The organism is Arthrobacter sp. FB24 (assembly GCF_000196235.1).
GTDB lineage: Bacteria > Actinomycetota > Actinomycetes > Actinomycetales > Micrococcaceae > Arthrobacter.
In genome coordinates this window covers 56,973-112,946 of record NC_008538.1, presented here as the reverse complement: position 1 = coordinate 112,946, position 55,974 = coordinate 56,973, and the positions used below count along the sequence as shown (strand labels likewise).

General features: G+C 62.6%; 58 protein-coding genes (2 of these 58 running past the window's edge). 20 read left to right on the top strand and 38 right to left on the bottom strand.

The genetic code is table 11. The features are described 5' to 3' along the window. The 5 genes in view from ARTH_RS22490 to ARTH_RS22470 are tightly spaced (at most 37 nt apart) and all read left to right on the top strand, a layout consistent with a single transcriptional unit that may run on beyond the window. Positions 1-188 carry the end of an amidohydrolase family protein gene (locus ARTH_RS22490; protein WP_011689794.1) on the top strand. Its footprint begins 751 nt before the window's first position, so the window shows 188 of its 939 coding nt (coding positions 752-939); its start codon lies off the left edge, out of view; the stop codon is at positions 186-188. 1 nt (position 189) lies between these two features. Then, the gene (locus tag ARTH_RS22485; RefSeq protein ID WP_011689793.1) at positions 190-1,491 is read left to right on the top strand and encodes a protocatechuate 4,5-dioxygenase subunit alpha/beta; all 1,302 of its coding nucleotides are present in this window, start codon (positions 190-192) and stop codon (positions 1,489-1,491) included. Positions 1,492-1,528: 37 nt separating this feature from the next. Beyond that, positions 1,529-2,470, top strand: a complete 942-nt coding sequence (locus tag ARTH_RS22480) for a Gfo/Idh/MocA family oxidoreductase (protein WP_041653752.1) — start codon at positions 1,529-1,531, stop codon at positions 2,468-2,470. Continuing rightward, complete coding sequence (locus ARTH_RS22475) at positions 2,467-3,441, top strand: aldo/keto reductase (RefSeq protein ID WP_011689791.1); 975 nt, start codon at positions 2,467-2,469, stop codon at positions 3,439-3,441. The genes ARTH_RS22480 and ARTH_RS22475 overlap by 4 nt, the downstream gene beginning before the upstream one ends. Next, on the top strand, positions 3,438-4,136 hold the full coding sequence (locus tag ARTH_RS22470; RefSeq protein WP_011689790.1) for a substrate-binding domain-containing protein: 699 nt from the start codon (positions 3,438-3,440) through the stop codon (positions 4,134-4,136). Before ARTH_RS22475 ends, ARTH_RS22470 begins: the two co-directional genes overlap by 4 nt. A gap of 428 nt (positions 4,137-4,564) precedes the next feature. Here the strand turns inward: ARTH_RS22470 and ARTH_RS22465 are convergent, their stop codons facing one another. The 15 genes from ARTH_RS22465 to ARTH_RS22395 all read right to left on the bottom strand — a co-directional run bounded on the left by ARTH_RS22465 (position 4,565) and on the right by ARTH_RS22395 (position 18,039). Further along, on the bottom strand, positions 4,565-5,365 hold the full coding sequence (locus tag ARTH_RS22465; protein ID WP_011689789.1) for an IclR family transcriptional regulator: 801 nt from the start codon (positions 5,363-5,365) through the stop codon (positions 4,565-4,567). A gap of 47 nt (positions 5,366-5,412) precedes the next feature. After that, entirely contained in the window at positions 5,413-6,159 is a 747-nt protein-coding gene (locus ARTH_RS22460) for a class II aldolase/adducin family protein (RefSeq protein WP_011689788.1), read from the bottom strand. Continuing rightward, positions 6,159-7,391: an NAD(P)/FAD-dependent oxidoreductase gene (locus tag ARTH_RS22455; RefSeq protein WP_011689787.1), complete on the bottom strand. Its 1,233-nt coding sequence runs from the start codon at positions 7,389-7,391 to the stop codon at positions 6,159-6,161. Before ARTH_RS22455 ends, ARTH_RS22460 begins: the two co-directional genes overlap by 1 nt. Next, positions 7,392-7,586 (bottom strand): ferredoxin, encoded by a 195-nt coding sequence (locus ARTH_RS22450; protein ID WP_013603014.1) that lies wholly within the window; start codon positions 7,584-7,586, stop codon positions 7,392-7,394. A gap of 17 nt (positions 7,587-7,603) precedes the next feature. Continuing rightward, complete coding sequence (locus ARTH_RS22445) at positions 7,604-7,942, bottom strand: hypothetical protein (RefSeq protein WP_011689785.1); 339 nt, start codon at positions 7,940-7,942, stop codon at positions 7,604-7,606. Next, complete coding sequence (locus tag ARTH_RS22440) at positions 7,939-8,538, bottom strand: 3-phenylpropionate/cinnamic acid dioxygenase subunit beta (protein ID WP_011689784.1); 600 nt, start codon at positions 8,536-8,538, stop codon at positions 7,939-7,941. Before ARTH_RS22440 ends, ARTH_RS22445 begins: the two co-directional genes overlap by 4 nt. 2 nt (positions 8,539-8,540) lie before the next feature. Further along, on the bottom strand, positions 8,541-10,004 hold the full coding sequence (locus ARTH_RS22435; protein ID WP_011689783.1) for an aromatic-ring-hydroxylating dioxygenase subunit alpha: 1,464 nt from the start codon (positions 10,002-10,004) through the stop codon (positions 8,541-8,543). Positions 10,005-10,155: 151 nt separating this feature from the next. Next, positions 10,156-11,400, bottom strand: coding sequence for an IS110-like element ISArsp3 family transposase (locus ARTH_RS22430; RefSeq protein ID WP_011689782.1), 1,245 nt, complete (start codon positions 11,398-11,400; stop codon positions 10,156-10,158). Positions 11,401-11,718: 318 nt separating this feature from the next. Further along, complete coding sequence (locus ARTH_RS22425) at positions 11,719-12,582, bottom strand: aldo/keto reductase (RefSeq protein ID WP_011689781.1); 864 nt, start codon at positions 12,580-12,582, stop codon at positions 11,719-11,721. Then, on the bottom strand, positions 12,572-13,828 hold the full coding sequence (locus tag ARTH_RS22420; RefSeq protein ID WP_011689780.1) for an MFS transporter: 1,257 nt from the start codon (positions 13,826-13,828) through the stop codon (positions 12,572-12,574). The genes ARTH_RS22425 and ARTH_RS22420 overlap by 11 nt, the downstream gene beginning before the upstream one ends. A gap of 62 nt (positions 13,829-13,890) precedes the next feature. Next, complete coding sequence (locus tag ARTH_RS22415; RefSeq protein ID WP_011689779.1) at positions 13,891-14,547, bottom strand: N-carbamoylsarcosine amidohydrolase; 657 nt, start codon at positions 14,545-14,547, stop codon at positions 13,891-13,893. Between the two features lie 69 nt (positions 14,548-14,616). Then, positions 14,617-15,417, bottom strand: coding sequence for an ABC transporter permease (locus ARTH_RS22410; RefSeq protein WP_011689778.1), 801 nt, complete (start codon positions 15,415-15,417; stop codon positions 14,617-14,619). Then, on the bottom strand, positions 15,414-16,214 hold the full coding sequence (locus ARTH_RS22405; protein WP_011689777.1) for an ABC transporter permease: 801 nt from the start codon (positions 16,212-16,214) through the stop codon (positions 15,414-15,416). Before ARTH_RS22405 ends, ARTH_RS22410 begins: the two co-directional genes overlap by 4 nt. Then, positions 16,211-17,038, bottom strand: a complete 828-nt coding sequence (locus ARTH_RS22400; protein ID WP_011689776.1) for an ABC transporter ATP-binding protein — start codon at positions 17,036-17,038, stop codon at positions 16,211-16,213. Before ARTH_RS22400 ends, ARTH_RS22405 begins: the two co-directional genes overlap by 4 nt. Then, positions 17,035-18,039 carry an ABC transporter substrate-binding protein gene (locus ARTH_RS22395; RefSeq protein ID WP_011689775.1) on the bottom strand — a complete coding sequence of 335 codons (1,005 nt, stop codon included), beginning with the start codon at positions 18,037-18,039 and terminating at the stop codon, positions 17,035-17,037. The genes ARTH_RS22400 and ARTH_RS22395 overlap by 4 nt, the downstream gene beginning before the upstream one ends. 656 nt (positions 18,040-18,695) lie before the next feature. Here ARTH_RS22395 and ARTH_RS22390 point away from each other — a divergent pair. Continuing rightward, positions 18,696-19,226, top strand: coding sequence for a hypothetical protein (locus tag ARTH_RS22390; protein ID WP_232223687.1), 531 nt, complete (start codon positions 18,696-18,698; stop codon positions 19,224-19,226). A 60-nt stretch (positions 19,227-19,286) separates the two neighbouring features. Here the strand turns inward: ARTH_RS22390 and ARTH_RS22385 are convergent, their stop codons facing one another. The 3 genes from ARTH_RS22385 to ARTH_RS22375 form a co-directional block, all read right to left on the bottom strand. After that, entirely contained in the window at positions 19,287-20,312 is a 1,026-nt protein-coding gene (locus ARTH_RS22385) for a Bug family tripartite tricarboxylate transporter substrate binding protein (RefSeq protein WP_011689773.1), read from the bottom strand. Between the two features lie 85 nt (positions 20,313-20,397). Beyond that, entirely contained in the window at positions 20,398-20,949 is a 552-nt protein-coding gene (locus tag ARTH_RS22380; RefSeq protein ID WP_011689772.1) for a tripartite tricarboxylate transporter TctB family protein, read from the bottom strand. Further along, positions 20,946-22,457, bottom strand: coding sequence for a tripartite tricarboxylate transporter permease (locus ARTH_RS22375; RefSeq protein ID WP_011689771.1), 1,512 nt, complete (start codon positions 22,455-22,457; stop codon positions 20,946-20,948). The genes ARTH_RS22380 and ARTH_RS22375 overlap by 4 nt, the downstream gene beginning before the upstream one ends. 260 nt (positions 22,458-22,717) lie before the next feature. Between ARTH_RS22375 and ARTH_RS22370 the strand changes: the two genes are divergently transcribed. Beyond that, positions 22,718-23,611, top strand: coding sequence for an NAD(P)-dependent oxidoreductase (locus tag ARTH_RS22370; RefSeq protein WP_011689770.1), 894 nt, complete (start codon positions 22,718-22,720; stop codon positions 23,609-23,611). Continuing rightward, positions 23,611-24,330, top strand: a complete 720-nt coding sequence (locus tag ARTH_RS22365; RefSeq protein WP_011689769.1) for a class II aldolase/adducin family protein — start codon at positions 23,611-23,613, stop codon at positions 24,328-24,330. The genes ARTH_RS22370 and ARTH_RS22365 overlap by 1 nt, the downstream gene beginning before the upstream one ends. 3 nt (positions 24,331-24,333) lie before the next feature. Here the strand turns inward: ARTH_RS22365 and ARTH_RS24580 are convergent, their stop codons facing one another. The 8 genes from ARTH_RS24580 to ARTH_RS22330 form a co-directional block, all read right to left on the bottom strand. After that, positions 24,334-24,744, bottom strand: a complete 411-nt coding sequence (locus tag ARTH_RS24580; protein ID WP_442853007.1) for an IclR family transcriptional regulator domain-containing protein — start codon at positions 24,742-24,744, stop codon at positions 24,334-24,336. Between the two features lie 10 nt (positions 24,745-24,754). Next, entirely contained in the window at positions 24,755-25,141 is a 387-nt protein-coding gene (locus ARTH_RS22360; RefSeq protein WP_011689768.1) for a helix-turn-helix domain-containing protein, read from the bottom strand. 112 nt (positions 25,142-25,253) lie between these two features. Further along, positions 25,254-25,793, bottom strand: coding sequence for a 3-phenylpropionate/cinnamic acid dioxygenase subunit beta (locus ARTH_RS22355; protein ID WP_011689767.1), 540 nt, complete (start codon positions 25,791-25,793; stop codon positions 25,254-25,256). Further along, entirely contained in the window at positions 25,793-27,310 is a 1,518-nt protein-coding gene (locus ARTH_RS22350; protein ID WP_011689766.1) for an aromatic ring-hydroxylating oxygenase subunit alpha, read from the bottom strand. The genes ARTH_RS22355 and ARTH_RS22350 overlap by 1 nt, the downstream gene beginning before the upstream one ends. Before the next feature lie 47 nt (positions 27,311-27,357). Next, entirely contained in the window at positions 27,358-28,611 is a 1,254-nt protein-coding gene (locus ARTH_RS22345; RefSeq protein WP_011689765.1) for an NAD(P)/FAD-dependent oxidoreductase, read from the bottom strand. 2 nt (positions 28,612-28,613) lie between these two features. Then, complete coding sequence (locus tag ARTH_RS22340; RefSeq protein WP_011689764.1) at positions 28,614-28,811, bottom strand: ferredoxin; 198 nt, start codon at positions 28,809-28,811, stop codon at positions 28,614-28,616. Positions 28,812-28,928: 117 nt separating this feature from the next. Further along, entirely contained in the window at positions 28,929-29,669 is a 741-nt protein-coding gene (locus tag ARTH_RS22335) for a FadR/GntR family transcriptional regulator (RefSeq protein ID WP_011689763.1), read from the bottom strand. Continuing rightward, positions 29,641-30,867, bottom strand: a complete 1,227-nt coding sequence (locus tag ARTH_RS22330) for an MFS transporter (RefSeq protein ID WP_011689762.1) — start codon at positions 30,865-30,867, stop codon at positions 29,641-29,643. Before ARTH_RS22330 ends, ARTH_RS22335 begins: the two co-directional genes overlap by 29 nt. 672 nt (positions 30,868-31,539) lie before the next feature. Between ARTH_RS22330 and ARTH_RS22325 the strand changes: the two genes are divergently transcribed. The 4 genes from ARTH_RS22325 to ARTH_RS22310 all read left to right on the top strand — a co-directional run bounded on the left by ARTH_RS22325 (position 31,540) and on the right by ARTH_RS22310 (position 35,538). Further along, positions 31,540-32,646: a tyrosine-type recombinase/integrase gene (locus tag ARTH_RS22325; protein WP_011689761.1), complete on the top strand. Its 1,107-nt coding sequence runs from the start codon at positions 31,540-31,542 to the stop codon at positions 32,644-32,646. Next, positions 32,643-32,978 carry a helix-turn-helix domain-containing protein gene (locus ARTH_RS22320; RefSeq protein ID WP_011689760.1) on the top strand — a complete coding sequence of 112 codons (336 nt, stop codon included), beginning with the start codon at positions 32,643-32,645 and terminating at the stop codon, positions 32,976-32,978. The genes ARTH_RS22325 and ARTH_RS22320 overlap by 4 nt, the downstream gene beginning before the upstream one ends. Further along, on the top strand, positions 32,968-34,485 hold the full coding sequence (locus ARTH_RS22315) for a recombinase XerD (RefSeq protein ID WP_011689759.1): 1,518 nt from the start codon (positions 32,968-32,970) through the stop codon (positions 34,483-34,485). Before ARTH_RS22320 ends, ARTH_RS22315 begins: the two co-directional genes overlap by 11 nt. Before the next feature lie 459 nt (positions 34,486-34,944). After that, positions 34,945-35,538, top strand: coding sequence for a hypothetical protein (locus ARTH_RS22310; RefSeq protein ID WP_011689758.1), 594 nt, complete (start codon positions 34,945-34,947; stop codon positions 35,536-35,538). Between the two features lie 107 nt (positions 35,539-35,645). On the opposite strand, the gene ARTH_RS23285 is transcribed toward ARTH_RS22310, so the two are convergent. From ARTH_RS23285 to mobC, 4 genes are all read right to left on the bottom strand, one after another. Beyond that, positions 35,646-36,803: a competence protein CoiA family protein gene (locus ARTH_RS23285; RefSeq protein ID WP_011689757.1), complete on the bottom strand. Its 1,158-nt coding sequence runs from the start codon at positions 36,801-36,803 to the stop codon at positions 35,646-35,648. Positions 36,804-36,934: 131 nt separating this feature from the next. Further along, a complete protein-coding gene (locus ARTH_RS22305; RefSeq protein WP_011689756.1) occupies positions 36,935-37,723 on the bottom strand; it encodes a hypothetical protein in 789 nt (262 codons plus the stop codon). Between the two features lie 17 nt (positions 37,724-37,740). Further along, a complete protein-coding gene (locus tag ARTH_RS22300; protein ID WP_011689755.1) occupies positions 37,741-39,300 on the bottom strand; it encodes a relaxase/mobilization nuclease domain-containing protein in 1,560 nt (519 codons plus the stop codon). Continuing rightward, positions 39,300-39,692 (bottom strand): plasmid mobilization relaxosome protein MobC, encoded by a 393-nt coding sequence (gene mobC, locus ARTH_RS22295; RefSeq protein ID WP_011689754.1) that lies wholly within the window; start codon positions 39,690-39,692, stop codon positions 39,300-39,302. The genes ARTH_RS22300 and mobC overlap by 1 nt, the downstream gene beginning before the upstream one ends. A 422-nt stretch (positions 39,693-40,114) precedes the next feature. Between mobC and ARTH_RS22290 the strand changes: the two genes are divergently transcribed. Together ARTH_RS22290 and ARTH_RS22285 are read left to right on the top strand one after the other, a co-directional pair. Further along, a complete protein-coding gene (locus ARTH_RS22290; protein ID WP_083812765.1) occupies positions 40,115-40,375 on the top strand; it encodes a helix-turn-helix transcriptional regulator in 261 nt (86 codons plus the stop codon). A 9-nt stretch (positions 40,376-40,384) separates the two neighbouring features. Then, positions 40,385-40,693: a hypothetical protein gene (locus ARTH_RS22285; protein ID WP_011689753.1), complete on the top strand. Its 309-nt coding sequence runs from the start codon at positions 40,385-40,387 to the stop codon at positions 40,691-40,693. A 414-nt stretch (positions 40,694-41,107) separates the two neighbouring features. Here ARTH_RS22285 and ARTH_RS22280 read toward each other — a convergent pair whose 3' ends face one another. The 3 genes from ARTH_RS22280 to ARTH_RS22270 form a co-directional block, all read right to left on the bottom strand. Continuing rightward, positions 41,108-42,463 (bottom strand): ParB/RepB/Spo0J family partition protein, encoded by a 1,356-nt coding sequence (locus ARTH_RS22280; protein ID WP_011689752.1) that lies wholly within the window; start codon positions 42,461-42,463, stop codon positions 41,108-41,110. Positions 42,464-42,978: 515 nt separating this feature from the next. After that, complete coding sequence (locus ARTH_RS24155) at positions 42,979-43,131, bottom strand: hypothetical protein (protein ID WP_198011627.1); 153 nt, start codon at positions 43,129-43,131, stop codon at positions 42,979-42,981. 198 nt (positions 43,132-43,329) lie between these two features. Then, on the bottom strand, positions 43,330-44,343 hold the full coding sequence (locus ARTH_RS22270) for a DUF4192 domain-containing protein (protein ID WP_011689751.1): 1,014 nt from the start codon (positions 44,341-44,343) through the stop codon (positions 43,330-43,332). 396 nt (positions 44,344-44,739) lie between these two features. On the opposite strand from ARTH_RS22270, the gene ARTH_RS24025 reads away from it, so the two are divergent. Continuing rightward, positions 44,740-44,901 carry a hypothetical protein gene (locus ARTH_RS24025; RefSeq protein WP_156810891.1) on the top strand — a complete coding sequence of 54 codons (162 nt, stop codon included), beginning with the start codon at positions 44,740-44,742 and terminating at the stop codon, positions 44,899-44,901. A 30-nt stretch (positions 44,902-44,931) separates the two neighbouring features. On the opposite strand, the gene ARTH_RS22265 is transcribed toward ARTH_RS24025, so the two are convergent. Together ARTH_RS22265 and ARTH_RS22260 are read right to left on the bottom strand one after the other, a co-directional pair. Beyond that, positions 44,932-45,282 carry a hypothetical protein gene (locus tag ARTH_RS22265; RefSeq protein WP_011689750.1) on the bottom strand — a complete coding sequence of 117 codons (351 nt, stop codon included), beginning with the start codon at positions 45,280-45,282 and terminating at the stop codon, positions 44,932-44,934. 77 nt (positions 45,283-45,359) lie between these two features. Beyond that, positions 45,360-45,791 (bottom strand): hypothetical protein, encoded by a 432-nt coding sequence (locus ARTH_RS22260; protein ID WP_011689749.1) that lies wholly within the window; start codon positions 45,789-45,791, stop codon positions 45,360-45,362. An 830-nt stretch (positions 45,792-46,621) separates the two neighbouring features. On the opposite strand from ARTH_RS22260, the gene ARTH_RS22250 reads away from it, so the two are divergent. From ARTH_RS22250 to ARTH_RS22235, 4 genes are all read left to right on the top strand, one after another. Beyond that, on the top strand, positions 46,622-46,921 hold the full coding sequence (locus tag ARTH_RS22250) for a hypothetical protein (RefSeq protein WP_011689797.1): 300 nt from the start codon (positions 46,622-46,624) through the stop codon (positions 46,919-46,921). 115 nt (positions 46,922-47,036) lie between these two features. After that, positions 47,037-47,369, top strand: coding sequence for a hypothetical protein (locus ARTH_RS22245; RefSeq protein WP_011689747.1), 333 nt, complete (start codon positions 47,037-47,039; stop codon positions 47,367-47,369). Further along, positions 47,350-47,676 (top strand): hypothetical protein, encoded by a 327-nt coding sequence (locus tag ARTH_RS22240; protein WP_011689746.1) that lies wholly within the window; start codon positions 47,350-47,352, stop codon positions 47,674-47,676. The genes ARTH_RS22245 and ARTH_RS22240 overlap by 20 nt, the downstream gene beginning before the upstream one ends. 487 nt (positions 47,677-48,163) lie before the next feature. Continuing rightward, positions 48,164-49,429, top strand: a complete 1,266-nt coding sequence (locus ARTH_RS22235) for a hypothetical protein (protein WP_011689745.1) — start codon at positions 48,164-48,166, stop codon at positions 49,427-49,429. 89 nt (positions 49,430-49,518) lie between these two features. On the opposite strand, the gene ARTH_RS22230 is transcribed toward ARTH_RS22235, so the two are convergent. After that, positions 49,519-50,223: an SOS response-associated peptidase gene (locus ARTH_RS22230; protein WP_043431445.1), complete on the bottom strand. Its 705-nt coding sequence runs from the start codon at positions 50,221-50,223 to the stop codon at positions 49,519-49,521. Between the two features lie 63 nt (positions 50,224-50,286). On the opposite strand from ARTH_RS22230, the gene ARTH_RS22225 reads away from it, so the two are divergent. Beyond that, positions 50,287-55,128: a DEAD/DEAH box helicase gene (locus tag ARTH_RS22225; RefSeq protein WP_011689743.1), complete on the top strand. Its 4,842-nt coding sequence runs from the start codon at positions 50,287-50,289 to the stop codon at positions 55,126-55,128. 245 nt (positions 55,129-55,373) lie between these two features. Here the strand turns inward: ARTH_RS22225 and ARTH_RS22220 are convergent, their stop codons facing one another. Together ARTH_RS22220 and ARTH_RS22215 are read right to left on the bottom strand one after the other, a co-directional pair. Further along, the gene (locus ARTH_RS22220; protein WP_011689742.1) at positions 55,374-55,922 is read right to left on the bottom strand and encodes a hypothetical protein; all 549 of its coding nucleotides are present in this window, start codon (positions 55,920-55,922) and stop codon (positions 55,374-55,376) included. Then, a protein-coding gene (locus ARTH_RS22215) for a hypothetical protein (protein ID WP_011689741.1) crosses the window boundary here: on the bottom strand, positions 55,919-55,974 show its 3' end. The gene runs 445 nt beyond the window's last position; the window shows 56 of its 501 coding nt (coding positions 446-501); its start codon lies beyond the right edge, outside the window; the stop codon is at positions 55,919-55,921. The genes ARTH_RS22220 and ARTH_RS22215 overlap by 4 nt, the downstream gene beginning before the upstream one ends.

Below are 55,974 nucleotides of genomic sequence, written 5' to 3'. Positions count from 1 at the left end.
GCGTAGTCGAGGAGTTCCCCTCCCGCGTCCTCTGGGGAACCGACTGGCCGCACCCCAACCTCAAGGACCACATGCCCGACGACGGGCTTCTGGTCGACTACATCCCGCAGATCGCGGCGACGTCGGAACTGCAACGGCAGCTGCTTGTCGACAATCCTCGCCGCCTCTACTGGCCCGAAGGAGTATGACATGACACTCGACAAACCATACAAAGACGTCCCTGGCACCACCATCTTTGATGCCGACCAGGCCCGAAAGGGCTACAACCTAAACCAGTTCTGCATGTCGCTGATGAAACCGGAGAACCGCGAACGGTATCTGGCCGACCGCGGTGCGTACCTGGACGAGTGGCCTCTCAACCCGGTGCAGCGCCAGGCGGTGCTCGACATCGACCTCAACACCTGCATCGCCGAGGGCGGGAACATCTACTTCCTGGCCAAGATCGGCGCCACTCACGGCCTGAGCTTTCAGCAGATGGCCGGCTCGATGACGGGCATGTCTGAGGCCGCGTACCGAGACATGATGATCGGCGGTGGGCGCCGCCCGGAGGGAAACCGCCTCAAGGACCTCGACGGATGGACGCCTCCTGAGCCCGGCGAGAAGGCGGAGACGGTGCGGCAGGATGCTCCGGCGCAGTACACCTCGGCACTATTCACCTCGCACGTGCCGGCGATCGGCGCAGCGATGGACCTCGGTAAGACCGAGGAGCCGTACTGGAAGAAGGTGTTCTCCGGGTATGAGTGGACGCGAGAGTGGGCCAAGGAGAACCTGCCCGACGTCGTCATCCTGGTGTACAACGACCACGCCACAGCCTTCGACTCCTCGATCATCCCGACCTTCGTACTCGGCACCGGCGCGGAGTACCCGGTCGCGGACGAGGGCTATGGCCCCCGCCCTGTGCCCGACGTCAAAGGCTATCCCGAGCTGGCCGCACACATCGCCCAGTCCGTGATCCAGGATGACTTCGACCTCACGCTCGTCAACGAGATGGTCGTGGATCACGGCCTCACGGTGCCGCTGTCGCTTGTGTATGGCGATGTCGAGGAATGGCCCGTCAGGGTCATCCCCCTCGCCGTGAACGTTGTGCAGTATCCGGTGCCGTCCGGACGTCGCTGCTACGAACTCGGGCGTGCGCTCCGCCGCGCGCTGGACAAGTGGGACGGTGAGCCGCTCAACGTTCAAATTTGGGGAACCGGCGGCATGAGCCACCAGCTGCAGGGCCCCCGCGCTGGCCTCATTAACGAGGAGTGGGACAACGCATTCCTGGACCACCTCATCGCCGACCCCGTGGGCCTGACAGAATGGCAGCACATGGAGTACGTCGACGAGGCCGGTTCCGAGGGCATCGAGCTAGTCGACTGGCTCATCGCGCGCGGTGCGATGGATGATCAGTTCGGAGGCGAGAGCCCCGAGGTGAATCACCGCTTTTACCACGTGCCCGCGTCGAACACCGCCGTCGGCCACCTTGTTCTCACGAACCCGACCGACTGACCGCATCCGCAACAAAGGAGCCCCCATGACTGAGAAGATCCGTGTGGCCGTCGTCGGCGCCGCAGGCGCCTTCGGCATGAAACATCTCGACGGCCTGATGAACATCCCCGATGTCGAGGTAACCGTCGTCAGCGGCACGCGGCTCGAACCGACCCAGGCAGTTGCCGAGAAATACGGCGTCGAGAACGCCGTTGTCGGCCTGGACGCCGTGCTCGAGCGCGACGACGTCGACGCGGTGATCCTTGCGACGCCCACGGGGCTCCACGCGTCTCAGACCCAGGCGGTGCTCGCCGCCGGCAAGCACGTGCAGGTCGAGATTCCGTTGGCCGACTCGATCGTGGACGCCGAGGCAGCGCTCGAGGCGGCTGAATCATCCAATCGCGTCGCAATGGTCGGCCACACCCGCCGCTTCAACCCCTCGCACCAGTTGGTGCATAACCGGATCGCGTCAGGGGAGTTCCACGTGCAGCAAATGGACGTGCAGACGTACTTTTTCCGCCGCACCAACACGAACGCGAAGGGCGAGGCCCGGTCCTGGACCGACCACCTGCTATGGCATCATGCCGCGCACACCGTTGACTTGTTCGCCTACCAGGCAGGCAAGATCGTGCATGCGAACGCGATCCAGGGCCCGATCCACCCTGAACTCGGCATCGCGATGGACATGTCGATCCAGCTCAAGAGCGAGTCGGGCGCGATCTGTACACTGTCGCTGTCGTTCAACAACAACGGGCCGTTCGGCACGTTCTTCCGCTACATCGGCGACACCGAGACCTACATCGCGCGTTACGACGATCTCTACAACGGCCGTGAGGAGCCGATAGACGTGTCGCATGTCGCTGTCAGCATGAACGGTATTGAGCTGCAGGATCGTGAATTCATTTCGGCTATCCGCGAGGGACGCGAGCCGAACTCCTCGCTTCGCCACGTGATCGACTGCTACCGAGTGCTCGGCTCGCTTGAGAAGCAGCTGTCGTGAGGCTACCCCCCATCGGCCTGGGCTGTATGTCGCTGAGTCACGCGTACGGTGTCCCCCCGTCGCGTGACGAGGGGCTGACGATGCTGCGCACAGCTCTCGATGAAGGCATCGGGATGCTCGACACGGCAACACTGTACGGCGGCGGCCGCAACGAAGAGCTTGTAGGTGCTGCGATCGTGGGGCGCCGTGACGAGGTCTTCCTGGCGAGCAAGTGCGGGATGGCGTCCGTCGACGGCGTGAAAGTCATCGATGGACGCCCCGATACGCTGCGGGCACAGGTCGACGCTTCGCTGAGCCGCCTTGGCGTCGACTACATCGACCTGTACTACCTTCACCGGTGGGACAAGAAGGTGCCAATCGGCGATAGCGTCGGCGCGCTGGTCGAGATGGTCGCCGCGGGCAAGATCGGCGCAATCGGCCTGTCCGAGGTGTCGGTCGGGCGACTGCGCGAGGCGCAGGCAATCACCTCTATCGCAGCCGTGCAGAACGAGTACTCGCTGTGGAGTCGCAATGCCGAGCTTGGCATGCTCGACGCCACTCGCGAGGACGGCGTGACTCTGGTTGCGTTTTCGCCGGTCGGAAGGGGTTTCCTCGCCGATGCGATCAAGGACCCAACTGAGCTGTCCCCAAACGACATCCGCCGCAGTATGCCGCGCTTCCAGCCCGAGCACTGGGGTGCAAATGTGACGCTGCTGGCCTCTTGGCGAGAGCTGGCTGCGGAGGCCGGTTGCACCCCAGCACAGCTCGCGCTGGCCTGGCTGATCTCCCGCGGCGATCATGTTCTGCCGATCCCGGGAACAACGAGCGTCGCGCACCTGCGTGAGAACATGGCGGCGGCCGACATCTCTGTCGACGGCGCGCTGCTGACGCGGGCCGGCGAGCTGATTGGCACGGCCACCATCTCTGGCGCGCGATATGCGCCAGCATCTGCCGCCGAAGTAGACGCTGAGACTTTCGAGGATGCCGCATGAAAGCGATCTCGTCGATGGCCACCCGCCGCGTTCTCGCCGACCTTGCCGAAGCTGCCGCCGCGGCGGGGCTACCGCTTCTGCAGCTCGAATCCGTAGGCGGAGTGGACGCCGCCCAGCGGGTGACCGCCGGCGAGCCGTTCGACCTTGTGTTCCTCGCCGAGGACGCTCTCCAACGCCTCGCTGCCGAGCGGCACGTCGACCCGGCATCCATCGCCCCGATCGTACTGTCGGATGTCGCCGTAGGCGTGGCCGCACGCAGCGCCGATGCAGCAGCATGTTCCGGAGGCACGGCCTTTACGAATGCCGACGAGCTTCGCAGCGCCCTGCGCGCGGCATTCCGCATCGGATATTCCACCGGACCGAGCGGCCTTGAGCTGTTGCGAATGATCGACCACTGGGGCATGACCGATGAAGTCAGCGACCGGCTTGTGCAGGCCCGTCCAGGCGTGCCCGTGGCGCGCCTGCTCGCAGATGGTGAGGTCGATCTCGGCCTGCAGCAGCTCAGCGAACTGGTCGGGCAGCCCGGCGTGTGTATCCTCGGCGTCCTCCCGGCCGACTGCGCGATCAGCACGGTCTTCGCGGGTGCTGTCGCGACATCCTCCAACAACGCGGCTCGTGCTGCGGAGATGTTGGCTTTCTTCCGCTCCGACCTCGCGGCATCCATCAAGTCGTTGCACAGTTTTCGCGCGCCCTGAGGCCCTGCCGTGACGTCTTGACTGATACAGGTCCTGCAGACATTTACGTCGATGCGAGACGCGCCGACGACCGTGGAGAAGGAACAGGCGAAGCGCGGTCCTGCTTTCCACTTCGCACCGGGGTCCACGGTGAGCTGGGTCAAACGCCTGAGCTCGTTCGGCCCACCGTATGAGCCCGTAAGTTCCGAGACGGCCCCGGGCAGGCTGTTTGCCGCCGTGACCCGGCGTATGGCACAGTCCAATGCCGGATCCTCGTCAAGTCAGGTCTCGCGTACGGCGTCGATGCCCCCGCGGCAGCAGAAATCAGCCACTTCGAATTAGTCGGCTCCACCATCGCCCAGATCTTGGATGGACCCCCCGCTATGGAAGGCAAGGAAAGCGATCCCGTCAACGAGCCAGGAGTCAAGGGCGCCACCGCGCTGTGAGGGCTAAAGCAGCAGTCCTTGAAGGTCCTCAGCGGAGGTGCGAAGCATTTCCCCGAGTTCGGCTCGCAGCTTGTCGGACATGCGATGGGCGGGCACCGAAACGTTTATTCCGTAAAGCGTGCCGCTCGGTCCCGCAATCGATACGGCGACCGAAGTGACCCCGTCTTCGCTTTCTTCCCTGCTTGTCGCGTAACCAATGCGGCGAATTTCATCAAGTTCGGCTTCAAGGTCAACCCGCGACGTTATGGAGTTTCCTGTCAGGCCTGGGAGTTCCTTCTTCGGGTAGAGCGCATGTAGCTGCTCCTGGGTGAGCCGGCTCAACATCGCTTTTCCTGTAGCAGTGCAATTCGCCGGTAACGTGAGGCCTTGTCGGGAACCTACCCGCACTGCCCTTGAGCTTTCGATGGCATCGATGAATTGGGCATCTGTCCTCTCGAGACGGGCGAAGTGGACCGTTTCCCCTGTTTGCTGGAATAGCTGTTCAAGGACAGGGCGGGCGAGGGTCCTTATGTCCACTTGACGCCTGATGGCGAAAGCAATGGAGCTGAGCGCCTGGCCTGGCTCATAGGCGCGAGTAGCCGGATTTTGCCGCACGAAACCCCGGTAGAGCAACATCCCCATAAGCCGGTGCGCCGTCGAGGATGCGACTCCCAGATAGTTACTCGCATCTGTCAACCGGATGCTGGGTTGGGTTTCGAATAGCAGTAGCAGTCGCAATGCATTGTCAACAGATTCGATACGGTACTGCGGGGGCGGACCGTTTCTGGACTCGGTGTCTGTATTTGTTGACTGCATGCCTAACATCGTATCCAGCCCGAGTGCGGGTCTCTGTTTTCCTTTGGTGGCTAGCTTCACTCGGCGGCCTTCAGCCGGGCGAGTTCGTGTCTCCAGGCCGTTTGGGTGTTGAACGATCCACCCAGGTCGGGCAGTTCAGCCATGTCCGATTCTGGAAGGTCTGCGAGCTCTCCCCCGGATGCCGTTACCTGGAGTGACAACCCGGCAAGCGTATCTACGCTGATCGCCTGGAGCACTGCTTGCTCCACAGTCTCCGCGGCGCTGGTCAGCCCATGGCCGCGGAGCAGCACTATAGGACGGTCACCCATGGCGTGGAGCATTTCCGCCGCCAGCTGGCGGTTCCTGACCAGCACTCCTCGCGGGTACACGGGCACCCCGCCGGCTGCCAGGCGGGTCCCGGGAATATCGAAGGCTCCGACGATCGGGCGGACACCAAGCCCGGCGAGGTCCGCGGCGACAACCCGCGGCGGGTGCGCGTGGACGACCGCGTTAATGTCACTGCGTTGCCGTAACAGTTCGGTGTGCAGTGGAAGTTCGTTCGGGACGGCGTAGCCTCCCTCCAGCTCGCCCTCAGCAGCAGGGTTGCCGTCGAGGTCCACCAGGCGGATGTCGCTGGCTTCGGTGAATGCCAATCCTCGCTCCTGGGGGCCCCTGCATCGAACGAGCAGGCTGTTCTCGCCTATTCGGAGGCTGATATGGCCGAGGATTCCGTCTGCCAGGCCGCGGTGTGCCAGCACGCGGCAGGCCAATGCAATGGCTTCCCTTTCCGCGGCGTGTGCCGGGGGCGGCTGAGTTTGTCCCATTACGATGCCGTCAGTGGCTGGGGGTCCAGCATCGGTTCTAGTTTTTCCCGCAGTTCTTGGACCGTGATCCCCGGACCCATGCCCCGCCGGCATGCCAGAAGGGCCTTTGGCCAGTTCACGATCGCTGCACCGCTCAGGTTGGTACCGTCGACTGTGTAGAGGGCGGCAAAGCGGCCGTGAACTTCCGGATGCCCGATGGTAACGTGTTCGGCGTTTCCGCCCACCCGGCCTACCACCTGGATCTTCCAGTCATGTTGGTCGCTCCAGACGTATTCGACCGGAGTGTAGGCGCGGGGGTTCTCCGGATGGGTGATGTTGTAAGCCACGCACGCTGCCTGCTCGACGGCGTTCGTCCAGTGCTCAATCCGGATATCCTCGCCGTGTTTTTGGTGCCGCCACCGGGCAACGTCGCCGACGCCGTAGATTTGCGGGGCGTCCACCGTACGGCAGTATTCGTCGAGCACCAGTCCGTTATCCACGAGCAGACCCGAAGAACTGAGCCAGGCATCATTGGGAACGGCGCCAATTCCGACCAGAACTGTGGCGGCCTCCAGGTTCTGGCCGTTGGTGAGCCGCAGGGTGAAGGAGCCCTGTTCGCCGTCGATGGTCTCAACCCCGGTACCAAAGATCGTCGTCACGCCGTTGCTGCGGTGAAGGTCTCCGAACCATTGCCCGACTTCAGCATTGAAGATCCGGCTCATGGGGACCGGGAGGGGGTCAATGACTGTCACTTCCAGACCGAGTCCTCGTGCTGTCGCCGCGGCTTCTGCCCCGATGAACCCCGCACCGATGACAGCCAGCTGTCCCCCCTTTGCAAGATCTGCGCGAAGGCTGCGGGCATCGTCGAGGGTACGAAGAACATGGATGCCGGGCCGGTGTCCCCACGGGGAGGGCCGGGCAAAGGCGCCTGTGGCAATGACCAAGTTATCGAAGCGCAGAGCTTCACGGCCCTGCAGCTGGAGCAGGTTGCCCGCGACGTCGATCCCGGTAGCGGCATGTCCAAGCTCCAGTTCTATGCCCAGTTCCTGCGCCTGGTCGCGGTTCAGCAAGCAGGCGGAGGCTTCGGTCGCTGTACCCGCCAGGACGGCCTTGGACAAGGGTGGTTTGTCGTAGGGCAGTTCTGTTTCTTCACCGACGATGACGATGCGTCCTTCGTATCCCTCCAGGCGTAAGGACTGCGCCGTGCGCACGCCCCCGATGGAGGAACCGACGATGACAGTTACTGTATCCAACTAGTCCTCCACTATCAGGGCGGAAACGGGGCAGCTGCGGGCTGCCTCCACGACGCGGGCTCGGTCAGCCTCGGGTACCTCGGTCTTGAGGAGGACTACGATCCCGTCATCATCCAGATCGAAGTAGTCGGTCGCCCCGACAACGCAGTTGGCGTACCCTTGGCAGGCTGCGAGGTCTGCTTTTACGACAGGCATGTTCAAAGCTCCTTGGCCTAAGTTTTGCTGTTCTTCTTGAATTGGGGCGGCCGTTCATCCTCGGGGATGAGCGGACCGAAGGGATTTCCGATCATGGCGGAGAACGTTGCCGGCGCCTGCCAGGTCAGTGACTCAAGTTCCAGGGGGCACAAAGAGACCCACTGGCCGGAGCGCGGGGATGTGATCATCAGCCTGGAACCGTTGCGTGTCTCCACCCTGCTGATGTGCACTTCGGAAAACTCATTGGCAATGACGATCGGGGCGCCGGTGGTGTGTGCTTCCAGCCGGAGGCGTTCCTCTGCCGCGCGAATGGCGGCAAGGCGGTCTTCTTCCTCGCCTTCCCATCCGATTTTCATAGGAATATGGCCAGGTTCTGCATGCGGATAACCGATTCGTCCACCATGATGGTTCGGCGTGCGAGCTCCCATCCCGTTCCGGTACGGCGCAGCAGGTCTTCCCGGCCGGCGGACACCGTGGCTGCTTCACGCACGTCACCCCTGCTGCGGAAGAGCAGGACCGCCGAATCCACGATGATTTCATCCGGATTGTCTGTGCGGAATGTTCGAACGTTCGTGACGTAGTGGCGTAACCGTGAAGGCGGGTCTTCTGTCCAGGCATGTTCGGTGGCGAAACGCGCTACCCGCCGGCTGAGCGAGTACCTGTTTTCGTCGAGATGGGCCATGCCGGGGGACGTGGTGTATCCGGCGCCGAGGGCGGTCGTTACCCGGACCGGCATGAGATAGTGCACGTCTTCAGCGATTCGTGACATCCAGGCGTCGTAGTCCTGGGCGTCCAGGAGATAGGCTTCATCAACCAGCCAGCGGTGCGCCTGAAGGTGGAGCGCGTCGTCGAACGGGAGGGATTCTCCTGTTCTCTGGGTGCGCGGGGCATGCCCGCCCAGAACGGACTGTTCGGAAAGGGTCTTGCCGTTGCGGTCGGCTTCAACACTCATGGCTAGGCCTCCTCTGAAATGATCTGCGCAGTTGGGACAACGGTGCTTCCGGCGGGGGCCAGTGAAGGGCCCGCCCCGCCGGCCGGGGGTGCCTGAATCGGGTCGGTGCCGACGTGCAGCTGAGCCGCCTTCTCCATCGGCCGTCCCAAGTGGTCGGCCCACCGCCGCAGCAGTTCACGCTGGTTGTATTCGCTGTAGCCGATCCGGGTGGAACCTGGCCCTGAATACTCATCGGAGGTCAGCGGTTCTACAACGTTCTGCCCGTTTTCCAGCATGCCCATACGGCTGTTGAGCAGCAGGCGGCGGGCCATCGGGCCACCCGCCGTGCTCGTCAGCGAGACCCAGTTTTCAACGTCATCCTGTTCGAACATGCCGCCGCTGCCGAAGCACATGAGATAGGCCTTGTACGAAAGCGCCTTGAATTCCTCGGACGCGTTCTTGTCCACGGCGAACCAGGAAACGATCTCGGTCTCGTCTTCGCTGATGGGCTGCCATTGGCGGATGGAGATAAATGGGAGAACTTCGTCGGAGTCTTCTTCTACACGGGGCCAGTTATGGACGAAGCTCATGTTTGGGAAGACCGAGGCGGCCGAGACCATGAACCCGTCCTTGCCCACGACATCGAGCTGCTCCTGGCTCCATTGTTCCTTCATCCGCGCGATCATGTCGTCCGGGTAACCGACGTAGCGCAGCCGGTCTTCCAGGGTGCCTTCGGGAAGCTTGTAGGTGGTTCCGCCGCCGTTACCGGCCCAGTACGTTGTGCCATCCTTGCGCTTCTCCGCCTTTGGCTCGCGGAAGAGGCCAATTTCAACCACCGACGTGTGCGTTTGGGGCGTGTGGTACATGTCGCCGGCGAAGTTTTCGGCACCGATCTTCCAGTTCGCCTTGACCCGCCACCGCTGAGGGCCGCGGAGTTCAATGCCGTCAGCACTTTGCTTGGTGTAGTAGTCCATGTAGAACTTGAAGTCGCCCAGGAAGTCCTCGAGGGGTTCCGCGTCGGGGTCAAGGCTAATGAAAATCAGCCCGTTATATACGCCCAGGGACGGGGCGGGAAGCAGGGTCTGCCCTTTTTTCTTGAAGCCCTCTTCGCCGCCGTAGGCCTCCTTATGGAACGGCAGGCCCACAATGCGTCCGTCATTGCGGTAGGACCAGCCGTGGTAGGGGCAACGGAAATGCGAGGCGTTTCCCATTTCGGCCCGGCAGACCTGCATTCCGCGGTGCAGGCACATATTGAAGAGGGCGCGGATTTCGCCCTGCTCGTCGCGGGAAATGATGAATGAGTCTTCCAGCACGCGGCGCACCACGTAGTCGCCGGCTTCTGGCACCTCCGACTCATGGGCGACGAAGAGCCAGCTCCGTCCGAAGAGGCGCTCCTTTTCGAGTTCGAAGATCTCCTTGTCGTTGTAGATGTGTGCAGGAATCATGCCTCGTTGCACGTCCTGGATGACGCTGGTCTGATCTGTCATGAAAGGTCTCCTTCGTTGGGCCCGCATGCTGGTTTCTCTGTTTTGCAGAGAATATTTCTGTATTCAAGAGAATGACTGAAAATGTGACGTTCGTCAACCCCTCTGACATGAAAATTAGGTGAGTGCGGTGGGGTGCGTGGGGTGAGCGGTGTTATCCGGTCTGTTGCAGGGGTTCGAGAATGACTTGATAGCCGAGGGATTCTAGTTGTCTGACGGCCCGGGCCATGGTTTTAACGGGTGTCTGCCGGGTGAAGTAGTCGGCGCCGGGGTCGTTGTAGAGTTCGCCGGTGGTGAGCATGTGCCACGCTGCGGTGAGGATGGAGTGTTCGACGGCGACGAGGGCTTTGGCGGGTCCGCGCCGGGAGGCAATGCGCCGGTATCTGGCACCGAGGTAGGTGTTCTTCGATTTCGCGCAGGACAGAGCAGCGATGCCCAGGGCACCTTTGAGGTACCGGTTGCCGGGCCGTGTTTTGGTGGATTTGACCCGTCCGGCGGATTCGTTGGATCCCGGGGAAGTACCGGCCCAGGATGCCAGCTGCCCTGCGGTGGCGAATGCGCTCATGTCGGCGCCGGTTTCGGCGATGAAGATTTCCGCGATGGTGGTGCTGAACCCCGGGATGCTCACGAGGAGCTCCCGGGCGAAACGAAAGGGCTCCATCGCCGCCTCGATCCTGGCGCTGAGGTCGTTGATATCGGCGGTGTGGGCATCAATCCGGTGCAGATAGAGTCCGGTCATGTAGCGGTGGTGTTCGGTGAACCGGCCGTTGAGGGCTTGGGTGAGTTCAGGGATTTTGGACCGCAGCCGGCGTTGGGCCATCTCTGCCAGGGCCGCGGGGTCGGTCTGCCCGTCGATGAGTGCTTGGAGGATCAGTCGTCCGGAGACCCCGGTGATGTTCGAAGCTACCGAGGATAGTTTGATGCAGGCGTCCTCGAGGAGTTTCTCCAGGCGCTGGATTTCCCGGGTCCGTTCCTGAGTGATGATGGTCCGGGCCCGGGTCAGGTCCCGCAGTTCACGGATCGGAGGCGGGGGCACGAAGGAGGCCCGGACCAGCCCGTGGGCGCCCAGGTCGGCAAGCCAGGCAGCGTCGGAAACGTCGGTTTTGCGGCCCGGGACGTTCCTGGCGTCATGGGCATTGACCAGGATGATGTTCAGTCCGTCGTCTTCAAGCAGGTAGTAGAAGGGGCGCCAGTAATCACCGGTGGCCTCCATGACCACCAGATCCACGTGCTCGTCCAGGAGGTGTTCCTTTAGCCCCAGGATCTGCCCCGTCATCGAACCCCAGGTCGTGATGGTGGATGTGGTGGACCGGCCGCCGCGGCCCTGGATGCGGACACAGACCTTCGCGTCCTTCTTTGAAATATCGACACCCGCGCAGCGCGGGTGAATGACCTCCATGAGAGCTCACCCTTCCTCGAACAGTCCAACAGATGGCGTCTGTGTCCCGGGGAAGGCGGATAAACAACAAATCTGACATTCGTGCTCAACGGCAACATTCCACGGTCCCGCGGACAAAAGCTGCGCCCTCCACCACCAAACTCACTTACAGGCTCACCGGCACTAAAGAGAGACCGGGGTCGACCGGAACACACTCTTCAGTCTGCTCCGGCAGCCCCGACACCGCAAAGGTTCCCCACAGCAGTACATTTTCGGCCCCCACGGCGGAGCGAAAGCGCCCCTGAGAAACTCACTTCAGAGAGAGGAGCATAGGCCGAGTCAATGGCCATTTTCGGGTGAGTCAGAATCACGGGCGGCCTCTTCGCCCCTGTCCAACTTCCGAATCGAGGCCATCTCTCCCGCGGTGAGCGAGAAGTCGAAAACGGATAAGTTTTCTTTGAGCCACAGAGGGTCGGATGCTTGCGGGATGGGGACGATGTCCTGTTGGACATGCCACCGCAGCAGGACTTGGGCTGGAGATTTGTCCAGGCGCTGAGCGATCTCGATGATCAGCGGATTCGCCCGCAGACCGGAGGACCGACCGATAGGACTCCAGGCTTCGGTGACTATTCCCAATAACCTGTGGACAGCGCGCGGCTCAGTCCGGGCAAGGTCGGGGCTCAGTTGGATCTGGTTTACGTCCGGAACTACTCCCGTTGCATCGATAATGTCCTTCAGGTGGGCTGGTTTGAAATTTGAAACTCCAATGGCTTTTACACGGCCCTCCTCCAGCAACTTCACAAGGCCCTTCCAGGCGTCCACGTACTTGCCCAAGGCCGGAACCGGCCAGTGACACATGAACATGTCCAGATGGTCAAGGCCGAGTTTGCGCAGGCTCTCGTCGTAGGCGCGCTGCACTCCATCGATGCTGTGGGACTCTTTGTTGAACTTGCTGGAAATAAATAATTCGGATCGGGGGACGCCGGCGGTGCGGATGCCCCGGCCGACTGCTTCTTCGTTTCTGTACTGGAACGCGGTGTCGACCAGGCGGTAACCGCTCTGCAGTGCGAAACGCACCGCAGTTTCGCACTCGTCTTCCAGCATCGGCCAGGTTCCGAGGCCAAGCCGGGGAATGGTGTGTCCGTGCGGCAATTTCAGCCGGGGAATGTCCGAAGCAGTGGTGTCAGTCGTTTCAGTTGTCATCGGGCACCTTTTTCTCGGGAGCTTCAAGCTGAGTTTGTTGGAGCGGCCTGCCTGGACCTGATTCTGTTGGCGCGATCTGCGCTGGAAGGTCTTTTCTGCGGATACTTCCAGCTGCTGGAAGGGTCATGAGGACGCCGGCCGTGACCAGCGCTGCGGCAACAGGGACCACGCTGACCAGCAGTGCCATCACAAACGGTGTTAGGAAGAGCGCTGAAGCCCGTACCGTGCCAGTCAGGGAGAGAGCATCCCCGCGTTCTTCCGGGTGCACTTCATCTGCAGCTATGGCCGGTCCGACAGTCTGGAGGATCCCGGCACCAACGCCGGAAACAGCGAGGGCGGCGGCGGCGGCAACTGCGGCGCCGGCCAGTGGCCCCGCCGCGGCCAAGCCCGTCCCCGTGGCCAGGAGGCCCGTGAGAAGGGACGTCCTGTTTCCCCGCCTGCGCAGCCAGCTCGCAGATGCACTTCCGGCCAGGACGGCAGCGTTGGGTATGGCTACCAGGATTCCGATGACGGCGACGGGTTGGCCGGCAAGGGAGAGCACGATGGGAACGTAGGAGTCCAAGAGGCTCTTCCAGGCGCCCGCTCCAGCGTTCATCCAGCAGGCGGCATCGACGCCAGGGCGCCGCCAGAGGCCTCGCGCCATTATTCCGCCTGTGGCATGCTCCGGAGCGAACACAGGAAGCCTAGTCAGAAGGGCAGCAGGGATGACGGCCGCCGATCCTGCCGCTGCCGCCACGATCAGCGGCAGCGGTGTCGAAAGTTCCCAGAGATAACCGGCAAGTGCAGGTCCCAGCAGTGCTCCGACCCCTGCGGCGAGATTCACGTCAGTCAGTCCCTTGACAGACGAGGTCGACATGCGGACGGCGTGCGTCTGGCTGCTGGTCCAGAACAAGGCTCGAGCCGAGCCCTGGACCAGCTGGGATACTACGAAAATTGCCAATGCATCTGAGACTGCGATCAGAGCGCACGAGACGGCAATCATGAGCGCTGCTCCCACGAGGAGGGCTTTGTCTGGGACCCTGCGCATCAGTGCTCCCAGGAAGATCCGGGTCACTAACTGCGAGACTGCTGCAAGTGCAACCATCATTCCGACTTCGACCGTGCTGTACCCCACGGCAATGGCCAATATCGGCACCACCACTGCCAGGGTTCCAAGGGCGAACGAGAACAATACCGTCGCGGCAATGCTCAGGATTCTGTCAGCGCCGGACAGGCCCACGGTCTGGCCTTTGCAGGATGATGGCACGCCGCCCTTGGGTCGGAGTCCGGTTAGAGAGCCGGCACGGCGATTTCTGCGCCGTGCCGGGCTTACCCGCGGACATGTTCGAGATAGGTGTTTGCTTCTTCCAGACCGACAACATCGCCGTATTTGTTGTCAATGTCGAAAAGGCTGGCGAGGTGCGGCAGTTCGGCCCGGTCTCCGACGCCCTCCTCAACAACGATGGTGTGGAATCCGTAGGAACATGAATCCACGGCGGTAGCCCGGATGCATCCGCTGGTGGTGCAGCCGATGAGGATCAGCGTATCGATGCCTTTGGACACCAGACGGGCCGCGAGATCGGTGCCGAAAAAGCAGGATGCATACTTTTTCACGAGCAGCATTTCATTGTTTTGGCGCTCGAGCCTGTCGTCGAGTTCCACCCATTCGCTTCCCTCAACCAACCAGCTGTTGGACGGGATTTTCCGGATCCATTTACCGGCCTCCTGCAGGTCGGTGTCGTACGCGACAGTTGAAAAGATGATCGGAACGCCAGCGCCCCGAGCTCTTCCAAGAAGTTCCTGGGCTGCCTTTAGCTGTTCGTCAAGGTCTCCGGCCAAGGGCGATCTTGAATCCGTGAATCCGCGGATCATGTCAACCACCAGAAGCGCCGGGCGGCTCCCGAAACCGATCCTTCCGCCCAGTCCCTTTTCCTTGAATTGGGACCTTAACCTCTGGTATTCCTCTCGGGCAGCAGTCGCAGACATGCTTTCCCCTTTCTTAGAGCGTTTCAGTACTCAGACACGTAGGCAAGCGGGCGTGCAGGCCCCCTGGGGCTAGACCTTGTTGCCCAGCCGCCGTTCGACTGCCCACAGGGCGAGGTTCCCGGCCAGTGCGATCGCAGCGAGGAGCACGATGATGCCGTACATGGTTGGCAGGTCCAGCATGCCGTAGGCCCGCAGCGCCAAAAGCCCGAGACCGGCACGCGCAGCGAAGAATTCGGCGATGATCACGTTGATGAACGCGATGCTGAAACCGATACGGATGCCAACCATGAGCGAGGGTGCCATGGCCGGAATGTATATCTTGGTCACCGTCTGCAGCGGGGATAGGCTCAGCGAGCGTGCCAGCTTGGGCAGGAGCGGGTTGATGGCGCGGACGCCTGCGGTTGTTGAGACCATGATGGGGAATACCGCTGCCAGCGCGGCCATCGCCGATTGCGCTCCCACACCCACTCCGAAAATCTGGAGAAGGATGGGAAAAAAGATTACGCGCGGGATGGCGAAGGCGCCTGCGACGATGGGATCGAAGACGGCACCGAGAAACTTGCTCCGGCCAATGGCATAGCCCAGTGGAAAGCCTATGGCAGCAGCGATGAGGAAACCGATAGCCACCGCCTGCAAGGTCGCGTTGAGGTGCCGGTAAATGGAGCCATCGGCGAAGCGCTTCGCCAGCGCGTTGAGCGAGTCAGTGGGCGAAGCGACGAGGTCACTTATGGAAGACAGCAGTGCCCACAGGAGCACCAAGGCCACCAACACGGCAGCACGCCACACGTTGTCCCGGATGACCCTGGATCTGTTCGCACTCTGTTGAGTGGTGACTGTCGGCAACGAAGGAATCGTTACATCGGTACTCACAGCATGTCCCTTCTGATGCGTTTCTCCAGCCAGGTAAGCACGCTGTTGACCAGTACGCTGAGGACGATGACAACAGCGATATAGGCCCACATGTCTGCTGTGTTCAGTTCCCGGTAGTAGAAGCCGGCGCGGAAGCCGACTCCTTGGGACGCGAGGATGAACTCCATGGCAACGGTGCCGATGACGGCGTAGATAAATCCGAGCTTCACGCCCGGGAAAATAAGCGGCGTCGCCGCCGGAAAGAGAACTTTTAAGTAGTACTGCCGCGGGGAGGCGCTGACCGAATTGGCGAGCTTGTGAAGAATAGGCTTGATGGCGTTCAGGGCAACCATCGTGGTCAGCGCAATTGGAATCAGGGACATCGATGCGGCTATAACGATGATCGGTCCCGCGTTGAGTCCCATCACGGCCAAAAGAACCGGATAAAACAACAAAGTGGGCATTGCATAGCCGGTGACGATGAAGGGCTCAAGGATGCGCCCTGCAGCCGGTACCCGCCACAAGAAAACCCCGAGCGGGACTCCCAGCACAAGTCCGATGGTGAACGCCACCAGAATGGTAGTAAGGGTTCGGGCTGCGTCCTGGCCAAACTGTTCCGTCGGGACGATCGAGGCCAGCCGGGTCAGAATCTCCGATGGTGGCACCATGAGGGACCGGCTGATCATGCCGGTTCTGGTAGTGAGCTCAAGGACAACGACAAGCGTCACAATGATTGCCCAACGGACCAGCGATGAACGCGGTACCATAGCGGCCTTTTGCTTGGCCGGCACGGCCGGGGTCTTCTCCAGAACGCTCACGCCAGCCGCGCCCCTGGTCCCAACGTTTTCTCCGCCTCAACCTTTACCAGCGCCCAGAGGTGGTCTTCCAACTCACGGAACCTTGGCAGCGCGTGGGTTCCCTCCGGCCGGGGCCGTGGCAGATCGATGGTTACCACCTCTTTGACAACGGAGGGCCTGGCTGACATGACCCAAACCTCGTCGGAAAGGTACACGGCTTCCTGGATATCGTGGGTGATGAACAGGACTCTATTGCGTGTCTTTTCCCAGATACGGAGCAGTTCCCGGCCGATGAACTGCCGGGTCTGCTGGTCCAAGGCGCCAAAAGGCTCATCCATGAGCAGGACGCGCGGCTCCATGGCCAAGGCCCGTGCGATCGCAACACGTTGCTTCATTCCTCCGGAAAGCTGGCCGGGGCGGTGGTCCTCGAAACCGGTGAGCCCGACAAGTTCGATCATGCGGCGGGCGCGCTCATGGCGCTCCGCTTTCGGGACGCCTTTGACCTCGAGGCCGAAAGCGACATTGTCCAGGACCGTGCGCCAGTGCAGGGTGGAGTCTTCTTGGAACACCATGGCAGTGTCCCGCCGGGGGCCGGTCACGCTTTCACCGTTTATGCTGACCGAACCCTGCGTGGGCTTCAGCAGGCCGCCGACCATGTCAAGCAAGGTGCTTTTTCCGCAGCCGCTGGGACCGATAACGGAAACGAATTTGCCTTCCGGTATGGCGCCCGAAACGTTAGCGACTGCGTGGGTGACTCCTGTCGCGGTGCCGAAAGTCATTCCGATATTGTCGAAAACGACGTCACTGTCGTGTCCTACTGAATCGATCGGGGATATCTGGCTCATGAAAGGAAGTTCCTCATAACGATGGCGTTCATGTCCGGTTCTTTGGTGATCTGGCCTTGTTCTTTACCGGCGGCGACGACGGCGGCCAGCTGGGCATCGGTGAAGTCCAGGCTGTAGAAGTTCTGCGAGTTCTTCAGCGCCTCAAGAGCCACCTTGGGCTCGTATTTGATTGCCTTCCCGTAGGCGTCGGCGGCCTTTTCGAGGTCGTTGGTAATCAGGTCCATCGCCTTCTTGAGCGCACGGCCCCAGCCCTTCAACGCCTCGGTATTTTCGTCGATGAAGGATCCTGTCGCGACGAGGCAGGTGTCCGACCAGTCCGTTACGTAGTCGCGGGAACGCCAGATCACCTTCGCTCCGCTTTCGGAGGCGATTTTCTCGGAAAGCGGCGAAGCCGTCCACGCTACGTCAACAACTTTCTGGGAGACGGCGGTCCACGAATCGCTCGCTGAGCCGACGCTGATAAGTTCAACGTCCTTGCCTGGGACTAAGCCAGCGGCCCGCAGCGTGCGGTCTGCGAAATACGAGGAGTTTGATCCTGGCGTGCTGACTGCCACTTTCTTGCCCCTGACATCCTCAATGGAGGTGACGGGAGAGTCGGGCAGCGCAATGAAGTCGACAGAAGCCGCCGTATAAACATTGCCGAAGATTTTTACGTCCATGCCCTTCTCGGCCGCGATAAAGACGGGAATAGTGGACGACGTACCGAAACCTATGCCGGATTCGATTCCTCGAACAGTGTCAAGCCCCCCTGGGAACTGAATATGCTCAAGGGTCAGCCCCTCTTCCTCGTAGTAGCCTTCCGTCTGGGCGATAAAGAAGGGGGCGGAATGAATAAGACTGGCCAGACCAGTAATAGCAACGTCGCCGGAATATCCCTTCTTACCCCCGCCGCTGCCGCCGCTGTCCTGGCCGCACGCCGTGAGGCCTCCCAGAAATAACGTCCCGCCCGCTGCCGCTGTGATCTTGATAAATCCGCGGCGTCCCATTGGTTCAAAACTCATTCGGCTCTCCCTCATCTTCGTGTCAGATCCGTGGTTGTACAAGTGAAACACATCACTTTACTGCTGTCCAGATAAAAGTTCTGTACAGCAGAGGCAGTGGTAGGCCTTTGTTCTTGACCACCCTGATGTCGTTCTAATGGCTTCGATGCCCGCTCTGCCGTTGCAACAACGGGGACGGTGGGTGTTCGAGCGCCGACAATCAAAGGCGGTGATGTGTCTGTAGAGGAATGGTCAGGGTCCAGCAAACGGTTGTGGTTCGAAAGCCCGCAGGGCTCACCGTCCAGGCCCGATAGTCTCTCGTCCAGGTATCGGAATGGACCGCGGTCGTCCTAGAAGACCGGCTCGCCAACGATCGGGGACGCTTCACACGCCTTGGTTGGCCCCTTCCCCAGCGAACGGGTCGGAAAACTTGGACATGACGCGGACATGACGAGACCCTGGATCGGGAGAGCCGAGGATCCGGTGGTGTGTCGACCGGTCATTGAGATTGTCACTGACTTCCGCCGCCCGTTCGTCCCGAACCAGGCCCCTATGATGGAAGCATGCGTCCGTGCTGGGAGCTTCATGTGGAGCCGGAGCCGCGAGCTCCCCTCGATGGCGTCGCCCGTGACCTCGGCCTCGTTTCGGACGTCTCTGCGGGACGACGGGGGGCGGTGATGCGTCTCTGGCAGCCGGACCGGACCGTCGTGCTGGTCGCGGAGGAAGCGTCTCGCACAGCGCCGCGGGAGGACGTGCCCGTTGTTGCGCGCCCCACGCCCGGTGGGCAGTGGCTTGCTGCCGGACCTGCGGCCATCCTGTGGTCGACGATCGCCACCAGGGAAACGCTCGGGATCAGCGGAACGGAGGACCCGCTCGAAGCCGCGTCTGAATGGGTGCTCGCCTCGTTGCGCCAGCTGGGAATGCAGGTGAGCCTGCAGGCAGGCGGAACGATTTGGACACCGATGGGCGTGGTCGGCGCTTGCGCGGTCGTCAAGCAGGACGGCGTCATCCTCGCGCAGGGCATCGTTGATTATGCAATGGATGCGGGTGATTGCGTGGGGACGGATCCGGTGCCGGCGGAGAACGTCCGTAGCCAATCGGGCTTGCCCTTGCCGCTCGTTATCGATCGTTTCGCGCGCATGGCGCGCACGCTCTTCCGGGCAAAGGTCATCTCGCCGGCATCCGGGTCGGCCTTACCTCGGTCCTGAGGCAAAGACGGGGTGTGTCCCAGGAGGGTTTCTGGGACACCCCCTGTTGAACGTCGGTGATCAGCCCGTGTAGGCCTTCGTGATGAGGTCGACGTACTCCTGTGGTGAGCCCATCACGTCGTTGACGAGCTTCTGCACGTCGTCGCCGCTCGTATAGTGGACCGGCCGCTTGGTGTCGGCGGCAGCCTTGATGAAGGCCTTGTCGGTCATGACCTTCTCGAAGGCGTCGCGGATTGTCTGCAGCGTGCCCGGGTCCATTCCTGGGGGGGCCGCGAGGAGGCGGCCGCTGGAGATGAGCTTCGTGTGCAGCGTTGCGAGTTCCTTCTGGTCGCCCTTCACCACGTCGAGGAGGTTGTCGACGTCCTTGATCTCCTTCTCACCGGTGTTCTCGCCGATGACGAGGATCGGTTTAAGATCGCCGGCGTTGATACCTGGCTGCTGGCTGCCGAACGAGCGCGAATGCAGCTCGACGTTGCCCTGGATAACGTTGAGGCTGGCCTCGTTGCTGGACTTGAAACCGGTCACGACCTGGTTGTCCATGCCAAGGAGCTGGTTCAGAACTACGGCGTCGATGTACTCGTTTGAGCCGGGGCCGGTGGCCGCGAAGCGTTTGCCAGCGATGTCGTCCACTGACGCGATGCTGGAGGACTTGCTGGTGGCGAGCACGTCGGGTTCGGAGCTGATTTGGCCGATGTAACTCATTGTCTTCGCGTCGTACCGGACGCCGTTGGTCTTCGCGATCGCAGCACCGAGGTGGCCGGGGCCGTTGAGCAGCACGAGGGTTTTCCCGTCCGGCTTGGCGTGCACGGACTCGTTCGTGGCGAGGATGCCGCCCGCGCCGGGCTTGTTCTCGACAATTACTGTAGCGCCGAGCTCGTCGGCAAGCTTCGGGGCCAACATGCGGGCGTAGGCGTCGTAGCCCCCGCCCGGGTCGAACGGGACGACCAGCGTGATCGTCTGGTTTTTCAGTTTGGCCGCTGCGTCCTCCGGGGAGGTTGACGCGCCGGTGGCACCTGCCGACGAGCAGCCTGTGAGTGCGCCGCCGGCGAGGGCGAGGGCGGCGAGGCCGAGTGCGAGCTTACGCATTGGGACGGGTCCTTTCGATTTTGGTGCGCCCGGACCATAGGCGGCCGGGCGGTGACGCGGGAAGGGAGAGCAGGGAAACGGGCGCTCAGGCGAGGCCGAGCAGCCCGCCCGGCAGCGGCAGTTTGAGGGCGATCGCGAAGACCACGTAGATGACGCCGCCGAGCAGGGCCGCGTAGATGGCGGCGAACCACCACGACTTGGCGGTTTGGAAGCGCAGGTAACCTACGGTGAAGGCGACCATGGCGAGGTAGATACCGAAGACCGACAGTGCGACAAAGAAGCCGCCGAGCCAGCCGAGCGAGGTGATCCAGTCCCGCGTCGAGAGGTTCTTGAAGAACTCGTACTCCTGCTCGGCCACCGACTTGGCGGCCTCGGGCACGTTGGTCTTCGGGGCGGCCGGCTTGGGCGGGAAGAACAGCACCCGTACGAGTAAGGAGGCGCTGGCAATCACACCCACGCCGCTGACGCCGAGAGGGAAGTAGGCGGCGAGGTCCCTCCAGCCCGTGGCCATCAGGAACGCCACGACGAACACGACGAGCAGCACGGATGTGATGATCAGATCGGGCTTGTGCACGTGGCGCCCCCGCGAGCCGCCCTCGCCGTCGCCTTCGATGGAGTGGATCATTTCGGTGCTCATACGAGACCTCCGGTGGCCAGGAGCTCGCGCTTATCGGCGCGCTTTTTGCGAGCGGTGCGGACCGCGGTGAACATGATCATGCCGGCGATGATGACCTCGATGACGATCACGCCGGGCCGGCTGAGCCAGTTGAACTGGAACAGCGCGTAGCTGACGGTGAAGTACCGCTCGAGGATCTCGCCGAGCACCAGACCAAGCAGCAGCGGGATGCGGGGCCACTTGAAGCGGCTGCACATCACGCCGATGGCGAGGAAGACGAGCATGATCCAGACGTCGTCGAGCGAGCTGGTGTTCGAGAATGCGCCGATGGTGAGCATCGTGATGAGAAACGGTACGAGCAGCCTTCCGGTCACCGAGGTGAGCTTGGCAAGGGGACGGATCAGCAGGTAGCCGAGGATGACAGCCGCGATCGTGCTCAGCACGATGATCCACACGAGCGAGAGCGTCACGTTGAGGTGCTCGCCCAGCATCTCGGGGCCAGGATTCAGGCCGAGGATCAGGAACGCGCCGAGTAGCACCGCCATGCTCGCGCCCGACGGCACGCCGAAGGCGATCGTCGGTACGAGGTGGCCCCCGTCCTTCGCTGTCGTGGTCGCACCTGCGGCGATCACGCCCTCGATCGAACCGTTGCCGAACTCCTCGGGATGCTTCGAGGTTTGCTTGGCGTGGCCGTAGGCGATGAACTGGGACACCGATCCTCCGAGACCGGGCATCATTCCCAGGACGGCACCGATGGCACTGGTGCGCAGCATCAACGACCAGTGGCGAAAGGAATCCTTGACGCCGACGAGGATGCCGCCAAGGTGTGGCGGCACGGCCGTCTTGGTGTCACCGTCTTTGTCGAGCATGGACTGCAGCACTTCGGCACCGCCGAGGAGACCGACGACGACGGGGACAATGCCGATGCCCTCCCAGAGGTGCAGGCTTCCGAAGGTGTACCGCTCGATGCCGAGGTTCGGATCGAGCCCGACGAGCGAGAGGAGCACGCCGATCGTGGCCATGACCAGGCCCTTGTGGATGATACCGCCGGAGAGCGACGCGATGAACGTCAGGCCGAGCACGGCCGCGGCGAACAGTTCGGGCGCGCTGATGCTCAAGATGAGCGGCCGCATCACCGGGATCAGCGCCATGAGCAGGACCGCACCGAAGATCGACCCTATCGCCGAGCTTGACAGGGAGGCGCCAAGCGCGCGCCCGGCCTGCCCCTTCTTATTAAGCGGATAGCCGTCGAGCACCATGGCTGCTGCCGTTGGCTCACCGGGGATCCCGAACAGGATTGAGGTGAAGTCGCCGGCGATCGCGGAGACGACATACATGCCCAGCAGAAGCGAGAAGGCCGGCACCGGATCCATGCCGAAGGTCACGGGGATGAGCAGGGCGAGCGTGACCGCACCGCCGATGCCCGGGAGGATGCCGACGAGAAAGCCGATCACAACGCCGATAAGCAGCATGATTAGCGACATCGGGCTGAGGGCCTCGCCGAGCGCGCTCCAGATTGCGTCAAGCATTGGCGCTCCTTTCTGGCGTCCTTGCCAGGTCGATCCCTGTAACGCCCGTACTCAAAGCAGGGCAAGGGGTTTTCGCGGTCCGGAAAACTTATCTTCAGGAGCTTATGGCCATTGGTCTTGCCATGTCAATGGACTAACCAATATGTTTGGGAGGCGATATCGCTCCGCGAGAAGCAGATGATGCCGCCCGGGACGAGGATGCCTGAATCCGGTTGCGGCAGCGGTGCATTCCAGGCAATGGTGCATGAAAGGTGAAAGTTATGGATCCAAATCACGTGGGAGTCGTCGGACTCGGAGGGATGGGCAAGGCCCTCGCCGCGAGTCTCATCGCGGCCGACCATTCGGTCGCGGTATGGGACCGGCACACGGATCGCGTCGCGACAACGGCGATGATCGGGGCCGCTCCGTCGGTGAGTCCCCGCCAACTCGCAGAACAGAGCCATGTAATTTTCCTTGCCCTGCCGAATCCCACGGCAGTGCGTGAGGTGCTCTATGACGAGGAAGCCGGAGTGCTTGCCGGGCTTCGTGCGGGTGCCCTGATCGTGGATATGACGACGGGAGACCCGGAACTCGCACAGGACGTCGCGCAGCGTGTCGCGGCGCTTGGCAACGGTGCCCGCTACGTCGATGCGCCGGTGTCCGGCACGGCCCCGAACCTCACCGTCATGATCGGCGGCGAGGCGGGGGTACTCGGCGGCGCGGAGTCAATCGTGCAGGACGTCGCCGGGACGCTGCTCTACGCGGGCGCCCTGGGGGATGGTTTCGCCACGAAACTCGTGCACCAGCACGTGAAGTACGCGACCCACCTCGCTGTGGCGGAGGCCCTCGTCATCGCCCAGCAGGCTGGTCTTGACGTCGCGAAGGTGATCGATGCGCTCGAGCGGTCAAGCGGTGTCGTCGGCGGGTTCAAGGGCGTCGTGGAGTACTACAGCGGAAATAAACGAGCGGTGGCAAAGCATGCGCCCGCAACGACGATCGCCAAGGACATGAAGCTGGCCACCGCTCTCGCCGACTCGCTCGGTGTTACAAGCGCAACGCTGTCGGCCGCCGCGGAATTCTTCGGCGCCGCCGCGGAAGGAGACTACGCGAAGCGTCCCTACCCCGAGAGCACGGAGCTTCTGACGCAGTTGCGTACGACCGTGCGGGAGAGCTGATGGCATTCGACGCATCGGCACGAGAGCTACTCGCCGAGGCCTGCCGAATTATCGCCCATGCCGGGTTAGCGGAGGATGTCCTCGGCCACGTAAGCCTGCGCACCGACGCCGGCATCGCGATCCGCTGTCGCGGGCCACAGGAGAGCGGGCTGCTGTTCACCCAGCCGGGGGACATCCACGAAGTCGTCCCCGAGCGCGCGCTTGAGGGGGGATTCCAGGCGCCGAATGAACTTCCGATCCATGCTGAGGTGCTGGCGGCGCGCCCTGACGCGCAGGCGGTTGTGCACGCGCACGCTCCTGCGGTCATCGCGGCCGACCTCGCCGGTGTCGCCCTGCTACCCGTTGTCGGCGCGTACAACATCCCGGCAATGCGCATGGCCGCTGAGGGGATCCCGACCTACCCGCGCAGCCTTCTGATCAACACGGCCGAGCTTGGACGGGAAGTCGCATCCGCCCTCGGCACGGCACCGGCGCTGGTTCTGCGCGGACACGGGATCGTGACGGTGGGCGCGACGGTCGAGCAGGCGGTCGTACGCGCGCTGAATGTGGAGATCCTGGCGCGGATGCTTGTGAACGCGAGCTCGATGGGAACAGTGAGCTATGAGGTCCCGGAGGCTGATATGGCGGTGATGCCCGACCTCGGCTCAACGTTCAACGACGGTTTCGTCTGGAACTACCACCGAGCGCGGCTTGGACACGCCGGACTCGCTGTGCGCTGAGCACTACGTGAACACGGTCGATGCCCGGCCGGCACTCCTGCCGGGCGGGCATCGACATTCATTTGGGAGCAGCGCGTACTGCGCGGCCGCAGCGTGAAGCCGGCGGGCGATCTGCTTCTGCCCCTGCTGAGCCATACGGGTCGATGGGCCGGCGGCACTGATCGCGGTGATCGTTGCGCCACGCGGATCCTCGACGGTCATCGCCAAGGACGTGACGTCATCCGGACGAGCGTTGAGCGCGTAGCCCAGCTGGCGGATCTGAGGAAGCTGCGCATTCGAGGGCGGCGACGTCGACGTCCTAGGCAGCGAGCCCGCGCAAGCGTCCCCGCGAGGTGGTCGGGTGGGAGTCTGCAAGCATCGCGCCCCCATGGCACTGGTATGCGCAGGGAACACCTGACCTGTGCGATCCGCTATTCGCAGTTGCTCACGGTCCCTCGACGCTGTACACGTAGCGGACGTTGTCGCCTTCGAGGAAGACGAGGTGGACGGACTCGTCCAGTCTTAGGGCCAGGTCCGCGAGGATGGGACGTGCCAGCGAGCGAACATCCATATTCCGCACGGCAGACAGGCCCAAGTCCAGAAGCGCCGAGCCCAGGACGTACGGTCCGAACCCCAGGCTCCTGGCGATGAAGCCGTAGGACTGCAGCATCGCGAGGAGCCCATAGGCGGTGGATGCCGAGACGCCGAGCTCGTGCGCGGCGTCGAATAAGCGGAGGCGCTGCCGCTCTTTGAACATCAGGAGGAGACGGAGGGTATTGCCGACCGAGGAGACCGGATAGCTGGGCTGTGTTTTCGTTTCGGCAGCAGGCATACTCCAGTCTTCTCCCAGCAAAAGGTTCCCGCCCTGCGGAAGGTACCGGGGAGAGCACCTTCAGCAGGGCGGGAACGAGGGAGGGAGCCGTCGTCTCGGACGGCGCCCATCATCAGAGGAAGACGGAAAGGTTCTTCGCGAGTAGCACTGTCTGGTCCAGCAGCAGGTAGCGGTTAGCGACCTTCCACCCGTCGTCCGTCTTGCGGAGGGTGTCCTTGCGACGGCCGACGAAGAAGTCGGTCTCGTCGGCCACGCGGTTACGGTAAACGAGGAATCGGCTCGAGAGCTTGACCTCGGGCCAGGTAACTTCCTCGATGCGGACGTTCGTCACCAGGTGCGAGACCCGGGAGACGGGTTCCTCGGCCCAGTGCACGCCGGTGGCGAGCTGCATCACGCGCAGCTCGACAGTAGATTTCGGCTCATCGAACCAGCAGACCTCGGACCCGGCCTTCGTCTCGCCGCGGGTGTCCGCCTCGGCATATTCGACGTTCATACGCAGCGGAACGCTGTACTGGTAGTCGTCTGCGAGCAGATCCAGCCACTCGTTATAGCGGCGCTCGTCCAGGAGGTCCGCTTCGATGAACAGAAACTCGGAGACCTCCTGCAGCAGCGCCCAGCGGTCCTGTCCCTTCGAGTAGTCCGGCGTCGACATCAGTGGCTTACCTTCCCTGCGGCGGCTTCCGCAACCGCGTCTTCCTCTTGACGGCGAATAATCGCGTCAATCCGATCGTCCGACTTCGCGATCTCGAGGAGCTCGTCCCAGCTGAGGTTGTCGACGAACTCCGACCAGCGGCGGTAGAAGGCCCGGGCGTTCACCTCGCCGGAGATCGCGTGGTTGGAATGCACCGCACGATCGAGCTCAGAGAGCTGCTCGGTGCCGAGACCCTGCTGGTAGTTGTACGGGTACCGCTGGGCAACGACGCCCTTGGACGCCTGGGTGGCGTAGTCCCAGTTCTCCATGTCGTCCTGCTCGGTCATGCCCGCAGGGCCGCCATAGCGCATGTAGTACTGGCGCAGCCACTCACGCACGTGCTCGGGGGCCTTTTTATCGCTGAGGAACCAGCGCCACACCTCGGTCTCGGTGGGGCTGATCGGATGCGCGACGAGGATGCTCCGCGGGAAGCCGGCCGCGAACGACATGTTCGGGAACATCGTCGCCGGCCCGCGACCGCCGAGGAGGCGGCCCTCCGCGTCCAGGCGCTCCTTGCGGGTCGCCCAGGCCTGGTCAAAGTACTCGTTCATCTCCGGCTCAACGAACTGGGGATAGGCGATTTCATAGGCGAGGTTGTCGCTGGCGCCATGACCGTTGCGGAACGAGGTCTTCATACGGCCCGTCGAGTGGCCGCCCTCGTCCTGACGTTCGCCGTGGCGGCGCTTGCCGCGGCCGCCAGGGCCGATGCCGATGGCCTCGACCGAGGCGTGCGTCGATGCGCCGTGGTAGGTGTCGCCGAGAAAGTTTTCAGAGACGAACTTCCAGTTCGACTTGATGCGCCACTTGAGTACACCGTGGAAGACCTCAGTGTCGCCGGGGGTGCCATCGAAGGCATCGGCAAGGTTGTCCAGCCACCAGTGGAAGTCGCCGGCGTAGTCAAGGAAGTCCTCCGCGTTTTCATCCCAGTTGGCGAAGACGAGGCCCTTGTAGTTGTAGACCTTAGGGCAGCGCACAAGGCCCCAGTTCTGCTTATCGAGCTTGCCGCTGTAGGCGGCCTTCATATGCGGGACGCCAAAGAGGTCCCCAGGGACGTTAACCAGGCTGCCGTCCATCGAATACGACCATGCGTGATAGGGGCAGGTGAACTGCATCGTGTTGCCCTCGTCATAACGGCACACGCGCATGCCGCGGTGGCGGCAGGAGTTCAGCAGCACGTAGATCCCACCGTCCACGTCGCGTGTGAGCAGGACCGGGTCGCTGCCCATCCACGACGAGAAGTAGTCGCCCGGGTTCGGGATCTGCGAGGCATGGCCGACGAAAAGCCAGGCACGGGGGAACAGATTCTGCATTTCGAGATCGAAGATCTCCTGGTTGAAGAAGACCTCCCGGCTGATCTGCCCGGACTCCAAGTCGACCAGATCACGGGCGCGGCGCGGGTCCTCGGTCTGAGATGCCGGCGTGGGACACGTTTCTGACGTCGGACAAGTTTCTGAACTGGAACAGATGTTTGTGGTCATCGTGAAAACTCACTTTCGTGTACGGAACGGGAAGAAAAGGACCGGCTTCAGACGGCGGCGACAAGGCGTGCGCCCGCTGCGAGTTTCTCGAGCTCGCCAAGCATCTCGGCGGTCGTCGGTTCGAGCGGCATCAAGCGGCGCACGGCGACCATGCCGCGGGGCCAGCCGAAGGTGACGACCGCGCCGCAACCGTCGTCATCGCCGTGCGAGTAGATCGCGATCCGACGCGGGATGGGGCCGTCCAGCGTCAGGAGATCGACGTGGGCATCCTGATCCGGGTGTCCGGCGACCTGGATCTTCTCGCCGAACTGGTCCGACCAGAAGTAGGGGGCCTCCCGGTATCCGATCGGATCCTGCGGGTGCAGGAGGTTGTGGGCGACGACGGTCGCCTGGTCGGCAGCGTTCGTCCAGTGGCCGACCCGGCGGAGCTTGGCGGAGTGGACGTCGTAGAAGTGCGCGACGTCCCCCAGAGCGTAGACCCCGGCAGCGCCGAAGGCGCGGCACCGGGCGTCCGTGATGACGCCGGCGTCGACCCGTATGCCCGAGTCCCGGAGCCAGGAGGTGTTGGGCTCTGATCCGATGCCGGCGACGAGAACGTCGGCGTGGATCCGCTCCCCGCCGACCAGTGTGATCACGGCGCCGCTGCCGTCACGGGCGATTGAGGTGATGCGTGCATCCGTCCGCAGGTCGACGCCGCGATCGCGGTGGGTGGCCGCGATGTGCGCACCGACGACGGCACCGAGGCTGCCCTCGAGCAGTGTGCCGCGGCGGGTGATGATCGTGGCCGGAAGGCTGAGCTCGCGGGCCACGGACGCTGCTTCGGCGGCGATGAACCCGCCGCCTACCGCGACGACGTGAGCCCCATGGCGGAGCTGGTCGCGGAGGGCATCAGCGTCGGACGCCGTGCCGATAACGTGGCCGATCGGTTCACCGTCATCCGCGACCAGACGCCGAGGCGAGAGACCCGTTGCGATCACCAGTGCGTCGTAGCCGATCACTTGTCCGTCGGAGAGCGTGATCTGGCGTTCCTGCACATTCAGCGCTGTGGCGTGCGCCGGGATGACCGTGGTGTCCACGGACGCCCAGCCACCGGGGATCAGGTCGAGCTGCGCGCGGGACCAGACGCCGGTCAGATACTCCTTGGACAGTGGCGGCCGGTCGTAGGCCTCCCCGGCCTCGGGCTCGATGACGAAAAGTTCGCCGGAAAAGCCCTGCGAGCGTAGCGCCTGTGCGGTGCGTGCACCAGCGACGGAACCGCCGACAATGACTATGCGCGGCGGGGCAGCGGTGAGGGTAGGCACGGTCACTCTCCGTCGACGAGGACGAGCGCGTTCACGGGGCAGCTGCGGATTCCCGCCTGGACGGCTGCGACCTCGCCGTCCGCGACGGAATCCCGAGTGACCACGACGAGCCCTTCGTCGTCGAGGTCGAGGTGCTCCGGGTCGACGGCTACGCAGTTGCCGTAGCTCTGGCATAAATGTCTCTTGGCTTCGATCCGCATTGATCACTCCTGGGACGTATCTTCACGCGGGAATGTTTACAACCGCGTAATGGTTAGACCATTTGTGATAATGAGCATCCTTGATTTGGCTTTGTTTGTCAAGGGCTGGGGCGTGCCTTAGCCCTGGACCACACGGGCCGCCGTTCGTCCGAGGTGGTCGCGCATGATGGCGATTGCGGCCTCAACGTCGCGGGCGGCGATGGCATCGGTGAAGCGGCGGTGTTCCTCGACGCCGCTGGTGTCGTGGTGGCCCGCGTCCTGCAGTGACCGGAGGATCGGCTGCTGAATCGACGTGAGCAGCATGAGGACCGCGGGGTTGTGCGCGGCTGCGGCGACGCGGAGGTGGAAGCTCAGGGATGTGCGAACGTTGTAGTCGCCTCGCTCGCGCTCCGCGAGGGTGCGGTCGCAGATGGCGTAGAGCTCCGCAATGTCTGACTCCGTTGCACGCTCGCACACCAGCGGGACCACACTCAGTTCGAGAAGCGTCCGCGCCTCCGTGATCTCTGCCGCTGTCAGAGCCGAGAGTGCGAGAAGGTCGCCGATGCTGTCGCGCACGACGTCGATCGTTGGAACTGTGACGAACGCACCGCCGCTCACGCCGACCTTGACGGTGACCAGCCCGTTCGTCTCAAGGATTCGCAGCGCTTCACGGACCGTGACGCGGCTCACGCCCAGCTGATCGCACAGGTCCCGTTCGGATGGCAGGCGATCCCCAACGGCGATCACACCCTCCTGGATCATGGTCCGGATCCGGTCTGCGACCGTCTGAGAGGAACGCTGCGCCTCGATCGGGATGAACAGATCGGTGGAAACCGTTCTCACGGGGCGGTCAGTTCGCAAAGTCTTCGTCGTGGTCATGGGTGCCTTCCTGGGACGTCCTCGCCTGGCCTCTGCGTCTGATCAGAGTAGACAGGGTTGGCGTAGAAATGATGATACCGGCGATCCCCGCGGCGATAGCAGCGCTGGGAACGATGAGGATGAGCCCTGCGGTCGCCAGAGGGGACACGAACAGCGATATTGACCGGAACGTCCCGATGGATGCGATGGCACGCCCACGATCCTCTTCGCTGATGGAATCCACAGCCAATGCCGGACCGACCGTCTGCAGAATCCCGGCACCGAGGCCCGAGATGGTGAGCCCCACAGCGACTACCCAGATCGGATTCGGGAAAAACGACGCAAGCACAAGTCCGAGGCCTGCCCCCGCCGTGCCGATCGCATTCGCGACGCGCGGACCCGCGGCATGGATGCGGCGGGAGAACGCACTGCCGCAAAGGGACGCGAGATTGGCGACCGTCATCAGCGCGCCGGCGACGGGAATGCTGTGGCCGGCCGCGGTCAGGATAACGGGCAGGTAGGAATTGAGGATGCCGCGCCACGCACCCGCGACCGCCGCCATGCTGGCAGCCATGCCGACACCTGGCTGACGCCAGATCTGCCGAGGGCGCCCGGTGCCGTGGCGGCTCCGCTGTGGGAACGGGGCAAATCTGACGAGTGCGATCGCCGGCGCGAGCGCGATCGCCGCGAGTGCGCCCGCTGCCAGGAGGGACATCTGCAGGGACCAGGCACCAATGAAGCCCGCGAGTGCCGGTCCGATCAGCTGGCCTACGCCCTGAACCACGTTCAGGCGGGAGAGCGCGGTGACGGCGGACTCGGACGCGCGGACAACATGCGTCTGGCTTCCGGTCCAGAAATACGCGCGCGCGGCTCCTTGCAGGAGCTGGGCAATGATGAAGGCCCACAACTCGGTGCTGAAGCCGAGGAGGAAACAGGATGCAGACAGCAGCAGCGTAGCGGCAGCAATGAAGTGCTTGGTGGGCAGCCGGCTCATCAGGGTGCCCATGCCAAGGCGCGCGACGGTCTGCGACACCGCAGAGACCGCGACAATGATCCCGATCAGCTCGATGGGGTGCCCCGCGTACACGGCCAGGATTGGCACGGCGACGGCCGCCATTGCCTGCGCGACCGAGAATCCGAGATTCGCTGACTGGATGAGGTGGTGGTCGCGACGAAGGCGCCGCGGATCGTCCGGTGCAGAATCGTCGGTACGTGACATGCAGCCTCCTCCTTCCGACCAGTATAATGGTAAGGCCATTTGTTGGTATTCCTCTTTATAGACGAATGGTCCGTCGGCGCCTGGACCGATTGCAGTGCCAGAACGACTACGCCCGCCTTCGCAGCGGTGCGGCGGCGGCGCGCCGCACTGGAGCGGCCGAAGAAGCACGGCGCGCGCCTGCAACGCGGGATTAAGGGGTTCCCGCACTTCAGCGCATGATGAAACGGAATTTGGTGTGATTCGCCCAGGGCGGCGACATCGTGTTACCTCTTCAGCCGCTTACTGCAGCTCGCCGGGACACCTGGCTCCGCAAAGCACGGCAACTCAGCGACCGACGCCGGGGCGACGGTCTTGGCACCCCTACTTTTCATTGCTTTCGGAACGCCGATAATGGAGATTATGTCAACTAGTGCTCTGCGTATTGCATCAGATGAATCAATCGCCCCGATCCCCCTGATCGGCAAGGAGTTCTCTAACTCCATTGAGATTCCGCGGAATTTGCGGCCTGACGGCTTTGATGCGCCGCGGCCCAAGCGCTCCTGACGGCTGCAACGCCCATCCTCAGAGCGACCGACACAAGCGTCTGACCTGCGGTTTTGCGCTGATGATGCATTTAATGAATCATTGATTCAGGATTTGAGCACAAACTTCGACGGAACTGTGAGGCGAAAAATGGCGGTCGACGGGTCCGGGCGTGTGCTGCAGCTGAGCGCTGTTCAGCTGCTGCATCCCGAGGAACAGACGCTCGAAGACATGCTGACCGGCTGGCGCAACCAGCAGCTCTCCAGGAACCTCCAGTTCGACACAATCGACAAGGGCATCGAGTCCGTCCGCCGGTTCGTCAACCATGTGAACGAGTTCCCGTGGAACTGGGCACCGGAGCAAGTCGAGGAGTATTTCGGTGACCTCCGCTCGATCCACCAGCTGAAGCACTCCACTATCCGCGGCTACCAGTCCACGCTCCGCCGGTTCACGTCCTACGTGTCGAACCCCGACTACGGCTGGGACCAGGTCTGCGAACAACGCTTCGGCACACACCCCTCCCAGGTCTTCTTTGACTGGAACACCGCCACCCACACGCAGGAGTACGAAGGACGCGCCTCCAAGCGGCCCTTCACCAAGACCGAACTGCAGATGCTGTTCGATCACGCCGACGACCAGGTCGAACTCATCGCCGCCTCAGGCAAGAAAGGCTGGCAGGCAGCCTACCGGGACGCCGTCATGCTGAAAGTCGCCTACTCGTACGGGCTCAGATTCAACGAGCTCCGGCACCTGCAAACCATCGACTTTGCGGCCAACCCCCAAGCACGAAGGTTCGGCAAGGCAGGCGTCTGCAAGGTCCGGTTCGGCAAATCACGCAAGGGCTCCCCCCACAAACCCCGCAGCGTCCTGACGGTCTTCGACTGGACCGCCGGAGTCATCGAGGACTGGCTCGCCAACGGACGAGGCACACTCGACACCTTGGACCTGTTCCCCAGCGAACGCGGCGGCCTGATCTGTGAATCCACCCTGCTGCGCCGGCTCCGGCGCTACCTCAACGAGCTGGGCCTGCCAATGGATGGCCTGGACCTGCATTCGCTCCGGCGCTCCTATGCAACGCACCTGCTCGAGGACGGATGGGATCCTAGATTCGTGCAACATCAAATGGGCCACGAACACGCCTCCACCACCGGGATCTACCAGTTCGTCAGCGACGACTTCCGCAACACGACCCTCCGGGCGGCCCTGGACCGCACCATGGACGAAGTCCTGGGCGTGCAGATGCGAGGTCAATGGTGAAACGCGAAGTCGAATACAAATGGCGGCTCTCCGAGCTCATGGCAGCACGGGGACTGCACAACACCACCGACCTCATCCCCCTGCTGGCCGAGCGCGGCATCACCTTGTCCCGGCCACAGGTCTACCGTCTCGTCAACCAGAAGCCCGAACGCGTCGCACTGCAGGTCATCGCCGCGATCTGCGACATCTTCTCCTGCGGACCCGAAGACCTCATCACCGTCACAGCCGCCGACGTCCGCGCCCGCAAAACAGGCACCAGCGCCCCCAACGTCGTCGACCTGAACCGCACCGTCAGACCACGACGGGCGCGCATCATCGACAATGATCACTGACAAGCCCGAAGGCCTCAGTCCCCGCAGCACCAGCCGCGGCCGGCCCCGCACCACCGGGACCGCTTCCTGCGCACGCTGCGGCCGGGCCGCCGGCAGAACCCGCGCCACCTGGCCCGAAGGCCGAATCTGCGGCCCCTGCTTCACCACCGCCACCCGCACCCACGGGACCTGTCCGGAGTGCGGCCAGCACAGACTTCTACCCGGGCCACCGGACATCAGCGGAGGGCCACGCTGCGCGCCCTGCGCCGGCATCCTCCACGACTTCCACTGCACCCGTTGCAATACGGAGGGCGAGTTCTACCGGCGCGGCATATGCGCCCGCTGCGCCCTCCGGGAGGACCTCAACGAACTACTGCTCACGCACCCTGCCGACCCGGAGACCGCCGGCAAAATCGTCGATGTCCTCTGCAAAGCAGAACGGCCCGAAAGCATCATCACCTGGAAGCGCTCCCCCAAAGTCCAAGCCCTCCTCGGCTCTCTATCGAGCGGGGAGACTCCGCTGACGCACGAAGGACTCGATGCCGCGGCTAAGTCAGCGAACCGCGAAGCCAATCACCTGCGCGCCCTGTTCATCCACCACGGACTCCTCCCCTACCAAGACCCGCATCTGGCCCGGTTCGAAACCTGGATTGACGACAAGCTCCGCCACTTGCCCGAGGAGGTCGCCAAACCCGTCGCACAGTTCGCCACCTGGCATCACCTCCGCCGCATCCGATCCATCACAACACCGGAGAAGAGCGCCCAAGCTCCGGTCCACTCCGCCAAACAAGAGATCACCGAAACCATCAAGTTTCTGGACTGGCTCTGGGAAACCCACCAGCGGACAGCGGCGAACTGCACCCAACAAGACATCGAAACCTGGCTCGCCACCGGTCCCACGACCAGAAAAGCCATCCGCACCTTCATCGTCTTCATCAAAAACACCGGCACAAACCACCGCGTGGACATGGGCCACTACACCGCCAAAACCCGCCCAACGATCACCCAGGACCAGCGCCTGGCATGGCTCCGGGAACTGCTTACAGGCACCAGCGAGTCCCTGACCTACCGAGTCGCCGGCATCCTGCTGCTTCTCTACGCCCAACCGCTCGTGCGGGTCGCCAAACTCCGAACCGACGCTATCGAAACCAATGAAAGCACCGGCAACATGCGGATCACCTTCGGCCCGCACCCAGTGCCCATTCCCGAACCCTTCGCCGGCTTGCTTCGAGAGCACCTTAAAGGCCGTCCGAATCTCAGAACAGGATCAGACGCACAAAGCCCTTGGCTCTTCCCGGGGATCCGGGCCGGACAACCACTTCACCCAAACGGCATCATGGATAGGCTCCGAAGCTTGGGCATCGATCTTCAGGGCGCACGAAACACGGCCCTCGACGAACACCTCTTAGCCTCACCACCGCCACTGGTCGCCAACGCCCTTGGCTATAGCCACCAAGTAGCCTTCCTCCACGCCGACGCAGCAGGCGACGCCTGGTCACGCTACGTCAATCTCCGCACGACGCCCTGACGTCACTGGGTGAGGGCTATGGCTCGTCTCTGACTGATTCCTGCTTTGCGTTCCGCCAAATCAGGGTATAAACGATGGCCAGTCCCAGAGAGGCCAACATGAGCACAAGATAGATCAAGCGGAAGTCGTTATTCATGACGTCAAAGACCGTTTTCACCGCACAGAAAACGCTGACGATCCACAGACCAACCGCCGCCCATCGGGCAGTTCGACGAGGATCTCCACCCAAAGGGTTCCTGTTTGCGCTCATGGCTCACCCTAGGCAATACCTAAGCCAATTCGCCATAGGCAACGCAGGCCAGGCAGTCCGCCCACCTCGCCGTCTCTCCTCAACGAATACGCTCAGACTGAATCCGCAGGGATGCCACTAAAGTTGCTACAGCCATGACGCTTGTCAACAAGAGTTGCTAGCGTTCATACTGTCACTGTAGCAATTGGCGGGCGGTGAAGGGAAGCACGATGGGCTGGTTTACCGAGGGCAGCGAGCATGAGGGCTATGTGGTCTGCGTCTTCGCGGACGGTATGTACGGGTCCGGCGGCAGGTATATGGAGATAAACCTGATGACGCCCGACGGCCGGCCGGTTGGGCATGAGGAGGATCCAACCCGCGAGGCGTGGCGCCCGCCGTCGCAGGTGGTCGGCTGGAGGGTCGCCTGCAGCTGTGTTCCGTTCCGGGAACACGTCATCCTGGACCCGCTATGGACGCGGGTCTGGGACCCTTCCGACGAGGACGTCGCCGCGGGGCGCATCTACGCCGGACCGCCGGCCAGCGCCGAGGCAGCTGATATAAGCGACCGGGAGGACTTGGAGCCCGTGTTCCTGAATGTGTGGCACCGGCACATCGCGCCGGACCTGTCGCTACACACCATCGGCACCCTGAGCCGGAGCCTGAAGGATCTCGAAGCCCAGCTCGACGACGCCGTCGCAGCCGCCAGGGCGGCGGGCGTCTCATGGGACAAGATCGGACGAGCGTTCGGGATCAGCCGGCAAGGAGCCCAGAAGCGCTGGGAAACTGTGTCCGCCGCTGCGATGGGCAAGTCCGAAGACAACTGAATACCCTCCAAATTGGGATTCGGCATGTGATCCTACTTGTGTTCGACAACCTGTACCTGGACTTCGACATCAAGGGCTGACGCGCCGCGGTGCCGGCCCACGCACCGTCAACGTTGGGGGTGCCACGGGGATCCGAATTGGTGCTCGTACGCTTGAACAAAAGCAAAGGTGTCATTGAAGCGGCAATGAATCCAGAATGCCGCCGATGATTGTAAAGCCAGCCACCGCGCAACCGGTACTCCCCTGGCTTGGGGAAGCCACTCCTCGACCAATTCTTCACGCAACAAAGCGACGGCCCGGGCACGAATCGATTCTGCCCATGAGACCTGTCCCGGGCTGCCTTTAAGCTGGGGCCACGACGATGGCCATTTGTTTTCCAGCCCCTCCGGGGTGTGCTGCAAGGCCCTGAGAAGAGACTCGTGCGCTGCTCTCTGGTCTGCGATGTGACGGAGCCGCGCGGCCTCTTTACGCGCTTTTTCCGCGGCTTCGCGGGCAGCCTCCTCCCTGGCCTGCTCCAGGCGTCGCTCCCGCTCCGTCGCTCTCAGGCGCTCCACTGCCGCTTTTGCCTTGCGGAGGTGGACCGAGTCCAAACCACGAAAGGATATGTCCCAGTCTGTCAGCGGTCCGCCGGCTTCCTTTATTTCCACCTCCGCGCCGGTTTCGGTTTCGTAGCTGACGCCGATCCTGCATTCCTTCTTGGCCCACCCGTACCAGATCCTCAGGCTCCATCCGCGGTCGGCAAGCTCCGCCTTGTAGGCATCGATGTCCCTGAATGCGTACAGCCATTGCACTGCGTTGGCTCTATGGCTGTAGACCGCCGTCCGTTCCAGGGCGTTGCGGGCAGACAGCGCTGAACGCTGCACTTCGAGGGCAACCTCGAAGGACGGACCTGTCACCAGGACGTCCGTGCGTCCGCTTTCTATGGAGACCTCAAGGCGGCAGGAGAAGCCCGGCATGGTTTCGATCCACGCCCGCAATGCTTCTTGGATGGCAAGGTGGGTGTAGCGGTCGGCCAGGGTCTTGGACGAGATCAGTGAACATCTGCTTCCCGCCTGGTGCCTGAAGTGGGGAATGTTGACGTCGCCGATGGCAAAGGTCAGTTCCCCTCCGCACCCGCCAAGTGCGGTCGAGCAGTAGAAACTGTTTCCGCCCTTCAGCCGGCGGGCTTCCTTCGGATCTGCCGGCGCTTCGACGGGAAAGCGCGAGTCAGGGGAACCAAGGACCGCGTAGATATCCCGGCGCTCCGACGTTGATTCGCTGTCCATGCGCGGAATATAGCCGATGCCTCTGACAATGCCGAGTACGACGTGCCCAGCGAAGTAGCTAGGTTCAGAGATCTAGCTAAGTTCAGTCACCCAACAGCGCAGTTCGACACGAAGCTCGCTGATCGGGTGTTCTACCGGCTCATGCCTTTCTGCAGAAGCTTGGTCTGGCCGTTGGCTCCGCGTGTCTTGCGGGCCTTCGGGCTCCGCCCTGTTGTCTTTGCCACTGCCGCACTGGCTGGCGTGCCTTGGTCTTGATCGGCGCTGAGCCGTGCCTGTACGGCTTCGCGGTCGGCCATGCCTTCCAGGCTGGCTGCTAATTCCTGGCGACGTTCGGCTGAGTCGTATTTGATGCCCGCCTCTTCGCGTAGCGCTTCAGGGTGCTGGTTCTCTTCGGTGACGTCTCGTTCGCGGTTGCGATCTTCCCGGTCGGCCTCGGCCAGCAGCTGCACGGCCTGGGCGTTCTCATCACGGCCGGAACGGCGTTCCTGTTCTGCCTGTTCGCGGTCCCGTTCAGCTTTAGCCAAGGCCTCCGCCACCGTTGCTTCATTGGCACCGAGGTTGTTCACGTCCAAGCCGTAGCGGCGCTGCACCTGGTCACGGATCACCTCGGCCGCGTCGCGCGCCGCCGGGTCGTGGTCCTTCCACGCGGTGGCCGCTTGATGGACCCTTTCGACGTCGCGGCCGTTGGCTGTGTCCCACCACCGGTTGTCCATGACCGGGGCGAGCTGCGCGCGGGCGGCTGCCCGCTCCGCATCGAACCGGGCCTGCAGCTCGCGGGCCTGTTGTTCCTCGGACGCTTGGGCACGACGCAGCTCTTGCTCGCGTGCCCTGGCAAGCTGCTCACCGAGCCGGCCGGCGACAGTCAGCCCAACGCGCGACATTCCCTCAAGAGCCTCATCAATGCCGTCAGATTCGCTCATGGTTCCCCTCCTTGGTGTTATCTCTCAATGTCTGGGCGGGTACTCCCGCTTCGGGTGCTCGCGTGGGTGCGTGCCTGCACGTATTTCGGCGGCAGCACGGAGCCCGCGGACCGACCCGAAACCTGACCGGCTGCACTCGCTCGTACCGCGGCGGCAGCTTCGCTATCCGCTGTGGGCGTGGTCGCAGGGACGCTGGGTAGTGCGGCAGAGACCTGGCTCAGGTGGTGCTTGACCATGTGGCTGATCTGGCGTGCTCTGCGCAGATCATTTGATGCCTTGTGCATGTCGTGGACGGCCTTGGCGACGTTGAGCAGCTGGCGCAGCATGATTGCCTGCGCGGCGGTTCCGGTGCCGCCCATCGAAGCTGCCATGAGCATGAGCGAGGCTCCGCGGGCAGATGGTCCTGCGCTGCGGATGGGGCGGACTGGGTAGCGCCGCAGTTGTGCTGTCTTGGACAGCTCGTCAGCTGCTGCTGCGAGTGGTCCGGGCGTTGCCTCGGTTGCCGTGGACCAGGCTGCGAAGGCGCCGGATGTCTCGCGTGAAACGTGCGCCCAGGTCGCGTGATCGTCCAGCGGGACGGAGCGTAGCGTTTCGCGGAGCCGGGCAACTTCGTCGCTGTACTGCTCCCACATTTGCAGGTCCGGTTCGTGGGCTTCGCGGCCGATCTTGACCGGGCGGCGTCCACGTGCAGCTGCCTGCCATTCTGCGACCGCCTCGGCGGCACCTTGTGGGATGTCAGGCCACTCGGCACGGAGCTTGGGCAGGGCAAGGTCTTTGGCGAGGTGACCGCCGCCGAACCAAACAGGCCGGCCACCTTTGGGGGCACGTTCTGCCACGCTGTAGCCGACCACGACATCGTCACGTCCGGACGCGTACCGCGGCCTGACAAGGGCACCGGTACGGCGCAGTCGTCGAATGAATTCGGCCTCATCCTGGGCGGACGTCGCGCAGGCACGGACCTTGCGTTCCAGGGACCGGCGTTCCGGTTCCGGGGCTCCCCGCCGCTCGGAGGCTTCACGTTCTCCCGGCCGGAGCCCACGGGTGGAATGCGTGGGTGAAAGTTCTTCCAGGCCGTACTTCTTCTCAAGCTCCCGGGCGGCTTGTTGCGCCCGGGGGAAGTCCCGCCAGCTGCTCCACTTCGTGCCGTCCTCGCGGACCATGGAGGCAGCGATGTGGATGTGGTCGTTCCCGGCTTTGCTGTGGCCGTGACGGATCGCCACCCACTGGGCCGGCGCCCGTCCGCTGGCTTCGGTGAACCCCATCTCGTCCATGAAGTCCTGCGCAATCTCAGCCCACTTTTGGTCCGTAAGGTCGCCTTCCTCGGCGCGCAGCGAAAGGGAGCAGTGCCAGACATGCCCGCCGGGAATCTCCACGCCCAGGACGCTCCTGGCCCGGTCCAGTTCCTTGGCAATGGCCTGGGCGGCATCGGCGTTCAGTTCATCGTCGTTGTGCCAGGCCATGATCGACGGTGAGCCAGCGACAAGGTGCGGATCGGTGTGCTCGTTCGTCCGCCCGGGACCGGCAAGGTATGCGATGAGCCCGTGCATGCGGGTGCCCTTGGTGATGTTGGGAATCATCAGCGCACCATCGAATCCAGCATCGTATTGATGCGGTCAGCAACCCCCCGTACCCGGGTCAAAACGGTGCGGGCTGCTTCCGGGAATTCGTCCGTGGCGTTCGCGTGCCGGGCGAGCTGGTTGACGTTGTTTGACAGGGCAGCGAGGTAGCGGCGGGCCGCGATGAATTCCACGGCCATCGCCCGCCGCTCGGCCAGCGACTCCGAGTTCTCCGCGTACAGGGCCGCGCTGACAAGGATCTCCGACGGGCTGCGCCCGGTCCGTTCCTCCAGCACCTTCAACTGAGCGCGTTCGAACTCCGACATCGAAACCCGCACGTACTGGGTGTCGCCGTCAATGTTGGCGCGGCGGCGGCGGGAGATCCGGCGTGGCGACTTCGGCTCTTCAGTCATCCCGGTCCCCTCCCCCAATGCCCAGCGCAGCGACCCGGAATCTCCGGGCCACACTGACGAGTGTGCCGCATCCAGGGCCGCAGGCCGCGGATCAACACGCGGGTTATGGCACATAACCCAATAGCTTGCTCCGGAAAATCACCCGCGCCCGCATTTGGCGCTTGGGGTGGTTCCTGGGCACTGCCCTGCAGGACGCTGCGCGTCTGACTTATTCAAAACGACTGCGTCGTTCCGTTTCGGCTGGTTGAGGCTACTGCCCGGTCCTTCCTTGGCAAGTCTCCGCAGCCGGCTTTCGCGGCATATCCTCGCTCCGCTCCGGTATTCCACGGTCCGGCCGCTCCAACTGGCCAATTCCTTCACCGGCCAAGTTTCGGCAAGCGTGCCGAAAGGAACGCGGCATAGAGCAAGCGAAAGGTACAGTTTTGGCTCTCATCTCACCTACCAAAGTGGCCAGGCAATACGGGGTTTCCCCGATGCAGCTGCGGCAGTGGCGGCGGCGCGGCATCGGGCCCGAATACTTCCAGTTCACAGCACGAACCGTCAGCTACTCCGACGACTATCTGCGGGACTGGTTCAACGATCCCCTGAACGCCCACCTCCTGGCGCAAAATTCTCCGGTTGCCTCGGACATGTCATGCCAGGATGGGCGCGTCCGCCGGAGCCGGCGTCGGGATGATCGTTAGGCTGAATCCATGGCTACCCTCGACATTGAACAGACACGAAACCAGGCCCGCGCGCTGCTGGACTCCCGCATTGAATCCGTCACTGCCCTGGTGAAGAGCCGCCAGCGAATCACCGAGTTGCGGGACCAGCTTGTTGCCGCCGAACGCGATGACAAGCGCGCCTACGTGCAGGCCACCCGGGATGGATGGAGTACCGAGGAACTGAAGAAACTTGGCCTCGAACCATCGGCGGTAAAGCGCCGGCGGACGGCAAAGCGCTCCGCCGGATCCGAACAGGATTCCGCCCAGGAATCCGGCACATCCTTCAGCGAAGGGTGAGCCTAAAACCCACGCTGTTGTGAAACCCAAGCCGCCGCGCTGACACCCCTGAAAGCCGCTGCACACAAAAAAGGACCGGAACATTCCGGTCCTTTTTTGTCCTTCGGCAAAAGGAAATCTTTCATTCACTCTAGCGCACCCATGAAGGGTGCACTGGTGCGGCACCCCGTGCATTGCCGGCGGCCTAAAACACCGCGAACCGGACGACGCCGGGTACCCGTCACGTTGGTGTGCGCGGCACCCCTGGTGGGCTTCTGCCCATGCCGCGCCTAACGGCGGTCCGCCGCTGGTGAGTGGCTGCCGTGGTTCGCCCCGGGCGGCGGACCGCCCGACGTTTGCGAGGTTCCCGGCCCTGCCGTGGTGATCGGTACTGGCCTTGCCGGGCGGTGGTGTTCCGCCCGGCAAGGTTTGGAGTTAGGCCGCTTGGATTTCTTCCTCGGCTGGCTTGTCGCTGTCGATGATCAGCTGTTCAACAGTTGATGCCTTGTATCCCCAAAGAACCAGTTGGTTCAGGTAGTCCCTGTGAGTCTGGGAGGGGGACCGCCACGAGTCCTTTGCGACCGTCTTCTCATACCCCGCGCAGATCAGTGCGATCAGGGAGAATTCAGGCCGTGCGGTGGATTTCGCCACGTGCGTGCGGAGCGGGTTCCACGCCCAGGTCTTCGGCTCGTCAACCTTCGCCCCGACCATTCCCGCGGCCACCTCGCCGTCGTAACCGCTGGCCGTTTCCGGATGGTGGGTGATCGCGTGGACGGTGAAGTACTGCCAGCCCTTCGGTGGCTGCTTCTTCGACAGCAGGCCGGTCACGAATTCACGGCGTACCACCTGCGCGGACAGCATCGCTTTATTGTTCTCAATCAGGGTTTTGCGCTCGGCCTTTTGCTCCTCGGTCATGGGGCCTTTCTGCGCTGGGCGGCCGCCGTCGTAGCGTTCGTACTTCGGTGCGAAGCCCGTCTCCTTCCACCCCGCGATCACGGAGTGGGTCCGGTGCTGGCCCCGGTAGTCCGTGGTGATCAGAACGGCGTTGGCGTCGTCCTCGGTGGCTGGTTCCCCGTCCTCCCGTTTGGCGGCGGTGACGTAGAGGTTGTCGTCGTCGGCGTAGTGTCCGGCATCCTCCACGATGGTCTTGCCCTGGGCTTCCAGGTCGGCGATCAGCGCCGCGAGGGCGGCGGCGCTTTCGCGCCGGTCTCGCAGCCGCTGCGCGACGTGCAGAAGCTGGTCAGGTTCGTCCATGATGACCGATTCGAGCTCCTCCGTGGCCTCTTCATCTGACTCAAACTCAGCCATGATTAGCGCCTCTTCGATGGTCCATCCTTTGCGCAGGGCGGCGGCTCCCGCGTCGGAGGACTTGACCTTCAATGCGGACTCCACCGTTGTCTTGGTGCGCCCGGTCTTCTTGGCGATCGCGGTGGCCGAGACGCCGATCAGGGACAGTTGGTGGTAGGCGTCGGCTTCGTCCGCTTCGGTCAGTTCAGCGCGCTGGATGTTTTCCACCACCTGAGTCACGATACGTTCGGCTTCCTCGGGGCTGTCGATGATCATCACCGGGATCAGAGGCCGCTGCGCTTCCACGGCGGCGCGGGTGCGGCGCTGGCCCATCAGCACGTGCACGGTGCCGTCGTCCTTGCGGTGGGCGATCACCGGTTCCATCACGCCATGTTCTTTGATGCTGGCAATGAAATCGGGTGTCAGGGCGGCGTCCTTACGGACGTTAACGTCGACGGTCAGCGTGGCCGGGTCGAGCATTTCAAGCGTGGGTGTTGCGTTCATGTGGTGTGGCTCCTTTTTTGCCGAAAGGGTTGGTGGGTGGGGCGGCTTAGGTGACCGGCCAGCTCCCCTCTCCCCCCGTTGTTTTGGCTGCTGGCGAAGCTTGCGGAGCTGTGCCCGTGCAGGCCCGTCTACCCGTGAGGGCAAGACCCGGAAAATCTTCGGAGGAAATAAGCGACGAAGGAGCGCCGGAGAAGACTTTCCGGGGCGCAGGCCCCGACGAAGGAGGGGCTAGACGGGCCGGAACGGGCACGTACAATCCGTCAGGACAGCAGCCAAAAAACGTCGCAGACAACACAGGGCCAGGGACGGCGGAGCCCTGCGGAGCCGGCACTGGACCCAACAGCCGGCCGCGCCAGCGGACGCCCTTATCGGTGTGAGCCCTGGCGAACACCCACTCCCCCGGTCCACAGCTACATGCTGCGCACATGAAGGAAGGCCGGCACTGTCCGTGCCGGCTTCCTGAATTTCCCTCGGCAATAAGGAAATCTGTGGTGCAGCGTCAGTGCTGCTTGGGTTTACTGCTCGTAGTGTCGGTGGTCTTTCCTTGGCCGGTCTACTGGTCCGGTGGCTGGGCCTGCGGTGAGCAGGCTCAGTTCCAGGATGTCTTCAAGGGGGCTCGCGTCCGGGGCAACGGTATCGTCTTCGGTCATGCGGAATTGATCTGCCACGCTCGGGACTCCTTGGCTGGACGGGACGGCGGTGTCCTTTCACAGTATCGGCAGTTCCTGCGCGCCGGCTGAAGTCGCGGCGCCCGCGCAGCGTTTACGCGGCCGGCGGAGCGAAGCGGGGGAGGCCGCCGCGCACCTGGCGAAGATCCCGCGGGGAGGGCCGGACCCTTCTTGTAGTGGAGTCCGGCCCTGTCGAAGCTAGCGCTTCAGGCGGCGGTCATAGGCCTTTTTCCGGTCCCGGCTGCAGTCTGCCAGCAGGCCGCGGTTGACCAGTTCGTCCAGCAGTTCCGCCAGCCGGTACCCGGCGGTGTCCTCCAGGGCGAGCTTGAAGTACCGGGCGGCGAAGCTGGATTGTCCTTTGAGCCATTCGAGCCAGCCGATCAGGCACAACATGGGGGCGCGCTGCCCTTCCGGGGTGGCTTTCATCAGCTCGAACGCGACTTCCTGTGCCGTGTCCACGCGCGCCCAGTCGGGGCGGGTGGGGAACACACCCAGCATGACGGAGGTGAACTGCTCGGGCGCGTGCGGGACGATGTCGCCCATCATGTAGTCCCGGATGGTGGGGTGCTGCAACGCTCCTGCCAGCTGGTACGCGGTCTCGGTCGTTAGGCTCTTGGGGTCCTTCAGCACCCTGGCCCAGGCAGCACGGCTGGCTTCGAGGTCTTCCGGCCAGCCGTCAGGCTTGCGCGCGGTGATAGCCTCGCGGGCCGTCTCGTCTCCGGTGAAGGGTGCCGGTGCGATGAAGCCGGTCACGGCGCTCCCTCGGTAGATCAGGGCGGCGTTGCCGTTGCTGGTGGTGATGGCATCCAGCGGCTGGTCGGGGCAGCAGCCGGTGTCCGTGCAGTGGTAGTTCCGCCACAATTCAGAGGTCACCAGCCATGCGTCCTGCAGGGGCATCCCGGCGGTTTCCAGTTCGGTGCTCAGGGCCTGCACGTGCCCAGCGTAGGGGCTGCTGCCGTCGGTCGTGCTCTCGTCGGTGTAGATGACCAGCAGGCTGCCGGTGGCGGCCTCGTCAGCGGTCAGGTAGCTGACGATGGTTTGGGCGTAACCAACGGGATCCTGCCCGAACGGGGCATCCACCCGCAGGGTCGCGCCGATCTTGTTGCCCTGCATGGTCAGGGCGACAAAGGATTCCGTGGGGGTCTGTCCCAGCGTGTGCGGAATGAAGGCCAGGACGTCGGCCGGGCCGGTGAATTTGATGAAGTCGTTCATGGTGTTGCTCCTTTTTTGCCGAAAGGGTTGGTGGGTGGGGCGGTTCAAGTGACCGGCCAGCTCCCCTCTCCCCCGTTGTTTTGGCTGCTGGCGAAGCTTGCGGAGCTGTGCCCGTGCAGGCCCGTCTACCCGTGAGGGCAAGACCCGGAAAATCTTCGGAGGAAATAAGCGACGAAGGAGCGCCGGAGAAGACTTTCCGGGGCGCAGGCCCCGACGTAGGAGGGGCTAGAGGCGCCGGAACGGGCACGTACAATCCGTCAGGACAGCAGCCAAAACGTCGTAGACACAAAAGGGCCAGGGACGGCGGAGCCGGCACTGGACCCAACAGCCGGCCGCGCCAGCGGACGCCCATCAACTGGTTGAAGCGCAGCGCAAACCAGTGCGAGCCCAGCGAGCATGTTCTTTCACCAACGCGCCCAGGAACAACCCAACGACACCGCCAACCCTTGGCTTGCCGCCGACGGCCGACGCCCCGGCACCTGGCTACTGCGGGATGGGCGGTCCGCCGCCGCCAACCACCAGCGAAAGCCGGCCACGACGGCGGACCGCCCGCGGTGACCGGCCCCGAAAGACCGGCCACCCTCGGCCCTATTCGCGGCGGTCGTGCAGCGGGACCGCTCCGTAGTGTCCGGCTGCGCGGCGGAACCTGGCGTCACTGCTGAAGATAAACGTGCCGCCGAACATATACCACGGTGCGGGTTCACCTTCCGGGATGACCGGCTCGGCGTGAATCACGGTCTCACGGTGGAAGGTCTCAGTTTTGACGAGCCGGACGGCGGGCCGTTGCTCGGTGGCCTCGAAAACCGGGTCGATGCCCTCGCCAATGACGGTTACTTCCATAGCCCGGGCGGAGATGCCCCGGTTCGAGAAGTCCGTACCCAGGGCGTCGCGGTAGATCAGGGCGGTGATTCCCTTGGGGGCGGTGGTGTCGTTGCTCATATGCTAGCTCCTTTGAAGTCGTTTGGCCGCTGCACTGCCCGGCTCCGGCCGGGCAGTACAGCGGTTGTCAGTGCTGGTTAGGCGGCGTCCAGCACGACGTAAGGCATCCGGTACCGGCTGGGTAGTTCGGCGGCGGCTTCGGGCAGGTCTGCCGGGCCGTGGGCCTGTCCGTTCTTCCAGTGGAAGAAGGCCTGCTCACTTATCGCGGTCCAGAACCTCGCCTTGGTCCGATAGAAGGTCGTTCGTACGTCGCCTTCGCAGTAGGTGGCCATGCCGAACAGGTTCCCGATCTCGTCGGCGGTACGGATCGCGGCGACCATGACGTACGGCCACTGGCCCAGGTCCCAGCCATCACATCCCCAGCTGGGGATCACGGCCCAGCCGTGTTCGCTAATGACGTCCATCCAGTCGTAGCCGTCGTTCATGTGGTAATCGACGAGCACGGGCACATCGTGGACCGTTTCGCCGGTGTCGACGGTGGTCACGGTCCTCTTGGTGACTGCGTTCATGTGGTGTTGCTCCTTTTTTGCCGAAAGGGTTGGTGGGTGGGGCGGCTTAGGTGACCGGCCAGCGTCCCCTCTCCCCCCGTTGTTTTTGGCTGCTGGCGAAGCTTGCGGAGCTGTGGTCGACGGAGGCCTGTCTACCCGCAGGGCAAGGGGCGGGAAATTCCCGGAGGAAATCAGCGACGAAGGAGCGCCGCAGGGACATTTCCTGAACCGCAGGCCCCGACGAAGGAGGGGCTAGACGGGCCGGAGCGGACACGTACAATCCGTCAGGACAGCAGCCAAAAAGCGTCGTAGACACACAGGGCCAGGGGGTCCGGAGCTCTGCGACGGCACGCCCTGGACCCAACAGCCGGCCGCGCCAGCGGACGCCCTTCAACTGGTTGGAGCGCAGCGGAAACCAGGGCGAGCCCCGCGAGCCTGCCCTTCACTGCCCCGGCCACGAGAGAGCCGACCAGCATCTAGCGTCGGGCCCTTCTGGTAGCTTGCGGGCATGGAGCTGAAACGATGCGGAGCTTGTAAGGAAATGGTCGATCCCAGCGCCGACGGCCGCCGGCACGTCTGCAGCCGGTGCGTCGCCGATTGATCCGCGGCAACCAGGGTGCAGCGGGCCATCGAAAAGGACAAGCAGTTCCGGGACGACAAGGAAAAGCTCAAAGAGCACGGCTACCGTTGGGTGCGGCGGGTCGTTCAGCCCGGCCCGGATCCGGTCTTTCGTTGGGCGTTGCTGGATCCCCAGGGGCAAGAGGTTACAAAGGAACAAGCCCTGAGGGATATTGCCATCGCGGAAAACCCGGAGTCCGACGACTTCGACTACCCGGTTACTAAGAGGAGATATGGCTTTTCGACTGCGAGACTTTATTGGCCGGCGTCGGACACCAGCTGCAGCTGAGTCCTTCCCTGCGGCAGCGCCCGTGGAGGACGGACGTCCTGAACTTGGCCCGGCAGAGCTTGCCGACCTGGAAGAGGCGTGGGCCGAGCTTCGGCAGGCCGCCCAGGAAGCCGGCGTGAGGTCATTTCGTGCTTGTACGCGTGATGGCAGCCGCTGGGAGGAAAACCTGGACTCCGTGCGGGCCATGACCCGCACGATCAAAGGCATAGAAAAGGACACGGACGAAGGCGCGAAGGGCCTGTAGGGAAGAATCCTGGTCCTTTTGTCAGACCCCTCTCTAATACTGAAAAGGATGGCGGCCATTCGTTGGCCGCCATCCTTTGGCGTGTCTATTCGAATATATGTTCTAAGGTTGTGGTATGTCCTCCGAAGATTTTGCGACCGCGCTGCAGGCGCAGTACGCACGGCGGGCCGGCCCAATCGGGCTGACCGTGGAAGAGCTCGATTTCGAGCACTTCCCGGTCAAGAACGGGTATCCAGGGATACCAGTGAAAGCCTGGATTCGGTTCCCGAACTGCGCGGAACTGGTGGACGGCGAAGTTTTTGCCTGGACAGCGAAGGCGGCCGAAGTGACGTGGAAGGACGGGCCGGTCACGTACCGGACCTGGGTATGGAGTTCGGCGGTAACCCGCCGGGAGGAAATGATGAACAGGAATTTGGGAGAGCGGACCCGTGGCAAGAGCAACAACTGACAGCCCTCTGGATGTGCCGGTACAGGTCCGGTTTACCGCGAAGGGCATTCCCCTGGCCGTCAGGTATGACGGCAGGATCTGGGCGGTAGGGGCGGAGCCGGTCCACTGGTTTGCCCGGGCGGACTGGTGGAACACGGCCAAGCGGGCACCGGTCGGCTGCGGGGACCTGGTCAGCGTCGAACATTGGCAGGTCCAGGTCCGACTGACCTCCACTTCGGCGCTGCGTACCTTCGAGCTGCGCCGCGATCCGCTGTCGGAGCAGTGGCTATTGGCCGGCATCACCGACGCCGGAGCCGCGGCCGCCTAAGCCAGGCACGGCCCAGTCATCGGGCCGATCACCGAACCACGGGAAGTCGTGGCCGGGCTGGTCATGGACGGGGAGCTGCGGATCGTCGGGAGATCCACACCGTTGAAGACGGCAGCTGCGCGGGAACTTGCGCGCTGGCTGAAACCTCCCCGCGGCACCCATTCCTAGCCCACGACCGTGAAAGGAACCACCCTGGACCGGTTCAACCGCGACAGGAACCGGTGGCGCTGACCCTGGTCGAACCCGTGGCAGTGGAAGTCTCCGTCGATACGGCCTGGTCAGGCAGGTCCTTCCGCCACCCACTCCGCGTCCTCCGCGTACGTCCGGAGTTGCATCCGGACGCGATTTCATCACCCTTTGATCGCCAGTGAGAGGCAGCCATTTCGCAGGGCCTCGGAAGAGCGTAGGAGCGTCTTGAAGGCGGGCCATATGCTCAGAGGCGAGGCGTCACTGCCTAGGCTATATGTCGCGGAACGAAGGAGGACCAGTGTCGGGCCAAGCAGCTCAAAGCGAAGATGAGTCCATACGTGGCAACGCGGAAACATTGGGTTCCCCGCTACCGGCGGGTGTTTCTTTGATCCTTGTCGAAATTGATTGGCAAACCGGTGTATGTCGATTTGTCCGATCGGACGGCAAAGAGGCCTTCATCCCCAATACGGCCTTATCGAGAGCCCGGACTGAGGTGATCGTAAAGAGCACGTACTTCATGCTGGCGAACCGGATCGTGCTGGAAACCGAGCGAGGTGACGTCATTGGCGCTGAGCTGCCGACGCTTCAAAGCCACTCCCCGATAAATGGCCGGCAGGTAATTTACCTGGATCAGAAGGACTGGAGCACTCTAGCCAACGCAATCTATAACCCCGGCCGCATCTCTTCCGTGGCTGAACGTGAGGCGGCCGAGACGTTGATCGAGCTCGTCCTCGCTAGGAAGGTCATCCTCCCTCTGTCGTCTGCTCACATGGCTGAAACATGTAAGTGGTCGGACAATGAGCGCAGGTATCGTTTGGCTCTTACCATTGCCCAGCTCAGTGGCGGGTGGCAACTGCAGGATCCGCTGACGGTGAGGAGAAGTGAACTGCAGCGGAGTCTCGAGAAGAGATACAGCGACAAGATCCTTGCTGTTGAGCCAGAAGTCTTCACCTTGGCGCCCAACGCAATTCATTCGTCCCGTACGGTGCCCAAAGACTGGGGCGACGATCCTCTGCCCAAGGACATGCAGCTGGCGGCGGATGCTATGACCTCAATATCGAGTCATTTGTCCGTGATGCTGGGCCGCGAGCCCGTTCAGCAAGGCGAGACCCCGCAATGGGTTGAGAAGTTTCAATTCGTCACTGATTGGTTGGCGGGCCAAGAGCGCGGTAGCCACGGTAAGCGCATGAGCACGGATGTCTACTTTCTTGACGATGTCCGCAAAGAGGTCGCGGTAGCCGCGCAGGCAGCAAGGCTCAACGTGGACCAGCTACACCTGTGGATCCATGGCGGCTGGCGGGACGACTTGGTCCAAATGCCGTGCCTTGGCCTTTATCGAGAGGTATTGCACGAGAAACAGGTTAATGGGGGGACTGCGTGGAAAGGCAACGATCTCACCGACCTCATCTACCTAACCTGTGCTGCAGGATATGCAGATCACATCGTCGGCGAACGCTCAGCTATCTCGCAGATGAAGCAGTCAAATAGACGGCTAGGGCGACCCGACAACCTCTACCGAAATCTGCATGAGCTCATTTCAAGCGGCGCGCTGGACGGAGCCTAGGAAGGGTGCACTCCAGATGTCCTCCCAGAGCTCCCGGCCGCGCCTCCGGCCGATTACGGCTTTGGTGGCCGCACACAGTAGAGCAGTGATTAGGGGGCCGGCTCGATAAGTTCCGGGCCGTTGTTCCGCACGCTGTTGACCCGGTCGGTGACCACCCGGGGCGTCAGAACCGGTTCAGGGATGGCGTCGAGGATCTCCTGCACCTTTTCCTTGTCCGTCGTGTCGGGGTCCAGCCACTGGGCATACATGCCTGGCGGAATGATGACGGGTGCCCGGTCATGGACGTGCCCGAGGGAGTCATGCGCCGTCGTGGTCAGGACGGTGCAGCTGAGCAGCCACCGGTGTGGGTCATCTTCGGGAAGGGACGGGTCCGGCCAGAACTCATACAGCCCGGCGAAGGCGAGCACATTCTCATTTTCGGAGTAGAGGTAATTCGGGATCTTCTTCCCGTCCTCGGTCTTCTGCCACTCGTAATATCCCTCCGCCGGGACCAGCGCCCGACGTTTGACGGCAGCCTTGCGGAACGAGGGCTTGTCCAGGATCGACTCGCTGCGTGCGTTGATCAGCTTCGAACCGATCTTGATGTCCTTGGCCCAGGACGGAACAAGACCCCAGCGGGCGATCAACAGCCGGCGATCCATGGCGCCCTCGTCCAGGCGTTCCGCGATGATGGGGACGTCCTGGGTCGGAGCGACGTTCCAGCTGGGCGGCGGCGGGCTGCCTTCGATCTCCTTAGCCTCGAACTGGCTGAGAAGGTCCCCGGTGGCCTTGGACATCACGTATCTGCCGCACATGGATTCATTGTGCCCCACGTCGCATTCAACGGAAGGCCAACCCGGGTGGGGCAAGATGTTCCCATGGGTTCTAACACTTTCGAGCAGCTGCTCGACCGTCTCTATTTCTCCGCCAAAAATGAGCGGGACAAGGGCACGAAATTCGAGCGGTTGTTCAAGCGGTATCTGCAGTTGGAACCCAAGTACTCGGATCAGTTCTCCGATGTGTGGCTATGGGATGAGTGGCCGGACCGCAGAGGGCAGGTGGATACGGGGATCGATCTGGTCGCGAAGGACCGCTACACCGGGGAACTGACTGCGATCCAGTGTAAGTTCTATGATCCGCAACGGACACTGGATAAGAAGCACATCGATTCTTTTTTCACGGCCGCCGGCAAGGTCGACTTCTCCTACGGTCTGGTCGTTTCCACCACGGACAAGTGGTCCAAGCACGCCGAAACCGCACTGGAGGGCCAGTCGAAGCCGATGACCAGGTTGCGGCTGCAGGATCTGGCGGATTCGACCATTGATTGGGCTGAGTTTGATCTGGACCGGCCCGAGGAAATGCGGCAGATCGATCGTAAGGAACCGCGCAAGTATCAGCGCGATGCGATCGACGATGTGATCACAGGATTTCAGACCTCTGATCGCGGGAAGCTGATCATGGCTTGCGGCACGGGCAAGACCTACACCTCGTTGAAGATCGTCGAGGAAATGGTTCCTGTCGGCGGTACCGCCCTGTTCCTGGTGCCCTCCATAGCTCTGCTGCAGCAGACGCTGAACGAGTGGACGGCCCAGGCCACCGTTCCGTTGCGGCCGCTGGCCGTGTGTTCGGACACGAAGGTCGGCCGCCGCGAACACGAGGACGTGTCCGTACACGATCTGGCGTTCCCTGCCACCACGGACCCGCAGAAACTCTTCTACCGGACGAGCATCAGCACCGGCCAGGAAGCGGTCACAGTGGTGTTCTCTACCTACCAGTCCATCGACGTCATCGCCCAGGCCCAGGCCCTCGGACTGCCGGACTTTGATGTGATCCTTTGCGATGAGGCACACCGGACGACGGGGATTACGGAGGCGGAGCATGATGACTCGGCCTTCGTGCGTGTCCACGACCAGGCCTACCTGCGCGCCAAGAAACGTCTGTATATGACGGCGACGCCGCGGATCTATGTGCAGGATTCGAAGGCGAAGGCGGCAGAGAACGATGTGGCCGTTTACTCCATGGATGATGTCGCAGTCTACGGGCCGGAATTCCACCACCTGGGCTTCGGTAAAGCCGTAGAGATGGGTCACCTCTCCGATTACAAGGTCCTGGTCCTGGCGGTAAATGAGGAAGCGGTGTCCCGATCCTTCCAGGGCTTGTTCCAAGAAAATGGAGACCTGTCCCTGGATGACGCCGCCCGAATCGTGGGCTGCTGGAACGGCCTGTCCAAGCGCGGCGTCAACGGCGAGCGTCTCTCCATCGGAGATACGTCCCCTATGAACAGGGCGGTCGCGTTCGCCCGGAACATCAAGGAATCCAAGAAACTGGCCGAACAGTTCGAACTCATCGGCCGGCAACTGCTGGTCGAAGATGACGACGCGTTGAAGCTGGAAGCCGAACATGTCGACGGCACGTTCAACGTCCTCGAACGCTCCGCGAAACTGGACTGGCTGCAGGACGAAACCAAGGGCAACGTGTGCCGGATCCTGTCCAACGCCAAATGCCTCACCGAAGGCGTGGACGTCCCGTCCTTGGACGCGGTGCTATTCCTGAACCCCCGCAACTCCCAGGTCGACGTGGTGCAGGCCGTGGGCCGTGTCATGCGCCGCTCCGAAGGGAAGGAATACGGGTACATCATCCTGCCGATCGCGGTTCCGGCCTCCGAAGACCCGGAAACCGCGCTGAACGACAACAAGAAGTACAAGGTCGTCTGGGATGTCCTCCAGGCACTGCGGGCCCATGATGACCGGTTCGAAGCGATGATCAACAAGCTGGACCTGAACGGCAACACGAACGACAAAATCGATATCATCACCGTTGCCGACCCGTTCGGTCCAGGAGACGGCCCGGGTGAGATGCCCGGTTCCTCGGATAGGCCGGGACCCGAGGCGTTGTTCCATATGGCCAATGCGGACGAGTGGCGTAACGCGATTTTCGCCCGTATGGTCCGCAAGGTCGGGGACCGCCGCTACTGGGAACAATGGGCCGAAGACGTCAAGGGCATTGCTGACCGGCACATCATCCGGATCCGTACGATACTCGATGGCCCTGATGCCCGGGTGCGGGACGAATTCGCTGGCTTCCTAGAGGGCCTGCGGGGGAACCTGAACGCCTCCATCAGCGAGTCCGACGCGATCGACATGCTCTCCCAGCACTTGATCACCAAGCCCGTGTTCGAGGCGTTGTTCGAGGACTATTCTTTCGCCGCTCACAACCCGGTGTCCCAGGTCATGGACTCCATGGTGTTGGTACTCGAGCAGTACAACCTTGACTCGGAGGTCCAGAACCTCGAAGACTTTTACCGATCCGTGCGGGTGAAAGCCGAGGGTGTGGGCACGGCCGCCGGCAAGCAGAAGATCATCACTGAGCTCTACGAAAAGTTCTTCAAGCTCGCTTTCCCCCGCACCGCCGAATCACTGGGAATCGTTTACACGCCGGTTGAAGTCGTCGATTTCATCCTGCGCGCCGTCGACGACGTATTGAAGAAAGAGTTCGGGGTTTCAATCTCCGATGAAGGCGTCCACGTACTCGACCCGTTCACCGGGACCGGGACGTTCGTCGTGCGCCTGTTGCAGTCAGGACTGATCAAACCCGAAGACCTACTGCGCAAGTACACCCAGGAGCTGCACGCCAACGAGCTGCTGCTCATGGCCTACTACATCGCGGCGATCAACATCGAGGCCACCTTCCACGGAATCCTCACTGAACAAGCCGTCGAACAGGGCCGTGACGCTGACACGGTCGGCTATGAATCGTTTGGGGGGATCGTGCTCACCGACACCTTCCAAATGACGGAAGACGGAGACACCCTTGACGAACACGTCTTCACCAACAATAACGATCGCGTGGTCAAGCAGAACGCTCTCGATATCCGGGTGATCATCGGCAACCCGCCTTACTCCGTCGGCCAATCCAGCGGCAACGACAACAACGCCAACCTCAAATACCCGACCCTGGACGAGTCCATCCGCAGAAGTTATGTGGCACAGTCCACGGCAACGAATGTGAACTCCCTCTATGACTCATATATCCGCGCCATCCGCTGGGCTTCCAATCGCGTACTGAACTCCGAACACGGCGGAGTGGTTTGTTACGTCTCCAACGGGGGATACATCGACGGCAACACCGCCGACGGACTCCGCAAGACTCTCACGACTGAGTTTCACGAGATCTACGTTTACAACCTGCGTGGGAACGCGCGGGGTGCCGGGGAACAACGGCGGAAGGAAAAGGACAACGTCTTTGGCGAAGGCAGCAAGACGACGGTTGCCGTTCTGCTGCTCGTCAAGCGCCCCGGAGCTGTGGCCGGATGCCGGCTCAATTACCGGGACATCGGTGACTACCTCGACCGCAAGCAAAAACTTGCCATCGTCGACGAAGCCACCCTGGCCACCATTCCCTGGGAACGACTTACCCCTAACGTGGAGGGAGACTGGATCAACCAACGAGACGATATCTTCGAAACTTTCACGCCCATCGGCTCCCGGGCCAAAGAAGGAATTCGAATCTTCAACATCTTCTCGCGGGGGCTCGAAACCGGGCGAGATGCGTGGGTTTACAACAGCAGCCGGTCAGCCATGGCCCAGAACGTTGATCGACATGTGTCCGCCTACGAGGCCGACCGGAGCACCATCAAGCCCGGCCTGAAAACGGGCACGCTCGCGACGCGAGTGGGCCAATTGACACCCAGACTGAACTCGAACGGAATGGAGATCAGCTGGACTAGAAGCCTGCGCCAATCACTCGCCAGGGATGAAGAAGTGGAATACAGGGAATCTGCTATTCGGACTGCGACTTATCGACCGTTCAACAAGCAGGCCGTTTACTACGAACGCAAGATGAACCACGAATGGTCCCAGTTAGAATCGATCTTCCCACCTAGCGGCGAAAATAACTTTGGCTTCTACATTGTTGGGAACGGTTCGGCTGTGCCGTTTGGCGTGTTGATGACCGATCTTGTGCCGGACCTCCACGTCACTGGGGCCGGAAGCGGAGGCCAGTTCTTCCCCCGCTACTCGTACACCAAACCAGTTCATGGCGACGACTTGTTATCGGAACTTACGGCCTCGCCGCTAGACGCTGAGGACGGGCGCACCGACAACGTGACAGACGCGGCCCTGGCCGATTATCGGACGTTTTACGGATCGTGCGTGAGCAAAGACGACATCTTCTACTACGTCTATGGCATCCTCCACTCGCCCGACTACCGTGAACGCTTCGCCGCGGACCTCAAGAGAATGCTCCCCCGCATTCCGAAAATAGCAGGCAACGACTTTCATGCGTTCGCTGATGCCGGCCGGCAGTTGGCAGCCCTGCACATCGGTTACGAGGACCTAGACCCGTTCCCGCTGAATGAACGTCATACCGGTTTGGTGCTAGATGCCGACGACTACACCAGGTACGCAGTGATCAAGATGAAGTACGAAGGTAAGGCCGGATCGTGGGATAAGACCCGCATAATTTACAACGGAAATATCACCCTTGAAGGCATTCCCGTCGAGGTCCACGAGTACATGCTCGGTTCGCGCTCCGCCTTGGATTGGATCCTAGAGAGGTACCGGGTCAAGACCGACAAGGACTCCGGTATTGTCAATGACCCCAATGATTGGTCCCGCGATCATCAGGAGCCGCGCTACATCATCGACCTAATTGCCAAGATCGTGACATTGAGCCTTGAATCCAACCGGATCATCGGAGCCCTGCCCGAGCTCGCCGTGTGACATCTTTGACGGTCTGATGGGGCACGCCGCCGACCAGGTCGCCCATCCCACATCCTTGAAACTGGGACAGTCCCCGCCGGATCTCTTCCAGTTAATGAATCCAGTTGTGAGATCTAGTTAGCTTTCTCACAAGGAGTGTTCCCAAACATTCCTTTTGAGGTAGCATCGGTATTGCAAGGGGCAGTAGCCCTGAGAAGTGGGTCTGGCAGTCTTCCGGATGGTATGACGAGCCGGGCCCGCGTTGTTTAACGGTCACAGATGACAATCTCCTGGACCAGCGGGGCCGCCTTGCGGGTCCAGTCTCCGCCTTTCTGATGGCACCAGGCAACAGCGTCACTGACCCAAAGAAGCGGTTCCTCATATGGTTTGCAGTGCATGTAATGCAAGCCCTCCCCTCCACCGTGAGACTTCAAGTGCTGTGCAATGAACCGGCGATCCGCCTGTTCTAACGATTCATCGCTCTCCAGCACAAGCTTCTTGGCGCCTGCCGCCACCAGATCATCGAGCAGACTCTCTAAACACAACGGCCTGGCGATCTTATCCGGCATGTTCCTGGCGACGTACAGCCGGGTCGTCAGCCCCGCTTGGATGGCGCCGTTGAGGAACGCGTTCCTGGAACTGTCGCTTTCACCCTTGAAGTGGACCCTCCGTTGTCCTGAACGTCGCAATGCGGCGATCGCACGCCTCGCGCCGGCGACGTCCGCGGGCGCAATCACCGACGCGGCTACGTAGTAGGCCTTCGACTTGGACTCGTCAACGAAGACGTGTGCACCGGGAGGGATCAAGGGATTCACTCACCCAACTCTGACTTCATGTGTTCATAGCGCATTTGGTCTTTACGCCCGG

Coding starts and splice junctions, on each gene's coding strand:
- ARTH_RS22485 (WP_011689793.1), top strand. CDS start 190: ATGACACTCGACAAACCATACAAAGACGTCCCTGGCACCACCATCTTT.
- ARTH_RS22470 (WP_011689790.1), top strand. CDS start 3,438: ATGAAAGCGATCTCGTCGATGGCCACCCGCCGCGTTCTCGCCGACCTT.
- ARTH_RS22465 (WP_011689789.1), bottom strand. CDS start 5,365: ATGTTAGGCATGCAGTCAACAAATACAGACACCGAGTCCAGAAACGGT.
- ARTH_RS22460 (WP_011689788.1), bottom strand. CDS start 6,159: ATGGGACAAACTCAGCCGCCCCCGGCACACGCCGCGGAAAGGGAAGCC.
- ARTH_RS22450 (WP_013603014.1), bottom strand. CDS start 7,586: ATGCCTGTCGTAAAAGCAGACCTCGCAGCCTGCCAAGGGTACGCCAAC.
- ARTH_RS22445 (WP_011689785.1), bottom strand. CDS start 7,942: ATGAAAATCGGATGGGAAGGCGAGGAAGAAGACCGCCTTGCCGCCATT.
- ARTH_RS22440 (WP_011689784.1), bottom strand. CDS start 8,538: ATGAGTGTTGAAGCCGACCGCAACGGCAAGACCCTTTCCGAACAGTCC.
- ARTH_RS22435 (WP_011689783.1), bottom strand. CDS start 10,004: ATGACAGATCAGACCAGCGTCATCCAGGACGTGCAACGAGGCATGATT.
- ARTH_RS22430 (WP_011689782.1), bottom strand. CDS start 11,400: ATGGAGGTCATTCACCCGCGCTGCGCGGGTGTCGATATTTCAAAGAAG.
- ARTH_RS22425 (WP_011689781.1), bottom strand. CDS start 12,582: ATGACAACTGAAACGACTGACACCACTGCTTCGGACATTCCCCGGCTG.
- ARTH_RS22415 (WP_011689779.1), bottom strand. CDS start 14,547: ATGTCTGCGACTGCTGCCCGAGAGGAATACCAGAGGTTAAGGTCCCAA.
- ARTH_RS22400 (WP_011689776.1), bottom strand. CDS start 17,038: ATGAGCCAGATATCCCCGATCGATTCAGTAGGACACGACAGTGACGTC.
- ARTH_RS22395 (WP_011689775.1), bottom strand. CDS start 18,039: ATGAGTTTTGAACCAATGGGACGCCGCGGATTTATCAAGATCACAGCG.
- ARTH_RS22390 (WP_232223687.1), top strand. CDS start 18,696: ATGCGTCTCTGGCAGCCGGACCGGACCGTCGTGCTGGTCGCGGAGGAA.
- ARTH_RS22385 (WP_011689773.1), bottom strand. CDS start 20,312: ATGCGTAAGCTCGCACTCGGCCTCGCCGCCCTCGCCCTCGCCGGCGGC.
- ARTH_RS22380 (WP_011689772.1), bottom strand. CDS start 20,949: ATGAGCACCGAAATGATCCACTCCATCGAAGGCGACGGCGAGGGCGGC.
- ARTH_RS22375 (WP_011689771.1), bottom strand. CDS start 22,457: ATGCTTGACGCAATCTGGAGCGCGCTCGGCGAGGCCCTCAGCCCGATG.
- ARTH_RS22370 (WP_011689770.1), top strand. CDS start 22,718: ATGGATCCAAATCACGTGGGAGTCGTCGGACTCGGAGGGATGGGCAAG.
- ARTH_RS22365 (WP_011689769.1), top strand. CDS start 23,611: ATGGCATTCGACGCATCGGCACGAGAGCTACTCGCCGAGGCCTGCCGA.
- ARTH_RS22360 (WP_011689768.1), bottom strand. CDS start 25,141: ATGCCTGCTGCCGAAACGAAAACACAGCCCAGCTATCCGGTCTCCTCG.
- ARTH_RS22355 (WP_011689767.1), bottom strand. CDS start 25,793: ATGTCGACGCCGGACTACTCGAAGGGACAGGACCGCTGGGCGCTGCTG.
- ARTH_RS22350 (WP_011689766.1), bottom strand. CDS start 27,310: ATGACCACAAACATCTGTTCCAGTTCAGAAACTTGTCCGACGTCAGAA.
- ARTH_RS22340 (WP_011689764.1), bottom strand. CDS start 28,811: ATGCGGATCGAAGCCAAGAGACATTTATGCCAGAGCTACGGCAACTGC.
- ARTH_RS22335 (WP_011689763.1), bottom strand. CDS start 29,669: ATGACCACGACGAAGACTTTGCGAACTGACCGCCCCGTGAGAACGGTT.
- ARTH_RS22330 (WP_011689762.1), bottom strand. CDS start 30,867: ATGTCACGTACCGACGATTCTGCACCGGACGATCCGCGGCGCCTTCGT.
- ARTH_RS22325 (WP_011689761.1), top strand. CDS start 31,540: ATGGCGGTCGACGGGTCCGGGCGTGTGCTGCAGCTGAGCGCTGTTCAG.
- ARTH_RS22315 (WP_011689759.1), top strand. CDS start 32,968: ATGATCACTGACAAGCCCGAAGGCCTCAGTCCCCGCAGCACCAGCCGC.
- ARTH_RS22310 (WP_011689758.1), top strand. CDS start 34,945: ATGGGCTGGTTTACCGAGGGCAGCGAGCATGAGGGCTATGTGGTCTGC.
- ARTH_RS23285 (WP_011689757.1), bottom strand. CDS start 36,803: ATGGACAGCGAATCAACGTCGGAGCGCCGGGATATCTACGCGGTCCTT.
- ARTH_RS22305 (WP_011689756.1), bottom strand. CDS start 37,723: ATGAGCGAATCTGACGGCATTGATGAGGCTCTTGAGGGAATGTCGCGC.
- ARTH_RS22300 (WP_011689755.1), bottom strand. CDS start 39,300: ATGATTCCCAACATCACCAAGGGCACCCGCATGCACGGGCTCATCGCA.
- mobC (WP_011689754.1), bottom strand. CDS start 39,692: ATGACTGAAGAGCCGAAGTCGCCACGCCGGATCTCCCGCCGCCGCCGC.
- ARTH_RS22285 (WP_011689753.1), top strand. CDS start 40,385: ATGGCTACCCTCGACATTGAACAGACACGAAACCAGGCCCGCGCGCTG.
- ARTH_RS22280 (WP_011689752.1), bottom strand. CDS start 42,463: ATGAACGCAACACCCACGCTTGAAATGCTCGACCCGGCCACGCTGACC.
- ARTH_RS22270 (WP_011689751.1), bottom strand. CDS start 44,343: ATGAACGACTTCATCAAATTCACCGGCCCGGCCGACGTCCTGGCCTTC.
- ARTH_RS24025 (WP_156810891.1), top strand. CDS start 44,740: ATGTTCTTTCACCAACGCGCCCAGGAACAACCCAACGACACCGCCAAC.
- ARTH_RS22265 (WP_011689750.1), bottom strand. CDS start 45,282: ATGAGCAACGACACCACCGCCCCCAAGGGAATCACCGCCCTGATCTAC.
- ARTH_RS22260 (WP_011689749.1), bottom strand. CDS start 45,791: ATGAACGCAGTCACCAAGAGGACCGTGACCACCGTCGACACCGGCGAA.
- ARTH_RS22250 (WP_011689797.1), top strand. CDS start 46,622: ATGGCTTTTCGACTGCGAGACTTTATTGGCCGGCGTCGGACACCAGCT.
- ARTH_RS22245 (WP_011689747.1), top strand. CDS start 47,037: ATGTCCTCCGAAGATTTTGCGACCGCGCTGCAGGCGCAGTACGCACGG.
- ARTH_RS22230 (WP_043431445.1), bottom strand. CDS start 50,223: ATGTGCGGCAGATACGTGATGTCCAAGGCCACCGGGGACCTTCTCAGC.
- ARTH_RS22225 (WP_011689743.1), top strand. CDS start 50,287: ATGGGTTCTAACACTTTCGAGCAGCTGCTCGACCGTCTCTATTTCTCC.